The following is a 55,527-nucleotide window of genomic DNA, read 5'->3' as shown; positions in this document are numbered from 1 at the left end:
AGAATTCCAATTTTCATGTCTCGGCTCAAATCCTGGTGTGAAGGTTTACAGGCAGAGCGCCACGCTGAGCTCACCTAGATTGTAGTCGGCAGTGTGCGTTACGACACAAACCGGTTACAAAATGCCCCGCTCCATGGCAAGGACCACGGCACGGGTCCTGTCGTCCACGTTCAGCTTGTTGAAGATCCGCAGCAGGTGGGTCTTGACCGTTGCGTCGGCGATGTGGAGCGCGGTGGCCACCTCGGGATTGCTCAATCCCTGCGCTACGCAGCGAAGGACCTCCACCTCCCGGGCCGTGAGCCGCGGCAGTTCAGGCGTGCGCATCCGCGAGACCAGACGTGCCGCCACCGGTGGAGCGAGAACCGTCTCGCCGCGCGCTGCAGCGCGCACGGCCTCGATAATGCGGTCGCCGGCCGTGTCCTTCAGGAGATACCCCACCGCCCCGGACTCTACGGCGCGGATGATGTCGGAGTCGTCGTCGTATGTGGTCAGCACCAGAACCTTGGTGTCAGGAAACCGGTCCCGGATCTGCGCGGTGGCGCCGGCGCCGTCAAGGACGGGCATCCGCAGGTCCATCAGTACGACGGTGGGGCGGAGCCGGCAGACGGCGTCCACCACCTCCTGGCCGTTGGCCGCGGCGCCCACCACGTCGATGCCGTCCGCAGTGTCCAGCAGCGCAGCAAGGCCGCTCCGGACTACGGGGTGGTCATCGGCCAGGACCACCGTCACAGTTTCCGGGGGCTCATGCCAAGGCTCCTTGACCGGCGGCGTCCGTGCCTCGGGTTCCTGGCCCGGCGTCCGTGCCGCCGGCCTCTGGAGCCGCGGTGGGGACTACCGCCACCAGTCGGGTGCCGCCCGGTGCGGAGGAGACCTGGAGCCGGCCGCCGATTTCGTCCAGCCGGGCGGCCATCGATTTCAGGCCGAACCCCTGGTGGTTGGCCGCGGCGTCGATCCCCTGCCCGTTCTCTGTGACCGTCAGCCGGAGCACCGGCGCCTCGCCGGCCGGGATGTCCATCAGTACCTCCGCGGCTGTGGCGCAGGAATGCCTGCGGACGTTGTTCAGGGCCTCCTGGGCGGTCCGGAGCAGTGCCACCTGCTGCGTGGACGGCAGTGGGGGCAGGCTGTCCGGCATTGTTACCGTAAGCAGGATGCTGTCCAGGTGCAGGGTGTCCGGCAGCCGCTTCAGCGCCGCCAGGAGGTCGCCGCCATGGACAACGGACGGACACCTGAGGCCACCAGGGCCCGCGCTTCCGCGAGGTTCTCCCGGGCGGTCCGCGAAATTGTGGTGAGGCTGCGCACGAGACCCGCCGGGGCTTCCGGTTGCGCCCTGAGCTGGGCCTGCGCCGCTTCGGAGAGCATGGCGATGGACGTGAACCCCTGGGCCAGGGTGTCGTGGATTTCCCGGGCCATCCGCTCCCGCTCAGCCAATGCACCGCGTGCCTGCTCGGCGTTGTTCAGTTCGTGGCGCGTGGCCTCGAGCTCGGCACGCTGTTCGCTTTGCTTAATGACTTTCGAGATCCAGAGTCCGATCATGCAGCTGGCCACAAACGAGGTCACCAGCTGGGCCGTGATGCCGTATACCTCCGGGCCGGCGAGTCCCCAGCGGCTGATCTGGCCGACTGCGACGCCCACGCACAGCACCGCGGTGGCGACCACGCCGTGGCGCTGCGAGGACGTGAACATCCAGACCTGGGGGAAGGCCAAAACAGCAGGACCCCGGCGCCGTCGTACGCATAGGACAGGAAAACCGCCACCGCCACCAGCAGTGCCACGTAGATGGTGGGCCGTAGCGTCCGGAGATCCCTGGTCCGGGTGCAGGCAGTCCCGGGCGGTGGCCAACAGGCCCGGCCGGTTGAACCTGTTGTCCACCGGCCGGTGGACAACAGCCCTGACCTGGCGCCTCGCCATGACAGCAGAAAGGCCCCCGCTCCCGGAACGATTCCGAGGGAGCGGGGGCCTTGCGGTTCTGGCAGGGTGTCAGCTGATGGAGCGGCGGTCCAGGAAGTTCTGCAACGGGATGGAGTTCCGCTGGTCAGGCAGGACCAGCCAGGCGGCGATGTACAGGACCACGGCGGGTCCGGGGAGGAGGCAGAAGACCAGGAAAGCGATCCGTACAAATGCCACATCCACGTTGAGCTTTGCTGCGATTCCGCCGCACACACCGCCCAGCCAGCTTTGGGGTCCACGGTTTAGGCCGAAGCCCCTGACGATGCTGAAGAATTTGTCCATGGTTCAAGACTTCCCTGTTGTGGGTCCGTTGTCACGTTTCCGGGCCGAGAGCAGCCCGCCGATCACCAGTGCGGCGCCGGCGCCGATCATCAGGCCGATCAAAACGTAGGTGCCGTTCAGGGTCACCAAGCCCAACTGGGCGATGATGATCAGGGTGGCCAGCGCCGTCACGATGAGGCCCCAGACCACGGTTCCTACGCGGGTGGCTGACTGTGGTGCGTCGGCTCCGGGGTGGCTGGCCGCCGTCGTGCTTTCCGGAGTGTATGGCTCGGGTGACGGATTGACGTTGCTCATGTCAGTTCCCTTCCTGGATGGTGATGTTGCTGAAGGTGCCGTCGATCTCCACGATCAGCCTGGCGCCGGGCTTGTCGGTGTTGTAGCTGCTCTCCCGTGTGGACATCCCGCCGCGGTTGTCGGCGCCTTCGTGGATGTTGCCCATGGTCATGTCGGCTTTGATGTCTAGGGGGACGTTGTCGGGGATGAGCACCGTGACGTTGCTGGCGGTGATGTCCAGGGGAATTACGACGTCGGACGTCAGCGGGGCGGTGAGGTTCAGTTTCGTGAGGTCAACAGTCCCGCGGCCTGCGGTCACGTCGAAGCCGTCCCTTGCCTGTTCGATGCTGGCGGGTGCCCAGTCGACCTGGGTGAAGCGGACCCTGTCGCCGTTGCCCACAACATTGAAGATGCCGCCGATCACCAAGGCCACAACGGCGAAGAAGCCGAGGATTCCTGACGTCCTGCCGCGCAGGCCGGCGACGAGGATGCCCAGGCCCAGGACGGCTGCGCCGCTGGCCCAGACGATCGCGTTGGCGGCGTCACCGAGGTTGATGACGTTGCCGGCGTCCAGGGCTTTGAGGCCGCCACCCACCAGCAGTGCCGTTCCCGCTGTAATGGCTACTGCCGGGGCGCCGGGGCCGGAGGGGCGGATCTTGGGTGCGCGGGCCGGGCCCTGCGGTGGCTGGTAGCCGCCGTAGGCACCGCCGTCGCCGCCGCCCCCGCCGTCGCCGCCGCCCCCGCCGTAGCTGCCGCCGCCGTAAGGCGGGTTAACGCTCGACGGCGGGACCGGAAGGTAAGGTGCGCTGCCGGACGTGCCGGACGTGCCGGACGTGCGGGTCGAGGCGGAATCCGTGGCCGCAAACGGCGAGGCGTACGGGGTTGTGGGATAGGAGGCCGGGTAACCGGAGTTTCCGCCGGGGCCGGCCGGTTGGGCTGTGGCGTTCATGGGAGCTCCATTCCGGGCCTTGTTGCGTTGGGTCAGGTAGTAGATGAAGTAGATGGCGCCGCCCACCCAGAAGACGGTCCAGAGGAATCCGCCGAAGCCGTTGCGGCTCCAGCCCCAGAATCCGCCGCCGAGCCCGGTGAGCCCCACCACGGTGGTGATCAGCGAGCCAGTCATGCCGCTGGACCAGCGGCCGGCACCGGCTTCCTGGACGTGGATGCGCCCGTCCGGCTCGGGGAGGAATGCCCAGGCCAGGCCGTAGAGGAGGACGCCGATTCCGGCGAAGAGCGTGAGGACAATGAAGATGCCCCGGACAATCAGGGGGTCGACGCCCATCCGGTGAGCGATGCCGCTGGACACACCGCCGATCCACCGGTCGCGTCCGCGCTGGATGCCGTGGCTCCGGACCCAGGTGAAGAAGTCACTGGACTGGCCCGGTGCCTTGGCGCCAGCATAAGGGCCAGCGTACTGGCCTGCAGACGGGCTGGAATACGGGCCTGAATAAGGGCCGGCATACGGGCCGTCGTAGGGACCGGCGGCCGGGGGTGTGTCCTGCGGGGAAGCCGGGGGCGGCAGCAGGGGTTCGGTTGGCTGGTCCGGGTCGCGTGGGGGGAGCGGTTCCGTGGGCTGGCCGTCATCGGGGGTAGGGGTCTGGGAGTTCATACTTCGATCCTGCCGTCCGGCGCGGCGCAGCTCTACTGGGGAACACCCTGATTCGCCCCTGAGTTACCCCCGGTTCAGGCCGGAATCGGGTCCGGGGAACCCTGATCCGTGTTTGGATTGACACATGACCACCGCCCTCACCCGCCCACCGCTTGTCCGCAGCAGCGACCGCGTCATCGCGGGCGTATGCGCCGGCCTCGCGGCGCATCTGGGCTGGCCGGTGAAAAACGTGAGGATCAGTATGGCGCTCGCAACCCTCGCCGGCGGCGCCGGGTTGGCCTTCTACGCGTGGCTGTGGATCATGGTCCCCACAGCAGACGAAAGCGCCCGGCGCAACGCCAGGCGTCCGGCGTCGCCCATTGCCCCGGCCGTCAGCCTTGACCCGGCATTCAGCGCCGTGCCTCCGTCCGTGTCGCCCTCGCCCGGTCCGCCCGCTGCCGCTCCATGGTGGGGAAATCCCAACGCCGGTGCTTTCGCCCCGGGGGTTTCCGGCAGCGGGCCCGGTGCCGGCTACCCGGCCGCCGTTCGGCCGCCGTGGTTCCGGGTCCGCAGCATGCGCTATGGCAAGGAAATGCTGCTGGGCGCCGGCCTCCTCCTGGTGGCGGGCATTATGATTGCCCAGCTCCTGGGCGTGGATGTGCCCCTGGGGACCCTGATCCCCGCCGCCGCCGTGCTGGGAGGCGCAGCCATCGCCTGGATGCAGCTCGACGAAACCCGCCGTGCTGGGCTGGTGGACAAGACCAAGGCCGATCAGGCAGGCGGCTGGGCGCGCCTGGCCGCCGGGTTGGCGCTGGTGGTTGCCGGCGTGCTGGTGATGGTGTCCGGCTCCGGATCGTGGGAACAGACCTGGCTGGCACTGCTGGCATCGGTGGCCGTGCTGGGCGGCGTGGTCCTGGTGCTGCTTCCGTGGGCACTCAAATTCTGGCGGGACCTGGAAACGGAGCGTGCCGGCCGGATCCGTGAAACGGAGCGCGCCGAGATCGCGGCCCACCTGCACGACTCCGTCCTCCAGACCCTCGCCCTGATCCAACGGCGGGCGGGAAACGAGCACGACGTCGTCCGGCTCGCCCGGGCCCAGGAACGCGAACTCAGGAGCTGGCTGTTCCAGGACCCGGGTAAGGAGGCGGGCCAGCTTTCGGACCGTATCAAGGCCGTGGGTGCCGAGGTGGAAGACGCCCTCGGCAACGCCGTGGAGGTAGTGAGCGTCGGGGATACAGCCATGACCGAATCCCACGAGGCGCTGGTCCAGGCCAGCCGTGAGGCGATGCTTAATGCCTCCCGGCACGGCGGCGGAACCGTCTCCGTCTACCTGGAAGTTTCCGACGGGCATACAGAAATCTTCATCAAGGACAGGGGGCCGGGCTTCTACCTGCAGGATGTTCCCGAAGACCGGCTCGGCGTCCGCGAATCGATCATCGGACGCATGAAACGCCACGGCGGGACCGCTTCCATCACCAGCACGCCGGACGGCACCGAGGTACGGCTGGGAATGCCGGCGCTCCAAACGGACAACGCGGAAGGGAAATCATGAACAACCTACAGGGGACCGGGCCCATCCGCCCCGCGCAGTCGGTCCGGGTGGTGATCGTGGACGATCACGCCATCTTCCGCTCGGGACTCAAGGCCGACCTGGATGAGAGCATCCAGGTAGTAGGTGAAGCGGCCACGGTTGAGCAGGCCATAGCCGTGATCGCGCAGGCGCGTCCGGAAGTGGTGCTCCTGGACGTGCACTTGCCGGGCGGCCTCGGCGGTGGCGGCCGGGAGGTCATTGCGGGTTCCGCGGCGCTCCTGGGCACCACCAAGTTCCTGGCACTGAGCGTTTCCGACGCGGCCGAGGACGTGGTGTCGGTCATCCGGGCCGGCGCCCGGGGGTATGTCACCAAGACCATCTCCGGGGCAGAAATCACCGACGCCGTGTTCCGCGTGGCGGGTGGGGATGCCGTGTTCTCGCCCCGGCTGGCCGGCTTCGTGCTGGACGCGTTCGGCACCGCCCCGGCCGATATTGCCGACGACGAACTGGACAGGCTTTCCGCCCGCGAGCTCGAAGTGATGCGCCTGATCGCCCGCGGCTACAGCTACAAGGAGGTGGCCAAGGAGCTGTTCATCAGCATCAAAACCGTGGAAACCCACGTATCAGCGGTGCTGCGAAAGCTCCAGCTCTCCAGCCGGCACGAGCTGACAAAGTGGGCCGCCGAACGCCGCCTTCTCTAGCCCAGAGATGCGCTATCACTTTTGGTCGCTATAAGCCGTGAATAAGGACCAAAAGTGATAGCGCATCTGGTGTTCGGGGAGGGTTACTTGGCCCGGCCCAGGAAGTCCTGGAGACGGGCGACGCCGGTGGCCAGGTCCTCGTCGCCCAGGGCGTAGGAGAGCCGCAGGTAGCCGGAGGGGCCGAACGCCTCGCCCGGCACCACTGCTACCTCAACCTCATCCAGGATCAAAGCAGCCAGCTCGGCGGAGGTGGACGGCGTTGCGGTGCCTGCCGCCGTCGGGAATTCCTTGCCCAGCAGCGCACGGACGTCAGCGTAGACGTAGAACGCACCCTTCGGCGTCGGGCATTCAACACCGTCGATCGCGTTCAGGCCGGCCACGATCGCCTTGCGGCGGCGGTCAAACGCCACCTTCATCTCGTCCACGGCGGTCAGCGGTCCGGAGACCGCGGCGAGGGCTGCAATCTGCATGATGTTCGAAACGTTGGAGGTGGCGTGCGACTGCAGGTTGGTGGCCGCCTTGATGACGTCGGCCGGGCCGATCATCCAGCCGACGCGCCAGCCGGTCATTGCATAGGTCTTGGCCACGCCGTTGAGGATCACCACTTTGTCACCCAGTTCCGGTGCGGCGGTGGCGATCGAGGTGAACGGGACGCCGTCGTACGTCAGGTGCTCGTAGATCTCGTCGGTGACCACCCAGAGCCCCTTCGCGGCGGCCCACTTGCCGATCTCAGCGACCTGCTCCGGGCTGTAGACGGAGCCCGTGGGGTTGGACGGTGAGACAAACAGCAGGATCTTGCTCTTGTCCGTCACCGCGGCCTCAAGCTGCTCAACCGTGACCAGGTAGTCCTGCTCAGGTCCGGCGAACACCTCGACGGGGACACCGCCGGCGAGCCTGATGGCCTCCGGGTAGGTGGTCCAGAACGGCGTCGGAACAATCACTTCGTCGCCCGGATCCACCAGCGTGGCGAAGGTGTTGTACACGGCCTGCTTGCCGCCGTTTGTCACCAGGACCTGGGACGGATCCACGGCATAGCCGGAGTCGCGGAGCGTCTTCTCGGCGATGGCTTTCTTGAGCTCCGGCAGGCCGGCGGCGGGGGAGTAGCGGTGGTACTTGGGCTGGCTGGCGGCCTCGATGGATGCCTTGACGATGTAGTCGGGGGTGGGGAAGTCCGGTTCCCCTGCCCCGAAGCCAATAACCGGCCGGCCAGCTGCCTTCAGCGCCTTGGCCTTGGCATCAACAGCCAGGGTTGCGGATTCGGCAATTGCGGAAATGCGCTTGGAAACGCGGGCGGCAGACATGGCAGGGTCCGTTCTTCGCTTGCAGCCCGGAGGCTGAATGGTGGAATTCGACGTGATCTACTCTATGCTGTTCAGCGGATCGTTCCGGCTGCAAGCGTGGATGTGACTGCAGGTCAACTCACCCATCAGGGCGGATTGGACGGTCCGGAATGAGGCTGGTTCGACGTAGACGAAGTTGTTGCGTAGACTGGTTCTCCGGTGTTGAAAACACGGATGATGACGTGCGCCCCAGTGGAAACTGCGGAAGTTTCGTCAGGATGCTGTTTTCGATCCATAGGGTAGTGGCGCAATTGGTAGCGCAGCGGTCTCCAAAACCGCAGGTTGCAGGTTCGAGTCCTGTCTGCCCTGCGCAAGCTGTTCCGGCGGAATGCCGGAGCAAGCGCAGCAACCATGGTTCTGATCAGGACCGGGTAATCCAACATTGCAAAGATGAGCGAGGACCAGGTGACCGAAACAGCTGCCAGCAGCTCCAAGGGCCGCCCAGCTAAGAAGGACGCCAAGGCAAACTTCTTCGCTCGTATTGCACTCTTCATTCGCCAGGTCATCGGCGAACTGAAGAAGGTTGTTGCACCAACCCGCAAGGAACTGATCAATTACACGCTCGTGGTGCTGGTGTTCGTGGCCATCATGATGGTGATCGTCAGCCTGCTGGACATCGGTTTTGGAACCGCGGTCAGCTGGGTCTTTGGCGGGATCGCTCCCACGGACCGCTAAGGCATATCGTCCGCAGGCCGCGTGGCCTTGTCCGGCTAAACCGGAAGAATCCACGCGGTGTGCGGAATTGAGCCATTTAAATAGGCATGTTAGGCAATGAGGAAGCAGGAGACCAAGTGTCTGAGCAGGAGCTCGAGGTAACCGAGACTGAGCTGGAAGAGTCCACGGACAACACGGCGGCCCCCACGGCTGAAGCCGGTGAAGAGTCCGAGGTTGAGTCCGCTGCGCCCGATTCCGCCGACGCCGATTCCGCCGACGATTCAGACGATTCAGAGGATGCCGATTCAGAGGGTGACGCCGTAGAAGGCGAACTTGCTGAGGGCGACTCAGAGGGTGACGACGCTGATGCAGACGCCTTGGCAGCCGCGGCTGCCAAGGCCGAGGTTGACCCCGCCGACGAATTCAAAGCCAAGCTGCGCCGCCAGGAGGGTGACTGGTATGTCATCCACTCCTACGCCGGCTACGAAAACCGCGTCAAGGCCAACCTTGAGACCCGCATCCAGACCCTGGACATGGAAGATTACATCTTCGAAATCCAGGTGCCCATGGAAGAGGTCGTTGAGATCAAGAATGCTCAGCGCAAGGTCATCAACCGCGTCCGGATCCCCGGCTACGTCCTGGTCCGCATGGACCTGACGGATGCCTCCTGGGGCGCCGTCCGCCACACTCCCGGTGTGACCGGCTTCGTGGGCAACGCCCACAACCCGGTACCGCTGCGCCTGGACGAAGTCTTCTCCATGCTCGCGCCGGTCTTCGAAGAAGAGCAGGCCGAAAAGGGCAAGCCCGTCAAGCACGCTGCCGCCCAGATTGACATCGACTTCGAGGTCGGCGAATCGGTCATCGTCAAGGAAGGTCCGTTCGAGACCCTCCCCGCCACGATCTCCGAGATCAAGGTGGAATCCCAGACCCTCGTGGTGCTCGTGTCGATCTTCGAACGCGAAACCCCGGTCACCCTGGCATTCAGCCAGGTCAGCAAGATCTAATATCCCGCACAGAATTCGTTCCGGACTGCCCGCTTAGCAGCCCCGGAACGGCCGGCCGCCTCGCCATGGCGGCCACCAACCTGAGGCACGCTCCTGTGTCCCAGGAAGATATTGAGAGAAGGACCTTACATTGGCTCCCAAGAAGAAGGTCACCGGCCTCATCAAGCTGCAGATCCAGGCAGGCGCCGCTAACCCGGCCCCGCCGATCGGTCCTGCGCTTGGCCAGCACGGTGTCAACATCATGGAATTCTGCAAGGCGTACAACGCTGCAACAGAAGCCCAGCGCGGAAACGTTATCCCCGTGGAAATCACGGTCTACGAGGACCGTTCCTTCACGTTCATCACCAAGACCCCGCCGGCTGCAGAGCTCATCAAGAAGGCTGCAGGCGTTGCCAAGGGTTCACCCACCCCGCACACCGTCAAGGTTGCCAAGCTGACTCAGGCCCAGGTCAACGAGATCGCCACCACCAAGATGGAAGATCTCAACGCCACCAGCCTCGAAGGCGCAGCGAAGATCATCGCCGGTACCGCCCGCTCCATGGGTATCACCGTAGAAGGCTAATAGCGCCTTCACCGTCGGGAAACCGGCACCACTGAAACATTGAAATGTCGCAGGATCCATGCAGGATCCTCGGCTGTGGCAGGGCCCAGCGCGGTCCGCAGACCACAACTGCACAAGGAGAAATAAGCAGCATGGCAAAGCGCAGCAAAGCATATGAGGCAGCAGCCGCCAAGATCGACGCGGAGAACTTCTACGCGCCGTTCGAGGCAGTAACGCTCGCCAAGGACACCAACCCGTCCAAGTTCGACGCCACCGTTGAGGTTGCCTTCCGCTTGGGCGTTGACCCTCGCAAGGCTGACCAGATGGTCCGCGGCACCGTTATCCTGCCCCACGGCACCGGTAAGGTCTCCCGCGTCCTGGTCTTCGCAACGGGCGACAAGGCTGAGGCAGCAATCGCTGCCGGCGCCGACTTCGTTGGTTCCGATGACCTGATCGAAAAGATCGCAGCCGGCTGGACCGACTTCGATGCAGCCGTTGCCACCCCTGACCTCATGGGCAAGGTTGGCCGTCTTGGTAAGGTCCTGGGTCCCCGTAACCTGATGCCGAACCCGAAGACCGGCACCGTGACCGCAGATGTGGCCAAGGCTGTCAACGACATCAAGGGCGGCAAGATCGACTTCCGCGTCGACAAGCACTCGAACCTGCACTTCATCATCGGCAAGGTCTCCTTCGACGCCATCAAGCTGGCCGAGAACTACGCAGTAGCACTGGAAGAGGTGCTTCGTTTGAAGCCGTCCGCTTCCAAGGGCCGCTACATCCAGAAGGCTACCGTGGCCACCACGTTCGGTCCCGGCATCGCCGTCGACCCCAACGTCACAAAGGTCCTGACCGAGGTCTAGTCCTCAGCAGCACTTCCGCCGGTTTATTCCGGCACACCCTGGGACCGTCCGGCATTGCGCCGGGCGGTTCTTTGGTTTTACCCCACTGAACCGTGCGGATGGTTAGGCTTGAGGGCATGACCGGCCAGCAGCTGAAGATCACCGCAGTCGCCATTCCTTCAGCGCTCGACGCCGGGACAGACCACAGTGCCGGCGGCACCGGCGGCGTGATGGACTTCCACCAGTGCCACACGTTGCGCGAGAAGCATGAACTGGAGAAATGGGGCGATCTGGACCGCTGCCCCACGGCCATGGAGAGCCTGGAATACTGGCGCGGCAATGAGTATGAGGAACGCCGGCTCTTCATAGCACAGCTGGGCCAGCAAACGGTGGGAACCTGCTCCGTAACCCTGCCCCTTCGCGAAAACACGTCCACTGCAGGGATCCTGGTGGACGTGTCGGCTGCCTTCCGGCGTCAGGGTTGGGGCCGCCGGCTGCTGGCGCACGCCGAGGCTGTGGCCGCGAACAGTGGCCGCACTTCCTTTGATGCCTACTGTGAGCTGCCCGCCGGGACGGTGGAGCAGGCGGCCCGCTTGATCCCCGCCAAATCGGGCGCGGGCGGGCTCCCCGCAGATGACCCTGCCGTGGCCTTTGCGGCCGGTGCGGGCTACGAACTCGAGCAGGTGGAGAGGTCCAGCAGGCTCACGCTGCCGGTACCGGAGAATCGACTCGACGCCCTGGAGATGGAAGCGTCTTCACTGGCAACCGGCTACACTATGGCGGGCTGGTCTGACGCGTGTCCTGACGAGCTTGTGGCTGAATACGCAGTCCTCAAGAACCGGATGAGCACGGATGTCCCTGTTGCCGGCCTGGACTGGGACGCCGAGGACTGGGACGCTGCCAGGGTCCGGCAGGAGGAACAGTCCAACAGCCGCGGCGGCGTGCAGATCCAGGTTGCAGCAGCGCTGCACAGGCCCACCGGAAAGCTCGTCGCCTACACGGTCCTGAACTGGCGGCCGGGCATTCCTGCGGGCATTACCCAGCAGGACACGCTTGTCTCTTCCGGGCACCGCGGGAAGAGGCTGGGATTGCTGATCAAGGCGGCGAACCTCCGCGCCGCCCAGCATCGATGGCCTGCGGCGCGATCGGTGCTGACATGGAACGCCGTGGAAAACCGGCATATGCTGGCGATAAATAATTTGCTCGGATTCAAACCTGCTGGTTATGAGGGCGAATGGCAGAAACGGCTGGGATGACGCACCTGATGGCAGAAGACGTACGGATCGAGCAGCTGTGGATCCCGGACACCTTGGACGCAACTGACGCTGTGGACTTTCTTGCTGCCGTAGAGGTGGGCCGTAAAGTCCGGATGCAGACGTGGGGCAGCGATGACCTTGCGTACACACCGCTGGAGAAGCTCCTGGAGCTGGCCGATCCCTTTGAACGCCAAGTCATCCTGGTGGCCAAGGCCGGGGACCAGATCATCGGTACGGTGGACATCGCCCTGCCGCTGACTGACAACCTGGACATGGCGGAGTTCACGTTGGACATCCTGCCGGAATTCCAGCGCCAGGGGGTGGGCCGCAAGCTGTTACTCGCGGCCGAACACCTGGCGCGCAGCGAGGGCCGCACACTGATCCTCGTTGACACCAACCATCCCGGTGCGTCGCTGCATGAGTTCGAGGCGGCCCAGCTGGTGCCGGGGTCAGGCCAGGGCTTTGTGCCGTTGGACAGCCGGGAAGTCGAATTCGCGCGCCGGACCGGTTACACGCTGCAGCACATCGAACAGTTCAGCGCCTGTGCGCTGCCGCTGGACAGCAAGCTCGTAGCCGATCTCCAGGCCGAGGCGGATGAAGCCAACAATGGGCGTTACCGGCTCCATCACTGGACAGACCGCTGCCCGGATGAGTGGCTGGAAGCCGTGGCCGTGTTGGAGAACCAGGCGGGCGCCGACGTCGACCCTTCCCTGGAGACTCCTGTTGAGCAGGACATGGTGTTCGACGGCGGCATCCTCCGTGAGGCGGAAGAGGTCACCATTGCGCAGGGGAGACGGACGGTGGTCACCGCCGTCGAGCATCTGGCCACCGGGGCCCTGGTGGGCCTGACCACCATCAGCGTCCTGGCCCACCGGCCCGACGTGGTGTTCCAGGACGACACCCTGGTCCTGCAGGAGCACCGCGGGAACAAGCTGGGGCTGCTGATCAAGGTGGCCAACATGGAGCGGCTCACCGAGCAGTTCCCCGATGCCCGTGTCATCTACACCTGGAACGCGCCGGAGAACAGATACCTGCTGACGGTGAACCAGCAGCTCGGCTTCACCACGGCCGGCGTGACCGGCATCTGGCAGAAGGAACTTGCGTTCCTGGGTACCAGTAAGAGCTGAGGCCGATTTGGTTCTCCGGCCGCCCGTCCCGTAAGCTGGAAGTACCAAAGACCGTCGGTTGTTGGAAATCCATTCTCCTGAACGCAGCTCAACTCTGCAGTTGTGTGCGGGAGGCCAAATGTATTTCTGGACGAAGGACCCTGAACATAGGGCGGCCGGCGCAGGTGAACGAAGCAACGCTCCACAGTGAAAACCGTGTTGAGCCAAGCCCCGTGCATCTGCGCGGGGCGTTTTTTAGTTTTAGCTCATCTGAGCGGGGACCGTCGCATACCGGCACTATCCCCGGAAGGAGGGTTATGGCAACGCCTACAAAGGTTTCAGCAGTAGCTGAGATCGCTAACGATTTCAAGGAATCGAACGCCGCTGTCCTGACCGAATACCGTGGGCTCACCGTTGCACAGCTCAAGCAGCTGCGTGTTTCTCTCGGCCAGGACACCAAGTTCTCGGTCGTCAAGAACACCCTGACCGCTATTGCAGCCAAGGAAGCCGGTGTCGAAGCATTCGACGGCCAGCTTGCCGGCCCCACTGCAATCGCGTTCATCAAGGGTGACGCAGTTGCAGCTGCCAAGAGCCTGACGGATTTTGCCAAGGCCAACAAGCAGCTGGTCATCAAGACCGGTTACTTCGAGGGCAAGGCACTGAACGCCAGCGAAGTTTCTGCACTGGCAGCGCTCGAGTCCCGCGAGCTGCAGCTCGCCAAGGTTGCAGGCATCCTCAAGGCACCTGCTGCCGCCGCTGCACGCACGATTGACGCACTGCGCCTCAAACTTGAAGAAGAGAACGGTGCACCGGCAGTTGCCGAGGCTCCCGCCGCTGAAGAAGCTCCGGCCGCAGACGAAGCCCCCGAAGCAGTTGCAGAGGCTGGTGTTGAGGCACCCGCCGAGGCACCCGCTGCCGAAGAGAACTAGTTTCTCTTCACCCACCAGACTCCGGTGTGAAGGCAATGGCCCAGGCCGCCAAGCACCACCTATAGGAAGGACGCCACACCATGGCGAAGCTCACCAACGAAGAGCTCATTGAAGCTTTCAAGGAACTGACCATCATCGAGCTCTCCGAGTTCGTCAAGCTCTTCGAAGAGACCTTCGAAGTTACTGCAGCTGCAGTTGCTGTTGCTGGCCCCGCCGGTGGCGGCGCCGCTGAAGAAGCTGAAGAGCAGACCGAATTCGACGTTATCCTCGAGCACGCTGGCGAGAAGAAGATCGCAGTGATCAAGGAAGTTCGCGCCATCACTTCCCTGGGTCTCAAGGAAGCTAAGGACGTTGTTGACAGCGCTCCCAAGGCTGTTCTCGAAGGCGTCACCAAGGAAGCTGCCGAAAAGGCAGTGGAGCAGCTCCAGGCTGCCGGCGCAACCGTTACCCTCAAGTAACTCACGCCGCTTCACGGAAAACCCCGTCCACTTCGGTGGGCGGGGTTTTCCTGCATTTAACCCAACGCGGTGTCACATACGGCCCATGAAGTGCCCACTGATGGGCCGTAAGTGACCCCGCGTTGCTGTGGGCGGGGCTAGTTCGGTTCGGAAATATCGGCGACGACGGCGCCCAGGGCTGCGGTAAGGGCGTCGGCGTCCACAAAGGCGCTGTAGCCGTGCTCGCCTGCCCCCATGGAGATGCGGCGGCCGGCGATGCTGGCGTCCGCGTACACCGGCCAGGCGGTGGTGCTGCCGAGCGGGGTGATGGTCCCGCGTTCGTAGCCGGTCGCGTCCAGTGCCACCTCCGCGGGCGGCAACGAGAGCTTGTTGACGCCCACCAGAGTCCGCAGTTTGGGCCAGGAGATCTGCCGGTCGCCAGGAATCAGCGCGAACAGAAACGTCCCGTCTTTATGCTTGACCACCAGGGATTTCACGATGTCCGCCGGCGTGATGCCCAGGATCCCGGCAGCTTCTTCGAGGCTCCGCGCGGCCAGTCGCTCCACAAGTTGCACGTCCAGGCCGCGCCCTGCAGCATCGGCCAGGAAACGCTGACGTCCGACGGCGGCGCTCCCGTTGTTGACCTGCCCCACCATCAGTCCCGGTACAGCAGGAGCGCTTCGCCCTGGCCGCCGCCGCCGCACAGGGACACCGCGGCCCTGCCGCTGCCCCGCCGTTTAAGTTCATGGGCGGCGTGCAGCGCCAACCGCGCACCGGACGCCCCGATCGGGTGGCCCAGGGCAATGGCGCCGCCGTGGATGTTGCACTTCTCCAGCGGGTAGTCCAGGTCCTTCAGCGACTGCACGGCGACTGAACCGAAGGCTTCGTTGATTTCGATGAAGTCCAGGTCGGCGGTGGTCCATTCCGCCCGCTGCAGGGCGTTCATGATGGCGTGGGACGGCTGCGAATGCAGGGAGTTGTCCGGACCGGCAACCTGGCCGGGCTTCCCCACCACAGCCAGGTATTCCAGCCCGTTCTCCTCCGCGAACCGGCGCGATGCCAGCACCAGCGCGGAGGCGCCGTCGGACAGGGGGGAGGAATTGCCCGCAGTGATGGTTCCGTCGCTTACGAAGGCAGCCCGCAGCCCGGACAGGGACTCGACGGACGTGTTCGGCCGTATGCCTTCATCGGTGGAGACAATAATGGGATCGCCCTTGCGCTGCTTGACGCTTATGGGCGCGATCTCGTCGTCGAAGACGCCGTTCTTTGCCGCCAGCGCGGCACGCTGGTGCGAGAGGGCTGCCACGTTGTCCTGCGAAGTCCGGTCGATGCCCAGCGTCAGGTTCTTGGTTTCGGTGGACAGCCCCATGGACTGGCCGTCGAACGCATCCGTGAGGCCGTCATGCGCCGCGACATCCAACGCCTGGATGGCGCCGTAGGTCCAGCCCTGGCGCGAGCCGGGCAACAGGTGGGGAGCGCGGGTCATGGACTCCTGGCCCCCGGCCACCACCACGGTGGCGTCGCCGCTGCGGATCATCCGGGCGGCGTCGATCACAGCGGTCAGCCCGGACAGGCACACCTTGTTGATGGTGACAGTGGGAACATTCCAGCCGATTCCCGCGCCAATTGCGCTCTGGCGTGCGGGGTTCTGCCCGGCACCGGCCTGCAGGACCTGGCCCATGATGACGGCGTCCACCTGGCTGGCCTCTACGCCGCTCGCGGTAATCGCGGACCTGATCGCATGCGCGCCGAGTTCGACGGCGGTGAAGCTCGCCAGTTGCCCGTTGAGCCGGCCCTGCGGCGTGCGCGCACCGGCCAGGATAACAACGTCAGTATTGTCGTTGGAGTTGCCCATTGTGATCTCTTCCGCTCTGAATCGATGTACTTCCAAGGCTACCGTGAGGCATCTCACCCATTAATCCAAACGCCGAAGGGGCGCCGGTGATTCCATTTTCTTACCGTGACAGCCGGCAGGGGAGAACTACCCATCCGCTGGATGTGCGCGTGGTCGCGGTGGTGCGTAGGGTGGACGGCGAAGACGACAAGCATCACAGCAACGCAAAAACAGGGAGCAGCATCTTGAAGAGAATCCTCGCCGCAGCAGCCATGGCCAGCCTTGCCGGACTCACGGCCTGCAGTGTTGCCACCCCTGCGCCGGACAGCACAACGTCAACAGCAGCCCCCGCTGTGTCCGCCCCCGCACCTTCCACGGCGTCGCCGTCGCGCTCTTCCGACGCATCAACGCCACAGTCCGGAGGCGTTAAGGAAGCGTGCGAGACGTTCAACTCGCTCTACGCCGATTACAAGGCCATCAAGGATGATTCGAACGCCCACGAGGACATCTACTTTGCCGCCCAGGACGCCAAGGACACGGCGTCGGGGAACCTGGTGGGACTGTTTACCTCGCTCAGCGTCCTCGCGCTTGACCACTCGACGGCCGCGAAAAGCGGTGGCGAGCCCGAGCAGGCTTCCAAGGACGGTGTGCGTGACGCAGTCTTCGCCAACGCAGGCGAATGCACGGCAGCGGGCGTTACGCTTCGCCTCTGACGTCCGCTCCAAGGGTTGCCCGTCCGGTGGTTGAACCCGGCGGGCGGGGAGCGAAACCCGGGCCGGACGCCAAAAAATCAGTGCTTGCAATAAGTCCGGTTGTGGGGTAGACACGTAATTGATTTTGCCGTATCGTAGATATTTGCGTCTTCCCTGTTTACCTTCAGCCTTCATATAGCGGTGGGCTTTGCCTGGCAGCTGACCATCAACGTGCCGTCAACAACGTCATTGGATGGAAAGCCCCGGCCCGGGTCATATAGCGGAACCGGATGGTAGCACTGCGGAGTCATTCCGCAGGGTGCACAGCGGGGGAGATCTGAAAACGCCTGAAGGTCTGTGGAAGGATCCCTCTTGGTCGCCTCGAGCACCTCTAATAACGAAACCGCTAACACCGCCGACAGCACTGATGGTGCCACTCGCCGGCTCTCATTCGCAAAGATTCACGAACCGCTGGACGTTCCGAATCTCCTTGCCCTGCAGACGGACAGCTTCGACTGGCTGGTCGGAAACGAACGCTGGCAGGCGCGCGTAGCGAAGGCCGTCGAAGAAAACGATCTCAGCGTCGCCACCTCGTCCGGACTGTCGGACATCTTCGAAGAAATCTCCCCGATCGAGGACTTCCAGGGCACCATGTCCCTGAGCTTCTCCGATCCGGAGTTCGCTGATCCGAAGTACACCATGGCCGAATGCAAGGACCGGGACGCAACCTACTCGGCACCGCTGTACGTCAAGGCCGAGTTCATGAACAACAACACGGGCGAAATCAAGCAGCAGACCGTGTTCATGGGCGACTTCCCCCTCATGACGGAGAAGGGCACCTTCGTCGTCAACGGCACCGAGCGTGTCGTCGTCTCCCAGCTGGTCCGTTCACCGGGCGCCTACTTTGAGCGCACCGCCGACAAGACCAGTGACAAGGACATCTTCACTGCCAAGATCATCCCGTCCCGCGGTGCATGGTTCGAACTCGAGATCGACAAGCGCGACCAGGTCGGCGTTCGTCTCGACCGCAAGCGCAAGCAGTCCGTCACCGTTCTGCTGAAGGCCCTCGGCTGGACCGAAGGCCAGATCCTCGAAGAGTTCGGCCAGTACGACTCCATGCGTGCAACGCTGGAGAAGGACGCCACCGAGACCCGCGAAGACGCGTTGCTGGACATCTACCGGAAGCTGCGACCGGGCGAGCCGCCCACAGTCGAGGCTGCCCAGTCCCTCCTGGACAACCTGTACTTTAACTCCAAGCGCTACGATCTGGCCAAGGTTGGCCGTTACAAGATCAACCGCAAACTTGGCATCGACCGCTCCCTTGGCGACAAGGAAGCGTCGGTCCTGCACGTTGAAGACATCGTAGCCATGATCAAGTTCCTGGTTGCCCTGCACGCCGGCGAGAAGACCCTCACGGGCAAGCGCGACGGCCAGGACCACGAACTGCGCGTTGATATCGATGACATCGACCACTTCGGCAACCGCCGTATCCGCGCCGTCGGCGAGCTCATCGAGAACCAGGTCCGCACCGGCCTCTCCCGTATGGAGCGCGTTGTCCGCGAGCGGATGACCACCCAGGACGTCGAGGCCATCACGCCGCAGACACTGATCAACATCCGCCCTGTTGTTGCAGCCATCAAGGAGTTCTTCGGAACGTCGCAGCTGTCGCAGTTCATGGACCAGAACAACCCGCTCTCGGGTCTGACCCACAAGCGCCGTCTGTCCGCGCTTGGCCCGGGTGGTCTGTCCCGTGACCGCGCAGGCATGGAAGTTCGAGACGTTCACCCGTCCCACTACGGACGTATGTGCCCCATCGAAACCCCTGAAGGCCCGAACATTGGTCTGATCGGTTCGCTGGCATCCTACGGCCGCATCAACCCGTTCGGCTTCATCGAGACTCCTTACCGTCTCGTCGCTGAAGGCGTTGTCTCCGATGAGGTCCAGTACCTCACGGCCGACGACGAGGCAGAGGTCCTGATCGCACAGGCCAATGCTCCGCTGGATGAGAACAAGAAGTTCGCAGAAGAGACCGTCCTGGTCCGCGCCCGTGGTGGTGGAGGCGAGCCTGTGCTGGTTCCCGCCGGCGAGGTCGAGTTCATGGACGTTTCCCCGCGCCAGATGGTGTCGGTGGCTACGGCCCTGATCCCGTTCCTCGAGCATGACGATGCTAACCGCGCACTTATGGGTGCCAACATGCAGCGCCAGGCTGTGCCGCTGGTCCGTTCCGAGGCCCCGTTCGTGGGCACCGGCATGGAGCGCGCCGCCGCCGTCGACGCCGGTGATGTCACCATCGCGAAGAAGGCCGGTGTGGTTACCGAGGTCTCCGCTGAGCTGGTCATCATGCTCAACGACGACGGTACGGAAACCAACTACCGCATCAACAAGTTCGCCCGCTCCAACCAGGGCAACTGCTACAACAACCGTGTCCTGGTGAACGAAGGCCAGCGCCTCGAGGTCGGCGGCATCATCGCCGACGGTCCGGCAACGGACCAGGGCGAACTCGCCCTCGGTAAGAACCTGCTTGTGGCATTCATGTCATGGGAAGGCCACAACTTCGAGGACGCCATCATCCTCTCGCAGCGCATTGTTGCCGAGGACGTTCTTTCCTCCATTCACATCGAGGAGCACGAGATCGATGCCCGCGACACCAAGCTTGGTGCCGAGGAAATCACCCGTGACATCCCCAACGTGTCCGAGGAAGTCCTGGCAGGCCTGGACGAGCGCGGCATCATCCACATCGGTGCCGAGGTTGAAGCCGGCGACATCCTGGTCGGAAAGGTCACCCCGAAGGGTGAAACCGAACTGACCCCGGAAGAGCGCCTGCTGCGCGCCATCTTTGGTGAGAAGTCCCGCGAAGTGCGCGACACCTCCCTGAAGGTTCCGCACGGCGAGTCCGGCACCGTCATCGGGGTCCGCGTCTTCGACCGCGACAACGACGACGAACTGCCCCCGGGCGTGAACCAGCTGGTGCGCGTCTACGTGGCCGCCAAGCGCAAGATCACCGACGGCGACAAGCTCGCCGGCCGTCACGGCAACAAGGGCGTTATCTCCAAGATCCTCCCGATCGAGGACATGCCCTTCCTTGCCGACGGTACCCCCGTTGATATTGTCCTGAACCCGCTGGGTGTTCCGGGCCGTATGAACGTCGGCCAGGTGCTGGAAACGCACCTCGGCTGGGTTGCCAAGACCGGTTGGAAGATCGAAGGCGAGCCCGAGTGGATGAAGCAGCTGCCGAACCTGCCGCGCGAGAGTGGCCAGACCACTGTTGCAACGCCGGTGTTCGATGGCGCCCGTGAAGAGGAAATCACGGGTCTGCTGGACTCCACCAACCTCACCCGCGACGGCGAACGCCTGATCAACTCCTCAGGCAAGACCCGCCTCTTTGACGGCCGCTCCGGCGAGCCGTTCCCGGATCCGATCTCGGTCGGCTACATGTACATCCTGAAGCTCCACCACCTGGTGGACGACAAGATCCACGCCCGTTCCACTGGCCCGTACTCCATGATCACGCAGCAGCCGCTGGGTGGTAAGGCACAGTTCGGTGGCCAGCGCTTCGGTGAGATGGAAGTGTGGGCGCTGGAAGCTTATGGCGCCGCGTACACGCTCCAGGAACTCCTCACCATCAAGTCGGATGATATCCACGGTCGTGTGAAGGTCTACGAAGCAATCGTCAAGGGCGAGAACATCCCCGAGCCGGGCGTTCCTGAGTCCTTCAAGGTCTTGATCAAGGAAATGCAGTCGCTGTGCCTGAACGTGGAAGTACTTTCCACGGACGGAACCACAATTGAAATGCGTGACTCTGATGACGCAGTCTTCACGGCTGCGGAAGAACTGGGCATCGATCTGTCTCGTGCAGAGCCCAGTTCCGTAGAAGAGGTTTAGCAGGTTGATGTCTTGGGAAAAGCAGTCGGCCCGCCGCGCTGTCTTTTCCCAGGGCATCACCTCCCTCTTCCCGTAACCAAGACTTCAGAATTTAGAGAACAAGAGAGAACAGGGACCATATGTCCAGCGAATCCTCCTTCGGCCTCATGCAGATCGGCCTTGCCACCGCGGATGACATCCGTGGCTGGTCTTACGGCGAGGTTAAGAAGCCGGAAACCATCAACTACCGCACGCTCAAGCCCGAGAAGGACGGCCTCTTCTGCGAGAAGATCTTCGGCCCTTCCCGCGACTGGGAATGCTACTGCGGTAAGTACAAGCGTGTGCGCTTCAAGGGCATCATCTGCGAGCGGTGTGGCGTCGAAGTCACCCGTGCGAAGGTCCGCCGTGAGCGCATGGGCCACATCGAGCTGGCCGCCCCGGTCACGCACATCTGGTACTTCAAGGGTGTTCCGTCCCGTTTGGGCTACCTCCTTGACCTGGCACCGAAGGACCTCGAAAAGGTCATCTACTTCGCTGCCTACATGATCACCAGCGTCGACGCCGACAGCCGCCACGAGGAACTGCCCAACCTTCAGGTTGAGCACGACATCGAGAAGAAGCAGCTGATCGACAACCGCGACTCCGACATCGCCACGATCGCCCGTGACCTCGAAAACGAGATCGCGCGCCTCGAAGGTGAAGGTGCCAAGGCTGCCGATAAAAAGAAGGCCCGCGACTCTGCGGATCGCCAGATGGCCAACGTGCGTAAGCGCGCCGACGCCGAGATTGATCGCCTGGAGCAGGTTTGGGAGCGCTTCAAAACCCTCAAGGTCGCTGACCTTGAAGGCGACGAAGGCCTTTACCGCGAGCTGCGGGACCGTTACGGCATCTACTTCGAAGGCTCCATGGGTGCCGAAGCCATCAAGAAGCGTCTTGAGAACTTCGACATGCAGGCCGAGTCTGACCTGCTGCGCGACATCATTGCCAACGGCAAGGGCCAGCGCAAGACCCGTGCCCTGAAGCGCCTGAAGGTGGTCAACGCGTTCCTGACCACCAACAACAGCCCGCTCGGCATGGTGCTGGACGCCGTCCCGGTGATCCCGCCGGAACTGCGCCCGATGGTCCAGCTGGACGGTGGCCGCTTTGCGACCTCCGACCTCAACGACCTCTACCGCCGTGTGATCAACCGCAACAACCGCCTCAAGCGCCTGCTTGACCTCGGTGCCCCGGAGATTATCGTCAACAACGAGAAGCGCATGCTTCAGGAAGCTGTTGACAGCCTCTTCGACAACGGCCGTCGTGGCCGTCCGGTCACCGGTCCGGGCAACCGTCCGCTGAAGTCCCTGAGCGACATGCTCAAGGGCAAGCAGGGCCGTTTCCGCCAGAACCTCCTCGGCAAGCGCGTTGACTACTCCGGCCGTTCGGTCATCGTCGTCGGCCCGCAGCTGAAGCTGCACCAGTGTGGTCTGCCTAAGCAGATGGCACTGGAGCTCTTCAAGCCGTTCGTGATGAAGCGCCTGGTTGACCTCAACCACGCACAGAACATCAAGTCGGCCAAGCGTATGGTCGAGCGTTACCGTCCGCAGGTCTGGGACGTGCTGGAAGAGATCATCACCGAACACCCGGTGCTGCTCAACCGTGCACCTACCCTGCACCGCCTTGGCATCCAGGCGTTCGAACCGCAGCTTGTTGAAGGTAAGGCAATCCAGCTCCACCCGCTGGTTTGTGGCGCCTTCAACGCTGACTTCGACGGTGACCAGATGGCAGTCCACCTGCCGCTGAGCCCCGAGGCCCAGGCTGAGGCACGCATCCTGATGCTGTCCTCGAACAACATCCTGAAGCCGTCCGACGGCCGCCCGGTTACCCTGCCTTCGCAGGATATGATCATCGGTCTCTACCACCTGACCACCAAGCGTGTCGGTTCAGCTGGCGAAGGCCGCGTCTTCTCCTCGGTTGCCGAAGCCATCATGGCCTACGACCTCCGCGAGCTGCACTTGAACTCGCAGGTCAGGATCCGCCTTGAAGGCTTCGTTCCGTACGCGGACTGGGAAGCTCCGGAAGGCTACGAGCCGGGTCAGACCGTGCTCGTCCAGACCTCCCTTGGCCAGGTCATCTTCAACCAGACGCTGCCGGCGGATTACCCGTGGGTTGAGAACGTTGCGGACAAGGGCGAACTGTCCACGATCGTCAACGATCTCGCCGAGCGCTACCCGAAGGTGGTCACGGCGGCAACGCTGGACAACCTGAAGGATGCCGGTTTCTACTGGGCCACCCGCTCGGGCGTTACCGTCGCCATCTCGGACATCGAGGTACCCAAGGACAAGCCGAAGATCCTGGCCGGTTACGAAATCATGGCTGCCAAGATCCAGGGCCAGTACGACAAGGGCCTGATCGACGACGACGAGCGTCGCCAGGAACTGATCGAGATCTGGAACAAGGCAACGAACGAGATCGCCCAGGTGATGCGTGACAACCTGTCGCCGATGAACACCATCAACCGTATGGTGTCCTCCGGTGCACGTGGTAACTGGATGCAGGTCCGTCAGATCGCGGGTATCCGTGGCCTGGTGGCCAACCCTAAGGGTGAAATCATCCCGCGTCCCATCAAGTCCTCCTACCGCGAGGGCCTGTCGGTGCTGGAATACTTCATCGCCACGCACGGTGCCCGTAAGGGTCTGGCTGACACCGCGCTGCGTACCGCCAACTCGGGTTACCTGACCCGTCGTCTGGTGGACGTGTCGCAGGACGTCATCGTCCGCGAAGAGGACTGCGGCACCGAGCGCGGCCTGGTCACGCCAATCGCCGTGCCGGACGCCAACGGCGAGCTGGTCCTGGACGAGAACGTCGAGAACAGCGCCTACGCTCGTACGCTCGCTGTTGACGTTGTGGACTCCAAGGGCAACGTCCTTGCCGCCGGCGGCACCGACTGCGGCGACGTCGTTATCGCTGAGCTGTTCGCAGCCGGCATCACCGAGGTCAAGGTCCGCTCTGTACTCACCTGTGAGTCCAGCGTCGGCACCTGCGCCCTGTGCTACGGCCGTTCGCTGGCCACCGGCAAGACCGTGGACATCGGCGAGGCTGTCGGCATCATCGCCGCACAGTCCATCGGTGAGCCCGGTACCCAGCTGACCATGCGTACGTTCCACACCGGTGGTGCTGTTTCCGCCACCGGTGGAGAAGACATCACCCAGGGTCTGCCGCGTATCCAGGAGCTCTTCGAAGCCCGTACTCCGAAGGGTGTCGCACCGATTGCTGAAGCAGCCGGCCGCATCGCCATCGAAGAGTCCGAGCGTCAGATGCGCCTGGTCATCACCCCGGATGACGGCTCTGAAGAGATCGCCTACCCGGTACTGCGCCGTTCACGCCTCCTCATCGAGGATGGCGAGCACGTCACAGTAGGCCAGAAGCTCATCAACGGTCCGGTGGACCCCAAGCAGGTTCTGCGCATCATGGGTCCCCGTGCCGCGCAGAAGTTCCTGGTGGACGAGGTCCAGGGCGTGTACCGCAGCCAAGGTATCGGTATCCACGACAAGCACGTCGAGGTTATCGTCCGCCAGATGCTGCGCCGCGTCACGGTCATCGAATCCGGCGAATCGGATCTGCTCCCCGGCGAGCTCGCCGAGCGCAGCCGCTTCGAGGAGGCCAACCGCCGCGTTGTGTCCGAGGGCAAGACTCCGGCTTCCGGACGTCCTGAGCTCATGGGCATCACCAAGGCGTCCCTGGCCACGGAGTCCTGGTTGTCCGCAGCTTCCTTCCAGGAGACCACCCGCGTCCTGACGCAGGCGGCCATGGAAGGCAAGAGCGACCCGCTGCTCGGCCTCAAGGAGAACGTCATCATCGGTAAGCTGATCCCGGCCGGCACGGGTCTCCCGCGCTACACCGAGGTCACCGTGGAGCCCACTGAGGAAGCAAAGGCCAACCTGTTCACCGGCCCCAGCGCATTCAGTGACTTCTCGTACGACTCCCTGGGCGGCGACGGAGCTCCTGAGTTCCACGCCATCCCGCTGGATGACTACGATCTCGGCAACGATTTCCGCTAGTCGATTGCGTTGAAAGGCCCCGTTTCCACTTGGTGGAGGCGGGGCCTTTCGTCTACACCCGATTAAGGGCCCGGGTCCAGCCGTGCTAAACTTTGTGTAATTGTTCTGTGTGGCAGTGGATGAAGGCCGCCGCAGCATCATTTTGGTTTTGTTCTCATGATGCTGGGTGGAGCTTGTTTCCGGGTTGCGGGTAAGGTGCGCAACGAATGCCACGCTTCTGCACGCCTACGCAAGTTTCCAGAGGCCGCAGCTGCAAGGAACAACGCCAAAACCATTGTGCTCAGGCTGGCGCCTGAGCGTGAAGGTAGAGATCAAACCAACGGAGAACACGAGAGTGCCTACGATTAACCAGCTGGTCCGCAAGGGCCGCACGCCTAAGGTCAAAAAGACCAAGGCTCCCGCGCTTAACGGCAGCCCGATGCGCCGCGGTGTTTGCACCCGCGTTTACACCACCACCCCCAAGAAGCCGAACTCGGCTCTTCGTAAGGTTGCACGTGTGCGCCTCAACGGTGGCGTTGAAGTTACCGCTTACATCCCCGGTGTCGGCCACAACCTGCAGGAGCACTCCATTGTGCTCGTTCGCGGCGGTCGCGTGAAGGACCTCCCCGGTGTCCGTTACAAGATCGTCCGTGGCGCCCTCGATACCCAGGGTGTGAAGAACCGTAAGCAGGCACGCAGCCGCTACGGCGCAAAGATGGAGAAGAAGTAATATGCCTCGCAAGGGTCCGGCCCCCAAGCGGCCGCTCGTACTAGATCCCGTTTACGGCTCCCCGCTGGTTACCCAGCTGATCAACAAGGTGCTGGTTGACGGTAAGAAGTCCACCGCAGAGCGCATCGTTTACGGTGCCCTCGAAGGCGCCCGCGCCAAGTCCGGCGGCGACCCCGTAGCAGCACTCAAGAAGGCCATGGAAAACGTCAAGCCTTCCCTCGAGGTCCGCTCACGCCGCGTTGGTGGCGCTACCTACCAGGTTCCGGTTGAGGTCAAGCCGGGCCGCTCCACCGCCCTCGCCCTGCGTTGGCTGGTTGGCTACTCCAAGGCCCGCCGTGAAAAGACCATGACCGAGCGCCTCCAGAACGAAATCCTGGATGCCTCCAACGGTCTCGGTGCCGCTGTGAAGCGTCGCGAAGACACCCACAAGATGGCCGAGTCCAACAAGGCCTTCGCACACTACCGCTGGTAATACTTCCCGGACGCCGCCGGCTCGACTGAGCCGGCGGCGAACGCGTAGTCCATCCGAAAGGGAGACACCGTGGCACAGGACGTGCTTACAGACCTTAGTAAGGTCCGCAACATCGGCATCATGGCCCACATCGATGCTGGCAAGACCACCACCACCGAGCGCATTCTGTTCTACACAGGTGTGAACCACAAGATCGGCGAAACGCACGACGGCGCTTCGACGACTGACTGGATGGAACAGGAAAAGGAACGCGGCATCACCATCACGTCTGCCGCCGTGACCTGCTTCTGGGACAACAACCAGATCAACATCATTGACACCCCCGGCCACGTTGACTTCACTGTCGAGGTTGAGCGCTCACTGCGCGTCCTCGACGGCGCCGTCGCTGTGTTCGATGGTAAAGAAGGTGTCGAGCCCCAGTCTGAGACCGTTTGGCGCCAGGCTGACAAGTACAACGTTCCGCGTATCTGCTTCGTCAACAAGATGGACAAGCTCGGCGCTGACTTCTACTTCACGGTAGACACCATCGTCGGCCGCCTCGGTGCCAAGCCGCTCGTTATGCAGCTGCCGATCGGTGCCGAGAACGACTTCATCGGCGTTGTCGACATCCTGGAAATGCGTGCGCTGGTCTGGCCCGGTGACTCCAAGGGTGACGTCACCATGGGCGCCAAGTACGAGATCCAGGAGATCCCCGCGGATCTGCTGGAGAAGGCCAAGGAATACCGCGCTGCTCTCGTTGAGACGGTGGCTGACGCTACCGAAGAGCTCATGGAGAAGTACCTCGAAGGTGAAGTACTCACCGTCGAGGAGCTCAAGGCCGGCATCCGCAAGATGACGATCAATTCCGAGCTCTACCCGGTCTTCTGTGGCTCCGCGTTCAAGAACCGCGGCGTTCAGCCGATGCTTGACGCCGTGGTTGACTACCTGCCGAACCCGCTCGACGTCCCGCCGATGATCGGTCACGATCCCCGCGACGAAGAGAAGGAACTGACCCGCGCGCCTTCCTCCGAGGAGCCGTTCTCGGCTCTGGCGTTCAAGATTGCGACCCACCCCTTCTTCGGCCAGCTCACCTTCATCCGCGTGTACTCCGGTCACGTCGAAGCCGGTGCTCAGGTGGTCAACTCCACCAAGGGCAAGAAGGAGCGCATCGGCAAGCTGTTCCAGATGCACGCCAACAAGGAAATGCCTGTCGAGGGCGCTACCGCCGGCCACATCTACGCAGCGATCGGGCTGAAGGACACCACCACGGGCGACACCCTGTGTGACTCCAGCAACCAGATCGTACTCGAGTCCATGAGCTTCCCGGAGCCCGTGATCTCGGTTGCCATCGAACCGAACACGAAGGGTGACCAGGAGAAGCTCTCCCTGGCCATCCAGAAGCTCTCCGCTGAGGACCCGACCTTCCAGGTCTCCCTCAACGTGGACACCGGTCAGACCATCATCGCCGGCATGGGCGAGCTTCACCTTGATATCCTGGTGGACCGCATGCGCCGCGAATTCAAGGTCGAGGCCAACGTCGGCAAGCCGCAGGTCGCTTACCGCGAAACCATCAAGAATGTTGTTGCGCGTCACGACTACACGCACAAGAAGCAGACCGGTGGTTCGGGCCAGTTCGCAAAGATCCAGATTGCCATCGCGCCCTTGGACACGTCCGACGGCGAGCTGTATGAGTTCGAGAACAAGGTCACTGGTGGCCGTATTCCGCGCGAATACATCCCGTCGGTTGACGCCGGTATCCAGGATGCACTGAACGACGGCGTCCTGGCCGGATACCCGGTTGTTGGCATCAAGGCGACGCTGATTGACGGCGCATACCACGATGTTGACTCTTCGGAAATGGCGTTCAAGATTGCCGGCCGTATGGCTTTCAAGGAAGCCGCACGCAAGGCGAACCCCATCCTGCTCGAACCGCTGATGGATGTAGAGGTCCGCACCCCTGAGGAATACATGGGTGAAGTTATCGGTGACCTCAACTCCCGCCGTGGCCAGATGCAGTCCATGGAAGATGCACAGGGTGTCAAGGTCATCCGTGCGCACGTCCCGCTGTCCGGGATGTTCGGCTACATCGGTGACCTGCGTTCCAAGACCCAGGGCCGCGCTGTGTATTCCATGACGTTCCACAGCTACGCCGAGGTCCCGAAGGCATTTGCCGACGAGATCATCCAGAAGAACCGCGGCGAGTAGTCTTTCCGACTTTCGCAGCAAAAAAACTCGGGTGCGTTTCCGGTTGACGGAAGCACACCTGGTGCAGGTGGCCGGGTCCCGGTTAGATGCAGTCCGGTCAAGCCGGGCGCCGGCCATCTGCACGAACAGGCTCGAGGGACTAGTATTAGTTCCTGAATCTGCAATTTCACCAATCCAAAGCCCCCCAAGTAGACTTGCCTGAGTTTCTGCCGCGATAAGCGCGGTTGAAGGGTAAGTCATTTGAAAACGTTCTAGGAGGAACCTGTGGCAAAGGCAAAGTTCGAGCGGACTAAGCCGCACGTTAACATCGGCACCATTGGTCACGTTGACCACGGTAAGACGACGTTGACGGCCGCCATTTCCAAGGTGCTGTATGACAAGTACCCGACTCTCAACGAGCAGCGCGACTTCGCGTCTATTGACTCTGCTCCCGAAGAGCGTCAGCGCGGCATTACCATCAACATCTCTCACGTTGAGTACCAGACCGAGAAGCGCCACTACGCACACGTAGACGCTCCGGGTCACGCTGACTACATCAAGAACATGATCACCGGTGCTGCCCAGATGGACGGTGCAATCCTCGTGGTTGCCGCCACTGACGGCCCGATGGCTCAGACCCGCGAGCACGTTCTGCTTGCCCGCCAGGTTGGCGTTCCCTACCTACTGGTTGCGCTGAATAAGTCGGACATGGTTGACGACGAAGAACTGCTGGACCTCGTTGAAATGGAAGTTCGTGAGCTGCTTTCTGCTCAGGGCTTCGATGGCGACGACGCTCCCGTTGTTCGCGTCTCCGGCCTGAAGGCTCTCGAAGGCGACCCGGTTTGGGTCAAGTCCATCGAGGACCTCATGGAAGCGGTTGACGAGAATGTCCCGGACCCGATCCGCGACAAGGACAAGCCCTTCCTGATGCCGATCGAAGACGTCTTCACCATCACCGGTCGTGGCACCGTTGTGACGGGTCGCGCCGAGCGCGGTACCCTCGGCATCAACTCTGAGGTTGAGATCGTCGGCATCCGTCCGGTCCAGAAGACCACCGTCACCGGTATCGAGATGTTCCACAAGCAGCTCGACGAAGCATGGGCCGGCGAGAACTGTGGCCTCCTGCTCCGCGGTCTGAAGCGTGATGACGTAGAGCGTGGCCAGGTTGTCGTCAAGCCGGGTTCCATCACCCCGCACACCGACTTCGAGGCCAACGTCTACATCCTCTCCAAGGACGAAGGCGGACGTCACAACCCGTTCTACTCGAACTACCGCCCGCAGTTCTACTTCCGCACCACGGACGTAACCGGCGTTATCACCCTGCCGGAAGGCACGGAAATGGTTATGCCTGGCGACAACACTGAGATGACCGTTGCGCTCATCCAGCCCATCGCCATGGAAGAGGGCCTCGGCTTCGCTATCCGCGAAGGCGGCCGCACCGTTGGTTCAGGACGCGTTACCAAGATCATCAAGTAATCACTTGTTGATCACGGAGCTGATGGCCGTCTGACGGCCTGACGTGAAGTTTGGAACAGCCCCGCTGCTAGTGCAGCGGGGCTGTTCCTTGCTACTATTAATCCAATCAATGGATTAATAGCGAGGGCAGGCCTGCCCCGGAGGGGGATCGCCGTGAGGGACGAATCTTATGAAGCGGGCTACCGCGCCGGTCACCTTCAGGGGTGGTTCGACGCGATGGCCAAGCTTCAGGCTTCAGGCCAGCCGGGGCCAGCGGTCACTGAATCGCTCAGTTCCGCCAGCGCGGACTCGCCGGTGGGGGAGGGCATTTCCCTGGGGGAGGGCACGACGGCGGCAGCCAGCAATGTGCCTACACCGGCCGCGTCAATGCCCGCCAACGTCCGCATCACGACGGTGCCGGTGTCGCTTGCGACGAAAATTACGCCTGTGCCGCCAGAGTCGTTTCCGGTATCACCTGCACGGATGATCATCCAGGCGCCGACAGTTTCGCAGCCTGGTTCGGCGCCCTTTTCGTCTCCATCGAACACCGCATCGGCCACTGCATCGGTGCCGCCGAGGATTCCGCCGCAGTCCCCGGCCGCCTCCTTCCAGACATACCCGGAGACACCGGCCCAGCGCCAGGCCCGGCGTGAAAAGCGGGACCGGCAGAACATCAACATCACGCTGTACGTGGCCAGCCTGCTGCTGGTGGCTGCCGCTGCACTCTTCATCGGTAGCAGCCTGCCGCCCATGTTGCGCTTTGCCGGCGTCTGCGCAGTCACAGCACTGTTCTATGGCGCGGGATTTGCGCTACATGCCCGGGTCCCGCGGCTGAAGCCGGCCGCCGTGGCATTCACCGGCACCGGGCTCGCCCTGGTTCCTGTGACCGGCCTGGCCCTTTACAACTTTGCGCTTCATCACGGCCCGGCCGCCTGGCTGATCACGTCGCTGATTGGTACTGCGGCCTATGTTGCGGCGGCGGTCCGGCTGGAGAGCAGGGTCCTGGTGTACCTTTCCCTCACGTTTGTGGCCTCCACGGCGTTCTCCGGCGTTTCAATCCTGGGTGGGGCCCTTGTTTGGTATTTCGCTGTGCTCATCGCCGTGGCCGTGTTGCTGTCGGGCCTTGCCCTCGTCCGGCCGGGCTGGTTGCCGCCGGTGTATGTCAGGCCGCTGATGGTCTTGCACCCGTTGGTGGTGCCCGCTGTGGCCGTCGCTGCGACCTTCGTACCGTTGCTCTTGGACAAAGCTGAGTACGCACTGGTCATCGGGATGTGCGGTATCTATTTCGCCCTGATGGCCGCTGTTCCGGGGCGGTTCCGGCTGATCAACTTCTACGCGGCACGGGCCGCCCTGACAGTAGCGGCCGCCGTCGAGGTTTGGCACCTGACCGGCCGGGGGACCGACGCCCTGCTCGCCGCCGGCGTACTGCTCGCCGCCCAGGCCATGGGAGTGGTGCTTCTGTCAGCCAGGCTGACCGGCTGGTTCCGCCAGCAGCGAGCAGAATCGTCCGCCGCCGGGAACAGCCCCAACGCCGCCGGAGAACGCTGGCAGACTGATGCCCGGGCGACGTTTGCTCTGCAACTTGCTGCAACCGCGGCGTTCAGCGTTCAGGAGACCGCTGCCGGCTTCTTCCGCGCTATTGAGCGCTACGGTTCGGTCGAAACGGGCACAACGGTGCCGCTTTGGGTGCCGGTGGCTTTATCGCTGGGCACGGGCATGGTGCTGGCCGCCAGGTGGGCCCGCCGGGCCGAATGGGCGCCAGTTGCCGTACTGGTCTTGGCCGGCATCGTTTCTCCTTCGATGGGTGCGTGGCCGTTCGCCGGCATGCTGCTCCTGGCCGCCGGCTTCTGGGCGATCCGCGGGGTCTTCGCGGCAGGTGATTTCCGTGGACGGTTGGTTCTGGGATCCCGGGTGGCCCTCACATTTGCGGTCCCCGTAACCGTCGCGGCCGTGATGGATGACGGGCCTGGGCGGGCCGGGGCGTCAATGTTCGCACTGTTGGTGGCACTGGTGCTCCAGCAGCTCCTTACGGCGTTCCTGCAGCGCTTCGGGGTGCGGACCTTGGCGCCACAGCCCACGTTGGTTGGCTTCGGTGCCGGGGGCGCGCTGGTTCTCGTTGGACTGCAGTTCGGTGAGACGTCGCCGGACCACGGCCTGACGGCCGTCGGCGTGCTTATCCAGCTTGCTGCGGCATTTGCCATCGGAGCTCTGCTGGTTCCACGGCCGGCCACGGAGCGCGACTGGGTTGCCACGGTGTGGGAGGCCTTGCCTCTTTGTATGTCCGTGGTGGCCGCGACGGTCGCGTTCCAGGCCGTTTCACAAGGCGCCGGAAACGTGGCGCTGCTGCTGGTGGCGGCGTATCTGCTCATCACGGCGATGCGTCTGCGCCTGCGCCAACACCGCTGGGCGTACTGGTGGTTCGCCAGGGCAACAGCCACGGTCCTTGCCCTGACAGCTTTTCACCAGCTCCAGGACGTCGGAGGACCGGTGGTCATCGCGGACGAAGTGGTCCGTCCGGCGACGGTCCTGGTGACCGTGCTGGCACTTCAGCTGTGCCTTCCGCTGGTGGCTGCCGTCCGCCGTCGTGCTCCCCGCGGGATTCTTGCTGACGCGGGCACCCTGCTCCTTCTCCAGCTGGCGGGTAGTGCCAGCCTGGCGCAGGCAGGTTCCGCCGACTGGCAGGGAACCTCCGCTGCAGGACTGGTGGCCCTCGGCGCAGCAGCCTCGGGGTACTACCTCCGCAGGAAGGCAGGTGCCGTCTGGTTAGCCCCGCTGGCGTTCTCCGTGCTGCTGGTCCTCAGCGGCGGCGATCTGCTTCGGGTCGAACTGATCCTGGGTATCTTCGCGGTCTACTCCACGCTGATGGTGGTGGCCGAGCAGCGGCGGGGAAGGAAAGGCTGGTATTTTGTGGCGGCCCGCGTGCTGACCGCAGGGCTCGCCCTGTTCCTCAGCTACGACATCACCGCCTCGCCCACTGTGGTTTCGGTGACCTTTGCCCTGGTGCTCGCGGTCCAGCACGCCGTCCGCTGGATGATGCGCTCACGGCTGGCTGACATCCCCTTCCAGCAGGCTGCAGTCTGGATCACCCTGGCGGGGCAGGCGTTGCTGCCGCTCGCGTACGTGACAAAGTCGGGGGGCGTTGGGCTGCTGGCGCAGGACGACGACGGCGGCCGCTGGGTAGTGTTGCTGGAACTGCTGATGCTCCTGGCCTCGGCAGTGGTGGCCAGGAGACTCTTCAGTGCCCGCGGAGCCCTTTACTTCGCTGTGTATGCGGCGCTGTTCGGAGTGCTCGCCCTGGGCCCGCTGTTCGTGTTCGGTGGGACGTTCCTGATGCTCCCGGTCCTGAGCCACACGGGAACTGCGGTGGCTCTGCTGGGTGTTGCGCTTCTGGCAGCCGCTGCCGGTATCTTGCGACAGCGGCAGCACGGACTCCAGCACAGCGGACTCCAGCAGAACGGACTCGAGCAGAACGGTCGCCGGCAGGACGTTGGTGCCGCGGATGTCGAACACTGGCTCTGGCTGGTTACCGCCGGCTCGTTTGCCGGTGCTGGGCTGTTGATTTCGCCGTTGGCGGCAGACTGGGTGACGGGAGCGGCTGTTCTGGTCCTGTCGGCCGTGTGTTTTGCCGCGTCGCACGTCGAGGATCTGCCGGTCCTGTATCCGCCGGCAGCCCTGGCCGCGCTGGGCGGGTCCATCGCGTTGGCGGCGGAAGCGTATCAGGATGTCCCCGGCGTCTGGGGCGGATTCCTGCCATGGCTGGCCGGCGCGGGCGTGGCTTCGGCCGCCCTCTATGGGGTGCGGCTCATGCGCAGCGGCCCGTTGCAGGTTGAGCCGGTGCGTCGTTGGTCGCTGGCCGGCGCGGCCTTCCTCGGCCTCGTCCTGGTGGTCTTCGTCGGAATCCGGCACGATGCAACGTCCTGGGCGGCTGCGGCCGTAATGGCCGCCGCCGTCGGAATCTCCTACCGTGAGGCACCTCCACGGGTGCGACGGATCGCCCTGGAGGTGGGCGCGCTGCTCCTGACCATTGCCGTCCAGCGTGCTGCCATCTTTGAACTGGACGCGCCGGGTGGCCGTACAGGCCGCATATTGGCCGACCTCCCGAGTCCGTTCTGGGTGGTTCAGTGGTACGTGGTCCTGGCCGCTGTCCTCGGTGGCTTGCGGTACTTCTCCGGCAATCAAGCTGCCGGCCGGTTCCTGGTGGGGGCAGCGTCTATGTTGCTTTCCCTGAGCGGCCTGGGCGTGGTGTTCGGCGGCGCCGGTGAACAACAGCTGTGGGTCCTGGTGCTTCTCGCCCTACTGCTCGTGGCAGGCCTTGGCCTGGGCGAGCGGCTGTTTGTCTGGTGGGGTGCAGCGGGGGTGGCCGCGTGCATTCTGTGGGCAATGCGCCAGTACACGTTCCTGCTGTTGGCGTTCATCGCCGTGGGGCTGATCATCTTCGCCATCTGGCGGCTGAACCGCGGAGCCAGTGGTCAGGCGCCGGACGCGCGGCCAGAAATGACGCCGGACCCTGAGGCCAACCCGCAGTCCCGCGACGGCAAGGAACCGTCCCGCCGGCACTGATACTGTTGCTGACAGCGAGAGGAGTACATCATGGGATGGCTGATTTTTCTGATCATCGCGGTTGCCGTGGTCGCCGGAGTTTTCTGGGCCAAGAAGCATTTCCGCACCGAGATTGACCGCGCCAAGCGCATCAACCGGGCAAACAAGGACAAGTAGCAGGGGCAGCAGGCTTCAGCCGGGTGTAAGCCGGGCGATAGCCGGAGTTCAGGCGGGCGGGCCTCACGCGGGCGTGCCTCCGCCGGCCAGTGACTTCCGGGCCTGGCTGAGCGCCCGGTACCAGTAGAACGATTCCTTGGGAGTGCGCTCCAACGTGTCGAAATCCACGTGCACCAGGCCGAAGCGCTGTGAGTAGCCTGCAGCCCATTCGAAGTTGTCCATCAGGGTCCAGACGTAGTAGCCGCGGAGGTCCACGTCGTGGGCAATTCCGCCCGGAGCCGTTGCTTCCAGGGCGTGCCGCAAGTGGCCCGCGATGTATTCGATCCGCTGCCGGTCTTGGACGGGGCCGGTGACGTGCTCGGGTTCAGGGAAGCTGGCACCGCTTTCGGTGATGTAGATCGGCGGCAAGGCATCCCCGTAGCGGTCCTTTAGCTCGCGCAACAGGATTCCCAGGTGCTTCGGAGCCACCGGCCAGCCGAAGCCGGTGGTGCTGTATTCGTCGAACGGCACCTGGTGGGCAGGTATTCGGACCATGGCTTCCGCCGGCACCGTAAGGTCTTCGCCGGTGCCCTGACCGGCTGCTACTTTCACGGGCTGGTAGTAGTTGACGCCGTAGAAGTCCACGGGCTGATGGATGGTGCGCAGATCGGCGTCGGAAATCTTGCCGAATGACCGCATCCACGGCGTGGCAAGAAGCAAGGAGCGGGGGTACCGGCCCAGGAGGATCGGATCGGCATAGATCCGGTTCAGCATGACGTCGAAGACTTTCGCAGCGGCCCGGTCGGCAATTCTCCGCGTTGCCGGCTGGACGGGGGAATGCAGGTTGGTCACGCCGATGCCGCCGCGGACCCCCTCCGAACGCAGGGCCTGGACAGCCAGGCCGTGCGCCAGCAGCTGGTGGTGGACAGCGGGAAATGCGTCAAAGAGCAGGTCCCGTCCGGGGGCATGAACGCCAAGGGCATAGCCGTTGAGCACCACCGAGGCTGGTTCATTGAGCGTGACCCACTGGTCCACCCGATCACCAAAGCGCCGGCCGGCCTCGCCTGCGTACTCGGCGAAGCGTTCCGCCGTGGCCCTGTTCATCCAGCCGCCACGGTGCTCCAAGGGAAGGGGCGTATCCCAGTGGTACAGCGTGGCCATGGGAGAGATGCCGGCTTCGAGGAGCTGGTCGATCAGCCGGTCGTAGAAATCCAGGCCTTGCTTGTTGAACGCGCCGCGGCCGTCCGGCTGGATCCGCGGCCACGAGATGGAAAACCGGTAGGAATCCACGCCGAGGTCCCGCATGAGGGCCACATCTTCGGGGGAGCGGTTGTAGTGGTCGCAGGCCACTGCGGGGGAGTGTCCATCGATGATGGCGCCGGGTTTCTCCGCGAAGGCGTCCCAGCCGGAGGGACCGCGGCCGTCCGCGGACAGTGCGCCTTCGATCTGGAAGGCGGCTGCGGCCACTCCCAGCGTGAATGAGCTGGGCAGTCGGCCGGCAAGATCCTGGACGGAAACGTCATCTTCGACGGTCATTCCCCCATCATCCATTCGGATGTTGCCGAAGGCAATGACCAGCAACTGAGTAGCAGCAACTGTCGTTATGAGGGCTCATAACGACAGTTAGTGCTACCTGGTTGGGCGCATCGGGGCCCGATGCCCGCAGATTAGGGCAGATTCGCTTCTGGGCATAATATCCGGCATACTAGATGAGTTGTTCAAGCGCTTCTTCGTGTCCCGATCCGGATAATGCCGGGTGTCAGGGTCCAAGTGGAAGCCCAAACATAACCCACTCCCCATGGAACTGCGGATTTGTATGCGTGCTAAGCGCGACACGCCCGACCGCGGGGGTCGGTTACGTCGGCAGGTTGAGGAACCCGGATTCATCCGGATTCAGCTTGTGCGGCGGGTGGTAGTTCAGACTTCAAATGCTTCGGCAGCCACATGCAACAAGAAAGTGAACAGAGCAGCCCTCACCGGGAGCAGCACTAACTGAAAGAGAGTCAGGCGACATGGCGGGACAAAAAATCCGCATCCGGCTGAAGTCATATGACCACGAGGTCATTGACGTTTCAGCACGGAAGATCGTTGAGACGGTCACGCGCGCAGGCGCAACGGTAGTTGGCCCCGTGCCGCTGCCGACGGAGAAGAACATTTACTGTGTTATCCGCTCTCCGCACAAGTACAAGGACAGCCGCGAGCACTTTGAAATGCGCACGCACAAGCGTCTTATCGACATCATCGATCCCACGCCGAAGGCTGTTGATTCGCTTATGCGTCTTGACCTGCCGGCCGACGTGAACATCGAAATCAAGCTGTAGGGAGGTGCTGAGAGACTATGACCGCAACCCGTAACGTAAAGGGCCTGCTGGGCACGAAGCTCGGCATGACCCAGGTCTGGGACGAGAACAACAAGCTCATCCCCGTCACTGTGGTCCAGGCAGATTCGAACGTCATCACCCAGCTGCGCAACGCAGACACTGATGGCTACGTAGCTGTTCAGATCGGCTACGGCCAGATCGATCCCCGCAAGGTCACCAAGCCGTTGGCTGGTCACTTTGAAAAGGCAGGCGTCACGCCTCGCCGCCACGTCGTCGAACTGCGCACTGCAGATGCTGACACTTACGAGCTGGGCCAGGAGCTTTCTGTTGAGCTCTTCGAAGCCGGCCAGAAGATCGACGTTATTGGCACCACCAAGGGTAAGGGCTTCGCCGGTGTTATGAAGCGTCACGGCTTCCACGGTGCTCCCGCCTCACACGGTGCTCACAAGAACCACCGTAAGCCCGGTTCAATCGGTGGCGCATCCACCCCGAGCCGCGTCTTCAAGGGCATGAAAATGGCCGGCCGCATGGGCGCCGTTCGTCACACCACGCTGAACCTCACGGTTCACGCAGTTGACGTCGAGAAGTCGCTGCTCCTGATCAAGGGTGCCGTCCCCGGCGCCCGCGGCCAGGTCGTACTCGTACGCACCGCCGTGAAGGGAGCCTAGTTCAATGACTAGCACTGTAAAGGTTGACCTGCCTGCAGAGATCTTCGACGTTCAGACCAACGTGCCGCTGCTGCACCAGGTCGTCGTAGCCCAGCTCGCTGCTGCTCGCCAGGGTACCCACAAAACCAAGACCCGCGCCGAGGTTTCCGGTGCAGGTCGCAAGCCGTTCAAGCAGAAGGGCACCGGCCGCGCCCGTCAGGGTTCAATCCGTGCTCCTCACATGACCGGTGGTGGCGTAGTCCACGGTCCCACACCGCGTGACTACAGCCAGCGCACCCCCAAGAAGATGATTGCTGCTGCACTGCGCGGCGCACTCTCTGACCGGGCACGCAACGGACGCATCCACGTTGTTGCTGAACTGGTGGAGGGCACCAAGCCGTCCGTCAAGAACGCACTGGCAACGCTGCGCGGAGTTTCCGAGCGCAAGAACCTGCTGGTTGTCATCGAGCGCGCCAACGATGTTGCAGCACTTTCCGTGCGCAACCTCGCCGGTGTTCACGTTCTGTACGCAGACCAGCTGAACACCTACGACGTACTCGTCTCTGACGACATTGTCTTCACCAAGGCTGCCTACGAAGCATTCGTTGCTGACCGGGCAGTAGCAAAGAACGAGGAGGATGCCAAGTGAGTGCAGCCACCATCAAAGACCCGCGCGACGTCGTGCTTGCACCCGTCGTATCGGAAAAAAGCTACGGCCTGATCGATGAGGGCAAGTACACCTTCCTGGTGGACCCCCGCTCGAACAAGACCGAGATCAAGCTGGCCGTGGAGAAGATTTTCTCCGTCAAGGTCGAATCGATCAACACCATCAACCGTGCCGGTAAGCGCAAGCGCACCAAATTCGGATGGGGTACCCGCAAGAACACCAAGCGTGCAATTGTGAGCCTCAAAGAAGGCACCATCGACATCTTCGGCGGTCCGCTCTCGTAGCGGAGACCACTTTAACGAGGAAATAAATTATGGGAATCCGTAAATACAAGCCGACTACCCCGGGCCGTCGTGGCTCGAGCGTAGCGGACTTCACCGAAATCACGCGGTCGACGCCGGAAAAGTCGTTGGTACGTCCGCTGCCCAAAAAGGGCGGCCGTAACAACTCCGGTAAGATCACGACCCGTCACAAGGGTGGTGGCCACAAGCGCCAGTACCGTCTGATCGACTTCCGTCGCCACGACAAAGACGGCGTCAACGCCCGCGTTGCCGAAATCGAGTACGATCCGAACCGTACGGCTCGCATCGCCCTCCTGCACTACATTGATGGCACCAAGCGTTACATCGTCGCCCCGAACAAGCTCTCCCAGGGTGACGTCGTTGAGGCAGGTTCCGGTGCTGACATCAAGCCCGGTAACAACCTGCCGCTGCTCAACATCCCGGTTGGTACCGTAATCCACGCAGTTGAACTGCGTCCGGGTGGCGGCGCCAAGATGGGCCGCTCCGCCGGCGCATCGATCCAGCTTGTAGCCAAGGAAGGCCGTTTCGCCCAGCTGCGTCTGCCTTCCGGCGAAATCCGCAACGTTGACGTGCGCTGCCGCGCAACTGTCGGCGAGGTCGGCAACGCCGAGCAGTCGAACATCAACTGGGGTAAGGCCGGCCGCATGCGCTGGAAGGGCGTACGCCCGACCGTCCGTGGTGTCGCGATGAACCCGGTTGACCACCCGCACGGTGGTGGCGAGGGTAAGACGTCCGGTGGACGTCACCCCGTCAACCCGAACGGTAAGCGGGAAGGCCGCACCCGGCGTCCCAACAAAGAGAGCGACAAGCTTATTGTTCGTCGCCGTCGTACTGGCAAGAACAAGCGATAGGAGCCTGGACACATGCCACGCAGCCTGAAAAAAGGTCCTTTCGTTGACCAGCACCTCTTTGTAAAGGTAGCCAGGGAAAACGATAAGGGCACCAAGAACGTCATCAAGACCTGGTCCCGCCGTTCGATGATCATCCCCGACATGCTCGGGCACACGATCGCCGTACACGACGGACGCAAGCACATTCCGGTGTTTGTCACTGAGTCGATGGTCGGGCACAAGCTCGGCGAATTCGCTCCCACGCGGACATTCCGCGGCCATGTCAAGGACGACCGTAAGGGCAAGCGCCGCTAGGCGCCTGCACTTACGTCAAAGACGAGAGAAGGAAAGCAATGGAAGCCAAGGCAATTGCGCGTCACATCCGCGTAACGCCTATGAAGGCCCGGCGCGTCGTCAACCTTGTTCGTGGTAAGCAAGCGAATGAGGCTCTGGCAATTCTGAAGTTTGCCCCCCAGGCAGCTTCGGAGCCGGTATTCAAGGTAGTACAGTCGGCAATCGCGAACGCCCGGTCCCTCGCGGACCGCGACGGTGTTTCGTTTGACGAAAGCGACCTCATCATCAGCGAAATGTTCGTTGATGAAGGCCCGACCATGAAGCGGTTCCAGCCGCGTGCTCAGGGTCGTGCATTTCAGATCAAGAAGCGCACCAGCCACATCACTGTGGTAGTCGCTACACCTGAGAAAGAGGAGGCTCGCTAAGTGGGACAGAAAGTTAACCCGCACGGGTTCCGACTCGGCATCACCACCGATCACGTATCGCACTGGTTCGCTGACAGCACCAAGCCCGGACAGCGGTACAAGGACTTCGTTCGCGAAGACATCCGTATCCGCCAGCTTATGTCTGTCGGCATGGAGCGCGCCGGTATCGCCAAGGTTGAGATCGAGCGCACCCGTGACCGTGTCCGCGTGGATATCCACACGGCACGTCCCGGCATCGTTATCGGCCGCCGCGGCGCTGAAGCAGACCGCATCCGCGGCGAGCTTGAGAAGCTGACGGGCAAGCAGGTCCAGCTGAACATCCTCGAGGTCAAGAACCCCGAGATGGAAGCACAGCTTGTTGCCCAGGGCGTTGCTGAGCAGCTGACTTCCCGCGTGGCTTTCCGCCGTGCGATGAAGAAGGCAATGCAGTCCGCTCAGCGTGCAGGTGCCAAGGGCATCCGTATCGCTTGCTCCGGTCGACTGGGTGGCGCAGAAATGTCCCGCTCGGAGTTCTACCGCGAAGGCCGTGTGCCCCTGCACACTCTCCGTGCGAACATCGACTACGGCTTCTACGAGGCCAAGACCACCTTCGGCCGCATCGGCGTGAAGGTCTGGATCTACAAGGGTGACGTCACCGCCAAGGAACTGGCTCAGCAGGCAGCTGCTGCACCGTCCCGTGGCCGCGGCCCCAGCGACCGTCCGGGCCGCCCGGGTGGCGCCGGCGGCGCTGACCGCGGTGACCGCCGTCGTCGTACCGACCGTCCGGCAGCGGAGGCAGCTCCGGCTGCCGAAGCTCCGGCAGTTGAGGCTGCACCTGCTGCAGTAGAAGGAGGACAGGCTTAAATGCTTATCCCACGTCGAGTCAAGCACCGTAAGCAGCACCACCCGGGTCGTTCCGGCGCTGCTACGGGCGGCACCAAGGTCTCCTTCGGTGAGTGGGGTATCCAGGCCTTGAGCCCGGCATACGTCACGAACCGTCAGATCGAGTCTGCCCGTATTGCGATGACCCGCCACATCAAGCGTGGCGGTAAGGTCTGGATCAACATTTACCCGGACCGTCCGATCACCAAGAAGCCTGCCGAAACCCGTATGGGTTCCGGTAAGGGTTCACCGGAATGGTGGGTCTCAAACGTCAAGCCGGGACGGGTTCTCTTTGAGATCTCCGGCGTCGAGGAATCGGTAGCTCGCGAGGCACTCCGCCTTGCAATCCACAAGCTCCCGTTGAAGGCACGCATTTTGCGTCGCGAAGGTGGTGAATAGAAATGTCAGTAGGATCCAAGGAACTTGCATCCGCACAGCTGGACACGTTCGACAACGAGCGACTCGTTGAAGAACTCCGTAAGGCTAAGGAAGAGCTGTTCAACCTGCGTTTCCAGTCCGCCACCGGTCAGCTGGAGAACCACGGTCGTCTGCGCGCGGTAAAGAAGGACATCGCACGTATCTACACCGTTCTCCGTGAGCGCGAGCTGGGCATTCGTGCCGAGGTTGCCGCACCGGTTGTGGAAGCCAAGGAAGAGAAGAAGTCCAAAAAGGCTGCAACCAAGAAGGCCGAAACGGCTGAAACGGTTGAGGCCGAGGAGGATGCCAAGTGAGTGAAAAGGACGAGAACGTGACGGAAACTGTTTCCGCAGCAGCTACGGCTGGCGAACGCGGTGACCGTAAGACGAAGCGTGGCTACGTAGTCTCGGACAAGATGGAAAAGACCATCGTTGTCCAGGTAGAAGACCGCGTAAAGCACGCTTTGTACGGCAAAGTCATCCGCCGCAACACGAAGATCAAGGCTCACGACGAAGAGAACAGCGCCGGCATCGGCGACCTCGTTCTCCTCGCCGAGACCCGCCCGCTGTCCGCTACCAAGCGGTGGCGTCTGGTCGAGATCCTCGAAAAGGCCAAGTAACACCCCGCAGCCTGCTTGCAGGTACTGCACCGGAAACCCCCGTTCCCTTTTTGGGCGCGGGGGTTTTCCGCATTCTGGGGGGGCGTTCGCGCTGTTGTGGAGGGGTTGCCGGGCGGGCAGTGTCACGCTGAGCAGGTTTTTGGGGACCGCCCGACGGCGGGAGGCCGGGTTTCCGGGGGAGCGGCACCACCGGCGGGCCGAAAGCGTGCCGTGCGTGACGCCGTCGTCCGCTGTGCACGGCACCTGCTGTGTGATATGGGAGATGGCTCCAACTGTGCTAGGATATTGAGTTTGTATGGCGCCCTCTGTGCGCCGTCATCAACCTCGTAAACAATCGTGCCACGGCATAGTGCCCCCTCGTGCTTCGGACCTGTCCGGATCCGCCTGGGAAGCAAATGTTTTTGGCACGGGAGTTTAGGCCTGGTCTGGCAAAATCCAGGCAGGTCAAGAGACACCCCGATCAACCGTTCCGCAAGGCTCATTCCGTAGGAAGATTTTCGGTCTGAGAACCGGCGCGACGCAAGGAGTAAATAGTGATTCAGCAGGAGTCGCGACTCAAGGTCGCCGACAACACGGGTGCTAAGGAAATCCTTACCATTCGCGTTCTCGGTGGATCTGGCCGTCGCTACGCAGGCATTGGCGACGTCATCGTCGCTACCGTCAAGGACGCAATTCCGGGCGGCAACGTAAAGAAGGGCGATGTTGTTAAGGCAGTCATCGTCCGTACCAAGAAGGAACGCCGCCGTGCGGATGGTTCCTACATCAAGTTTGACGAGAACGCAGCTGTGATCCTGAAGGCTGACGGTGACCCCCGCGGTACCCGTATCTTCGGACCGGTTGGTCGTGAACTTCGTGACAAGAAGTTCATGAAGATCGTTTCTCTGGCTCCGGAGGTGCTCTAGTCCATGGCTAAGATCAAAAAGGGTGACCTCGTTCAGGTCATCACTGGCGCCAAGGCTGAGCGCGGCGGCGACAAAGGTAAGCAGGGCAAGGTTCTGCGCGTATTCCCGGAGACCAACCGCGTGTTGGTTGAAGGCATTAATCGCGTAACCAAGCACACCAAGGCCGGTCAGTCGCAGCGCGGCACCAAGACTGGTGGCATCGAGGTCGTAGAAGCTTCGGTCCACATCTCCAACGTGGCTCTGGTTGACCCGTCCACCAAGAAGCCCACCCGCGTCGGTTTCCGCACCGAGACCGTTGAGCGCGATGGCGTGAAGCGCGACGTGCGTGTCCGCGTGGCCAAGAGCTCCGGGAAGGACATCTAATGACTGAGACTCTCGAGACTCCGGCAACGAAGATCGTTCCTCGTCTGAAGACTAAGTACGCCGATTCCATCAAGAGCACGCTCGTTGAGGAATTCAAGTACAGCAACGTTAACCAGGTTCCCCGCCTGGTGAAGGTCGTTGTGAACATGGGTGTTGGAGATGCCGCTAAGGACTCCAAACTGATCGACGGCGCTGTCCGCGATCTGACCCTGATCACCGGCCAGAAGCCGCAGGTAACCAAGGCCCGCAAGTCGATCGCACAGTTCAAGCTGCGCGAAGGCATGCCCATTGGCGCACACGCAACTCTGCGTGGAGACCGCATGTGGGAATTCCTGGATCGTCTGGTCACGCTGGCTTTGCCCCGTATCCGCGACTTCCGCGGCCTCAGTGGCAAGCAGTTCGACGGCAACGGCAACTACACCTTCGGTCTGACCGAGCAGGTTATGTTCCACGAAATCGACCAGGATTCCATCGACCGCGTACGCGGTATGGACATCACGGTTGTAACCACCGCCAAGACCAATGACGAAGGCCGCGCGCTGCTGAAGGCGCTTGGCTTCCCGTTCAAGGCCGAAGACTAATCTAACTACGTAACAGGTCCTTCGCTGATGCTTCAGGCAGCAGCGAGGAAACCGTTATGAGGAAGGGCAAGAGCCCAAATGACAATGACAGATCCTGTCGCAGACATGCTTACGCGTCTGCGCAATGCAAACTCGGCATACCACGATTCCGTGTCTATGCCGTACAGCAAGCTCAAGGCACGCGTTGCCGACATCCTGAAGGCTGAAGGTTACATCGCCTCCTGGAAAGAAGAAGAGGCTGAGGTTGGCAAGAAGCTGACCCTCGACCTTAAGTTCGGTCCGAACCGCGAGCGTTCAATCGCTGGCGTTCGTCGTATTTCCAAGCCGGGCCTGCGTGTTTACGCAAAGTCCACCAACCTCCCGCACGTGCTCGGTGGCCTGGGTGTCGCAATCCTGTCCACCTCTTCCGGCCTCTTGACTGATAAGCAAGCCGGCAAGAAGGGCGTGGGCGGCGAAGTCCTCGCCTACGTCTGGTAACGGGAAAGGAAGAGAATAATGTCACGTATTGGACGTCTCCCCATCACCGTTCCCGCCGGCGTTGAGGTCAAGGTTGACGGCTCTGTCGTCAGCGTCAAGGGTGCCAAAGGCGAGCTGAACCACACTGTGGCCAGCCCGATCGAGGTTTCCCTGGAAGCAGAGACCCTGACTGTCGCCCGCCCGAACGACGAGCGCGCCTCCCGTTCACTCCACGGCCTGACCCGCACCCTGATCTCTAACATGATCGAGGGCGTTACCAAGGGCTACGAGAAGAAGCTTGAAATCGTTGGTACTGGTTACCGCGTTCAGGCCAAGGGATCTGACCTTGAGTTCGCTCTCGGCTACAGCCACCCGGTAAATGTCACCGCACCGGACGGCATCACCTTTGCAGTTGAGACCCCGACCAAGCTCTCTGTTTCAGGTATCAACAAGCAGCAGGTCGGCGAGGTTGCTGCCAACATTCGCAAGCTGCGGAAGCCGGACCCCTACAAGGGCAAGGGCATCCGCTACGCAGGCGAAGTCATCCGCCGCAAGGTCGGAAAGGCTGGTAAGTAACCATGGCCATCTCAATTAACAAGAAGCGTACGAACAAGAGCAAGTCTGCTTCGCGCAGCCGCCGCCAGCTTCGTATCCGCAAGCGCATCTCCGGCACGGCTGTACGTCCTCGTCTGGTCGTCAACCGCTCCGCACGCCACGTATTCGTCCAGGTTGTCGATGACACCAAGGGCCTGACCGTAGCGAGCGCCTCCACACTGGAAGCCGACCTTCGTGCATTCGAAGGCGACAAGACTGCCAAGGCCAAGCGCGTTGGCGAGCTCGTTGCCGCTCGTGCCAAGGCTGCCGGTATCGAAGCTGTTGTCTTCGACCGCGGTGGTAACAAGTACCACGGCCGGATCGCCGCCGTCGCTGACGGTGCACGTGAAGGTGGGCTGTCACTGTGACGGAAGCAAACAAGGAAAAGGACACTGTGTCTGCAGATCAGAAGGCGACTGAAGCCGTAGCTGCTCCGGCCACTGAGACCACTGCGCCCGCAGCTGCTGCCGATGACCGCCGTGGTGGCGCTCGTCGTGGCGAGCGTGGCGACAAGGGCCAGGGCGGTCGCGAAGGCGGCCGTGGCGGCCGTGGTGGCCGTGACGGCGGCCGTGAAGCCGAGAAGAGCCAGTTCATTGAACGCGTTGTCACCATCAACCGCGTTTCCAAGGTGGTCAAGGGTGGTCGTCGCTTCAGCTTCACCGCTCTGGTCGTCGTTGGTGACGGTAACGGCATGGTCGGCGTGGGCTACGGCAAGGCTAAGGAAGTTCCTGCCGCTATCGCGAAGGGCGTTGAAGAGGCCAAGAAGTCCTTCTTCCGCGTTCCCCGCATTGGCAACACCATCCCGCACCGCGTTCAGGGTGAGGCCGCTGCAGGCGTCGTAATGCTGCGTCCGGCCTCGGCCGGTACCGGTGTTATTGCCGGTGGTCCGGTCCGCGCCATCTTGGAGTGCGTGGGGATCCACGACATCCTCTCCAAGTCGCTGGGTTCCTCCAACGCCATCAACATCGTTCACGCGACGGTTGCGGCGCTGAAGCAGCTCGAAGAGCCGGCAGCAGTGGCAGCACGCCGCGGCCTGCCGCTGGACGAGGTTGCTCCGCCGGCAATGGTGAAGGCAATCCTGAACCAGAAGGCGGGTGTCTAAGCCATGGCTAAGAACCTGATTCCCTCCGACTCCCAGTTGGAGATCACTCAGATCAAGTCCGCCATTGGCGGCAAGCAGAACCAGCGCGACACCCTTCGGTCCCTCGGCCTGAAGCGGATCGGACACACCGTTGTCCGGACCGCCGATGCCGTGACTGTTGGAATGCTCAACACGGTTCCGCACCTGGTAAAGGTAGAGGAGGCGAAGTAAATGGCAGAGAAGAACACCGCCGAAAAGGCACAGGGCGCCGCTGCTGAGAAGCAGAACGCACTGAAGGTTCACCACCTGCGTCCCGCCCCGGGTGCCAAGACCGCCAAGACCCGCGTTGGTCGTGGTGAAGGTTCCAAGGGTAAGACCGCTGGTCGCGGTACCAAGGGTACGAAGGCCCGCTACCAGATCAAGGCTGGCTTTGCCGGCGGCCAGCTGCCGCTGCACATGCGCCTGCCGAAGCTGCGCGGCTTCAAGAACCCGTTCCGGGTTGAGTTCCAGGTTGTAAACCTGGACAAGCTCAACGAGCTGTTCCCGGAAGGTGGCGCAGTCACCGTGGAGAACCTGGTCGAGAAGGGTGCCGTTCGTAAGAACCAGCCCGTCAAGGTGCTTGGCACCGGCGACATCACCGTCAAGGTTGACGTCACCGTCCACGCATTCTCGGCCAGCGCCGCAGAAAAGATTGCAGCAGCAGGCGGAAGCACCACCGCTCTCTAGCAGACGGTGGGCGAATGCCCGTTGTGAACTCCCGGTGTGCAAGGCCTTCAGGGCCCTGCACGCCGGGAGTTTTTTCGCATCCGCCAGCCGACTATTTCCGCCTGTTCACCGCAAATGCGGCCTCGCGGATTATTCGCATGGCCAATCCACCCGTTAGACTCGGTTGTTGGGATTTATTGACCCCCATCACACCACGCTTATAAACACAACAGGAGGACGCTTGCTTAGCGCATTTGGCCGGGCCTTTCGCACGCCTGATCTGCGACGCAAGTTGTTGTTCACGCTGGCAATCATCACAATCTTCCGCTTGGGTGCATTCATCCCCTCGCCTGGTGTGAACTACCAGAATGTCCAGCAATGCTTGCAGAACGGTCAGACCGCAGGCGGGCTCTATCAGCTCGTCAACCTGTTCAGCGGCGGTGCCTTGCTTCAGGTGTCCATCTTCGCGCTGGGCATCATGCCGTACATCACGGCAAGCATCATTGTGCAGCTGCTCCGGGTGGTCATTCCCCGGTTCCAGGAGCTGTACGAGGAGGGCGCCTCCGGGCAGTCCAAGCTCACCCAGTACACGCGGTACCTCACCATTGCCCTGGGCCTTCTGAACGCAACGACGCTGGTGTCGCTGGCACGTTCAGGCCAGTTGCTTCCGGGCTGTGCACTGCCGATCATTCCTGACAGCAGCATCATCACCACTATCCTGCTGATCATCACGCTGACCGCCGGTACCGGGCTCATCATGTGGATGGGCGAACTCGTCACCGAAAAGGGTGTGGGCAACGGCATGTCGCTGCTCATCTTCACCTCCATCGCGGCGCAGTTCCCCACCTCGCTCGGTGCCATCTGGAGCTCGCAGGGACCGGGAACCTTCTTCCTGGTCCTGATCATCGGCCTGGTAACGGTTGCCCTGGTGGTGTTTGTGGAGCAGTCCCAGCGCCGTATCCCGGTGCAGTACGCCAAGCGGATGATCGGACGCCGGACCGTCGGCGGCACCAGCACCTACATCCCCATCAAGGTGAACATGGCAGGCGTGATCCCCGTGATCTTCGCATCGTCCATGCTCTACCTGCCGGGACTGATCTCACAGTTCAACCAGCCCAAAGCGGGTGAGGCGCTCGCGCCGTGGGTTGAGTGGATCAACAACAACCTGACCCGAGGAGACCATCCGATCTATATGGCGCTGTACTTCGCCATGATCGTGTTCTTCACCTACTTCTACGTCGCGATCACCTTCAACCCTGAAGAGGTCTCCGACAACATGAAGAAGTACGGCGGTTTCATCCCGGGTATCCGTGCCGGAAAACCGACCGCGGACTACCTGCAGTACGTGCTCTCCCGGATCACGCTGCCCGGAGCCATGTACCTGGGCTTCGTGGCGCTGATTCCGCTGGTGGCACTGGTACTGATCAACGCGAACCAGAACTTCCCGTTCGGTGGCACCTCGATCCTGATCATGGTGGGCGTTGGCCTTGAAACCGTCAAGCAAATAGATGCGCAGCTACAGCAACGTCACTACGAAGGGCTTTTGCGATGACGAAAATGTTGATTATTGGACCCCCCGGTTCCGGAAAAGGAACGCAAGCGGAACGCATTTCCGAGCGCCTCGGCGTCGTGGCGATTTCCACCGGTGATATCTTCCGCGCCAACGTGAAGGGCGAAACTCCTCTTGGCATCGAAGCCAAGAAGTACATGGACGCCGGGGATTTCGTTCCGGACATGGTCACCAACAAGATGGTCCGCGACCGCCTCAGCGAGTCCGACGTCGAAAACGGCTTCCTCCTGGACGGCTACCCGCGCACCACCGCGCAGGTGGACTACCTGGACGGTATCCTCGCGAACAGCGAAGAAAAGCTCGACGTCGTGCTGCAGCTCACGGCCGACGACGAGGAACTCGTCTCCCGCCTGTTGGGCCGTGCCAAGGAAACCGGCCGGAGCGACGACAACGAAGCCGTTATCCGCCACCGCCTGGACCTGTACCACGAGCAGACCGAGGCCGTTGTGGCCAAGTATGCCGAACGCGGCATCCTGACCCAGGTTGACGGCATCGGCGGCATCGACGAGGTCACCGACCGCGTGATGCAGGCGATCAAGGCAGCCCAGGCCGCCTAAGCCAGGCACACCAGCTTTTCGAGGCTCCTCCCGGCATCCGGGAGGGGCCTCAGCCATTGAGAGGACACACCATGGCCTTCGGCCAGCCCCGTATCGAATACAAGACCAACGCCCAGATGCGCACCATGCACGACGCCGGGCTGGTGCTGAGCCGCGCGCTGGACGCCGCAGTGGCGGCCGCCGCTCCCGGCGTGACCACCAAGCAGCTCGACGACGTCTTCGCGGCAGTGCTGAACGAGGCGGGCGCCAAGTCGAACTTCCTTGGCTACCACGGCTTCCCCGCCACCATCTGCACCTCCGTGAACGAGGAAGTGGTGCACGGCATCCCCGGCGGCAAGGTCCTCAACGACGGCGACATCATCTCGATCGACGGCGGCGCGATTGTTGACGGCTGGCACTCCGACTCTGCACGGACCGTGATTGTGGGCAATGTTGACCCCGAGGACCAGCGGCTCTCCGACGTCACCCACGCCGCAATGTGGCGCGGCATCACCGCGCTGGCCACGGGAACCCACGTGGGCGATATCGGCGCAGCCATCGACGACTACGTCTCCTCCGTGCCGGGCAAGCCGCTGGGCATCCTGGAAGACTACGTGGGCCACGGCATCGGCTCCGAGATGCATATGGCTCCGGATGTCCTGAACTACCGCACCAGCCACCGCGGCCCCAAGATCAAGCCCGGACTGTGCCTGGCCATCGAGCCCATGCTGGTCCGTGGCAGCATCGAAACCGCCGTGCTGGAGGACGACTGGACCATTGTCACCACCGACGGCAAGCGCTCTTGCCAGTGGGAGCACTCGGTTGCCGTCCACGAAAAGGGGATCTGGGTACTCTCAGCGCCCGACGGCGGAGCGGAGCACCTGGTGCCGCTCGGCGTCGTGCCCGTTCCGATCCCTTAACCCAAAGTAGGTAGCGCTAAGTGTCGTTATGAGGGGTCAAAACGACACATAGCGCTACCTACTTGGGCTGGGGCCGCGGCAGGTGACGTGCCCACCGCGGCCTATCGGTCAGGCCTTGAGCTTCGGCTTGACGTCCTTGGTGTAGATTCCCTCGAGCGTTGCCTTCAGCTCGGTCATGACGGCCTTCACGTCGCCCTCCTGGGTCAGGATCCTGGCGGCAGCCTTGGCCATCTCCTGGTCGGCGCCCGGCAGGAACGCGCGCGCGTTGTCCTGGACCTTGGTCACCGCCAGCTGGTCCATCGCGATCTTGATCTGCGGGGTGTTGGCCAGCACGGCGGTCATGTCGGCGGAGGTCCGCGTGGGCATGTAGCCGGTCGCGGCCGAGAACGTCGCGGTGTTCTCCGGCTCGGTCATGAACTGCAGGAACATGGCGGCCGCCAGCTGCTCTTCCTTGGTGACACCGCTGGGGATGCCCAGGCCGGCGCCGCCGGTGGGGCACACGCCTGAGGTGACCTTGGAGCCGCCCGGCAGGAAGCCGACGCCCACGTTGAACTTGGCGGACTTCAGGATGCCGATCAGTGAGCCCGTGGAAGACAACGTGGCCGAGGCCAGGCCAGCGGCAAAGTCGTCGGCTGATTCCTTCGAGGAGACGCCAGCCCAGGCGTCCTTGTACACGGAATCCTGGGCCGCCTGCAGTGCCGCCACGGACTCGGCTGAATCACAGGTGATATCCCAATCCTTGGACCAGCCGCCGCCTTCGCCCCACAGGTTGTTCTGCAGGGTCCAGCCCGCGTAGCCGGCGAGAGCGGGGTGCATAAAAGCGTACTGGGCGCCCGAAGCTGCCTTGAGCTTGGGGGCCCAGCCGGCGAATTCCTGCCACGTGGTGGGTGCCCGGTCCGGCAGGCCTGCCGCGGCGAAGTGGTCCTTGTTGTAGTAGAACAGGGGCGTGGACCGGCCGTAGGGGAGGGCCCACTGTTTGCCGTCGTACTTGTAGTCGTCCACCAGCGAGGTGCGGAAGTCGTCCAGCTTGACGTCCAGCTGCTTGACCAGGGAATCGAGCGGGATGATGCTCTCGTTCAGGTAGTAGCGGAACCACCAGACGTCGGAGAGGACCACCAGCGAGGGAAGGCCTGACTTGGCGGCCTGGGCGGTCTGGAACTTCTGGGCGATTTCCTCGTAGTTGGCGCCGGCCGTCACCAGGTTCACCTTGATGTCCGGGTACTTGGCATGGAACTTCTCGATGATGCTCTTTTCCACGTCCTGCGACTTGCCCGGGTGGTTGGACCAGAAGTCGATGGAGTCGGCCGGCTTGACGCCGCTGAAGTCGATGTCGGCAACAGTTGTCACCGCGGCGCCGGGCGTTGTTGACGGGCCGCCACAGGCGGACAGCGCTGCGGCGCCTGCCCCGGCGCCGGCCAGGGTGAGGAAGAACCGTCGATCAAGGGTAAAGGACATGGTGCTGCCTTTCGTTGGGTGCGTCGGTAGTGCTGGATGCGGTGGATGGATGGTTTGGATGGCTGGCGCCAATGTCCGACGCCAATGCCCGACGCCAAGGCCCGACGGCGTTGCTCGCCGGAGGTTAGCCGGTCACGCTGCCCTGGGTCAGGCCCGCGACGATGTAGCGCTGGAGCATGGCGAAGATGACCAGGATGGGGACGATCACGAGGACGGCGCCGGCCATCATGATTCCCCAGCCTGCGCCGTTGCTTTCGGAGTTCTGCAGCAGGGTCAGGCCCACTGGAAGGGTCATGCTTTCGGGTTTGTCAGTGATGATCAGCGGCCAGATGTACTCGTTCCATTCGCTCACTACGGTGACCAAGGCAACCGTTGCAATGGACGGAACAGACACCGGAACCACGATCTGCCAGAGCCGACGCCAGTGGCCGGCGCCGTCGATCTCTGCGGATTCCAGGATGGACCCGGGCAGGGTGAGGAAGTGCTGGCGCAGCAGGAACGTCCCGAAGGCAGTGCCGAGGCCGGGCAGGACGATGCCCCACAGGGTGTTCTTTCCGCCCATTCCGGCGATCAGGATGTAGTTCGGCAGGATGGACACCTGCGCGGGAACCATCAGGGCCACCAGGATCAGGACGAAGATGAGGTTTTTGAACGGAAAGCGTACAAACACCAGGGCATAGGCGGTCAGCAGGGCAAGGATCACTTTGATGCCGCCGCCCACCACCGTGACGATGGTGCTGTTCAGGAAGAACTGCCCGAACGGGACCGTGGTCATGGCCACCCGATAGTTCTCCGGGTCCAGGGCTGCCGGGAGCACCTGCAGATCCAGGGTGACGATTTCGCCGGCCTGTTTGAAGGAGCTCAGCACCATCCAGAGCAGCGGCAGGAAAACCACCAGGACGGCGACGGCCAGCGGCGCATATCCGGCAGCGACTGTCCTGGCCAGGTTCGCACGGGAGAACGGCCGCTCGCGGGGCGGGACGGCGTCGGGCGTTGAAGGGTCCGGCCGGAGGGCGGCGGGGGCGGGAGCGCTCACGAGTAGTGCACCTTCTTTTCGATGAACCGCAGCTGCAGCACTGTGATGACCAGCAGGATGACAAACAGGACCACCGAGATGGCGGCGGAATAGCCTGCGCGGTTGTAGGCGCCGAAGGCTTGGAGGTAGGCCTCGTAGATGAGGGTGCTGGTGCCGCTGCCCAGGGGCGTCATGATCCGGATGAGGTCAAAGGCCTGGAGCGAGCTCAGCATGGTGGTGATCAGCAGGAAGAACGTGGTGGGGGAGAGCAGCGGCAGCGACATGCTGACGAAGCGCCGGAAACTGCTGGCGCCGTCCAGCGACGCCGCCTCCATCACGTCCTGCGGCAGGGACTGCAGCCCGGCCAGGAACACCACCGCGCAGTAGCCCAGGTTCTTCCAGACGTACACGATGATGACCATCACCAGCGAGAGCTCCGGATCGTTGATCCACTGCGGACTCTGCTGTCCGAAGCCCCGAAGGATCCAGGCCAGCACACCGTAGCCGGGATCAAAGATGAACAGCCACACCAGGCCCACACCAACACCGGACAGCACATACGGTGCGAAGACGGCCGATCGGGCAAAGGTGGTACCGCGGACCTTCGAGTTCAGGGCCAGCGCCACCAGCAGGCCCAGCACCATGGAGCCGCCCACGGTTGCGGCCGTGAACGCGGCGGTGGTGCCAAGGACCCGGCCGGCATCCGCGCTGGTGAAGAACGTGACGTAGTTGTCCAGCCCCACGACGGCGGCCGACGAGGAGCCGAGCGTCCAGTTCAGCGTGGAGTAGTAGAGGTTGTTGAACAGCGGGACGTACGTGAACACCGCGATGAGCAGCAGGTTCGGCAGGGCCAGCGCCAGGAACACGAAGAAGTCCGCGCGTTTCCGGCGCGACCAGCGGTTGCGGTTCCGGGGCAGAGTGCCGGCCTGGTCCTGTGCTCTGGCGGTGGCCGTCTGCGCGGGGGAACTGCCCGGTTTGGCGGTGAGCTGTGGTGTCATGGATCTCAATCGGAAAGCCTGCGACGGCAGGGGCTGGAACGGATTTGAGATCACTCCATCACATCATCGATGCCGGACGGGACCAGATGCGGCCTCCCAGCGGATTGTTGTCCCAGGCTTCGGAGCCCGTTCACGGAACGTTGGCTTCCCGGTGATTGAAGCCCACGGTCCGCCGCGAGATCCGCGCCGGTTTCGGACGGGCGCGCCCCGGACCCCAGGGCGGATGTCCGAAACCGCAGCGGATGTCCGGTAATGAGGCGCAAGGCAGAATGGTGGCATGGGAGCAATCACGGATGTGCCTGGGATCAGGGTCGGCCACGCGCAGAGGACCGACGACGGCTGGCTGGCTGGCGTCACCGTGGTGCTGCCGCCGCCTGGCACCGTCGGGTCGGTGGACGTCCGGGGCGGGGGCCCGGGTACGCACGAGACTGATGCCTTGGACCCCACCACGCTGGTGTCCACGGTGGACGCCGTTGTCCTCACCGGCGGCAGCGCGTACGGTCTCGTCTCGGCCCACGGCGCGCAGTTATGGTGCGAGGAGAACGGCCGGGGCTTCGCTGTCACCGGGGGAGTGGTGCCGATCGTCCCCGCTGCCGCCATCTTCGACCTGGGCCGGGGAGGCGACTTCTCAGCGCGCCCGACGGCGGACATGGGCTACTCGGCGACCGTTGCCGCCGCTGCCGAAAAGGACGGGCACGACGTCGGACGCGGCAGTGTGGGCGCCGGCACCGGAGCGATGATCGGACGCGGACAGTTCAAAGGTGGCGTGGGTACGGCATCGGTCACGCTTGAGAACGGCGTGGTTGTGGGGGCATTGGCCGTGGTGAACGCACTTGGCTTCCCGATCGTCGACGGGCGGCAGGAGCCGCAACCCTCCGCGCGCTCGGTCGTTCCTCCCTTAGACGCGCGCTTCCGGGTTCCGGAACCTGCCGACCGAGATGGCGGCCCACCGGCCCTTAACACGACGCTGGTTGTTGTGGCTACGAACGCAGTCTTGGACCCCGCCGAGTGCTATCGGACTGCTTCTGCGGCGCATGCTGGATTAGCTCGCGCGCTGAACCCTTCGCACACCCTGGCCGACGGGGATACTGTGTTCTGCCTCGCCACGGGTGAGATGGCGCTGGACCGGAGTACTGAAACTGCCCGGCAGGTGAGCCTCATTACCCTGCAGAGTGCGGCAGCCGACGTCGTACGCTTGGCGATCCTCGACGGGATCGCGGCAAGCTCAATCACCCGGTAGGGTGTGTACTTTCATATTTAGTTTGGACTTTCTACACACTTACAGTAAAGTGGTTTGTTGGTTGTCTGCCCAGCTGTGCCCTGTTTGGGGCCGGAGGCGATAACCGATCCAACAAAAACGTTCGTGGTCATGTCCGGTGCAATCCGGCAGGGCTGCGGCAACAACAGTTAGCGGAGGGTATGGCCAAGAAGGACGGGGTCATTGAGATCGAAGGCGTTGTGACTGAGGCGCTGCCTAACGCGATGTTTCGCGTTGAGCTGACCAACAAGCACATCGTACTCGCGCACATCTCAGGCAAGATGCGCCAGCACTACATCAGGATTCTCCCTGAGGACCGGGTAGTGGTGGAACTGAGCCCTTATGACCTCACTCGGGGTCGTATCGTCTACCGCTACAAGTAAATTCTGGGCGGCCTCAGCATGAGCTGACGGCTGCTCCAGTTGACCAACTGCCACACGCAAAGGAATGCCATGAAGGTCAAGCCGAGCGTCAAGCAGATCTGCGAAAAGTGCAAAGTGATCCGCCGTAATGGCCGGGTCATGGTGATCTGCGAGAACCCGCGCCACAAGCAGCGCCAGGGCTAATTTCCCTCCTGAGGGAAATCCTGGGTTGCTAACCCACGCAAGTAAATAAAAGGCAGCACAAGCTGAACTGGGACGTATGAGCCCGGACAGCTAACCCCCGGTCGGAGGCTGGGGCCGCACAGAACGTGCGGGTGTACTGCCTACGACCTCCGGTTTATTCAAGGAGCACTGCCTCTATGGCTCGTCTCGCTGGCGTAGACATTCCCCGCGAAAAGCGGTTGGAAATTGCGCTTACTTACATCTACGGCGTGGGCAAGACCCGTGCACACGAAACCCTGGCTGCCACTGGCATCAGCGCTGACGTCCGCGTTAAGGACCTCACCGATGCCCAGCTGGTAGAACTTCGTGACTACATTGAAGGCAACTACAAGGTTGAGGGTGACCTTCGCCGCGAAGTAGCAGCTGATATCCGCCGCAAGGTTGAAATCGGCAGCTACGAAGGTATTCGCCACCGCAAGGGCCTGCCAGTGCGCGGACAGCGTACGAAGACGAACGCACGTACCCGTAAGGGTCCGAAGCGCACCGTTGCAGGCAAGAAGAAGGCTCGTTAAATCCCTCGGGATTGACTCGTCTTCCCCCAATAACTTTCTGTAGGAGAAAAAATGCCCCCGAAGACTCGTGGCGCGGTTCGCAAGCCGCGTAAGAAGGACAAAAAGAATATCGCGCTGGGCCAGGCGCACATCAAGAGCACTTTTAACAACACCATCGTGTCCATCACGGACCCGAACGGCGCTGTTATCTCTTGGGCTTCCTCAGGTGAGGTTGGCTTCAAGGGCTCACGCAAGTCCACCCCGT

The 55,527-nt window shown here is 62.9% G+C and carries 61 protein-coding genes and 1 tRNA gene (2 of these 62 running past the window's edge); 48 read left to right on the top strand and 14 right to left on the bottom strand.

Features of this window, described 5'->3' with window-relative positions; all coding sequences use genetic code 11:
* The 7 genes from AC50YA_RS06525 to AC50YA_RS06495 form a co-directional block, all read right to left on the bottom strand.
* A protein-coding gene (locus tag AC50YA_RS06525; protein ID WP_494981495.1) for an ATP-dependent 6-phosphofructokinase crosses the window boundary here: on the bottom strand, positions 1-17 show its beginning. The gene continues 1,009 nt to the left of window position 1, outside the view; the window shows 17 of its 1,026 coding nt (coding positions 1-17); it begins with the start codon at positions 15-17; its stop codon lies beyond the left edge, outside the window.
* A 97-nt stretch (positions 18-114) separates the two neighbouring features.
* Positions 115-723 carry a response regulator gene (locus tag AC50YA_RS06520; protein ID WP_494981494.1) on the bottom strand — a complete coding sequence of 203 codons (609 nt, stop codon included), beginning with the start codon at positions 721-723 and terminating at the stop codon, positions 115-117.
* 19 nt (positions 724-742) lie between these two features.
* The gene (locus AC50YA_RS06515) at positions 743-1,132 is read right to left on the bottom strand and encodes a sensor histidine kinase (RefSeq protein ID WP_494981493.1); all 390 of its coding nucleotides are present in this window, start codon (positions 1,130-1,132) and stop codon (positions 743-745) included.
* A 50-nt stretch (positions 1,133-1,182) separates the two neighbouring features.
* Positions 1,183-1,908: a histidine kinase gene (locus AC50YA_RS06510; protein ID WP_494981492.1), complete on the bottom strand. Its 726-nt coding sequence runs from the start codon at positions 1,906-1,908 to the stop codon at positions 1,183-1,185.
* A gap of 69 nt (positions 1,909-1,977) precedes the next feature.
* Positions 1,978-2,229 carry a PspC domain-containing protein gene (locus AC50YA_RS06505; RefSeq protein WP_494981491.1) on the bottom strand — a complete coding sequence of 84 codons (252 nt, stop codon included), beginning with the start codon at positions 2,227-2,229 and terminating at the stop codon, positions 1,978-1,980.
* Positions 2,230-2,232: 3 nt separating this feature from the next.
* Entirely contained in the window at positions 2,233-2,523 is a 291-nt protein-coding gene (locus tag AC50YA_RS06500) for a hypothetical protein (protein ID WP_494981490.1), read from the bottom strand.
* A gap of 1 nt (position 2,524) precedes the next feature.
* A complete protein-coding gene (locus tag AC50YA_RS06495) occupies positions 2,525-4,111 on the bottom strand; it encodes a PspC domain-containing protein (RefSeq protein ID WP_494981489.1) in 1,587 nt (528 codons plus the stop codon).
* A gap of 124 nt (positions 4,112-4,235) precedes the next feature.
* Between AC50YA_RS06495 and AC50YA_RS06490 the strand changes: the two genes are divergently transcribed.
* Both AC50YA_RS06490 and AC50YA_RS06485 read left to right on the top strand, forming a co-directional pair.
* The gene (locus AC50YA_RS06490) at positions 4,236-5,642 is read left to right on the top strand and encodes an ATP-binding protein (RefSeq protein ID WP_494981488.1); all 1,407 of its coding nucleotides are present in this window, start codon (positions 4,236-4,238) and stop codon (positions 5,640-5,642) included.
* Positions 5,639-6,322 carry a LuxR C-terminal-related transcriptional regulator gene (locus AC50YA_RS06485; protein WP_252569539.1) on the top strand — a complete coding sequence of 228 codons (684 nt, stop codon included), beginning with the start codon at positions 5,639-5,641 and terminating at the stop codon, positions 6,320-6,322. The genes AC50YA_RS06490 and AC50YA_RS06485 overlap by 4 nt, the downstream gene beginning before the upstream one ends.
* Before the next feature lie 83 nt (positions 6,323-6,405).
* On the opposite strand, the gene AC50YA_RS06480 is transcribed toward AC50YA_RS06485, so the two are convergent.
* On the bottom strand, positions 6,406-7,623 hold the full coding sequence (locus AC50YA_RS06480) for a pyridoxal phosphate-dependent aminotransferase (protein ID WP_494981487.1): 1,218 nt from the start codon (positions 7,621-7,623) through the stop codon (positions 6,406-6,408).
* Between the two features lie 275 nt (positions 7,624-7,898).
* On the opposite strand from AC50YA_RS06480, the gene AC50YA_RS06475 reads away from it, so the two are divergent.
* The 9 genes from AC50YA_RS06475 to rplL all read left to right on the top strand — a co-directional run bounded on the left by AC50YA_RS06475 (position 7,899) and on the right by rplL (position 14,449).
* Positions 7,899-7,971, top strand: a tRNA-Trp gene (locus AC50YA_RS06475).
* 81 nt (positions 7,972-8,052) lie between these two features.
* Entirely contained in the window at positions 8,053-8,337 is a 285-nt protein-coding gene (secE, locus tag AC50YA_RS06470; protein ID WP_111906645.1) for a preprotein translocase subunit SecE, read from the top strand.
* 116 nt (positions 8,338-8,453) lie between these two features.
* A complete protein-coding gene (gene nusG, locus AC50YA_RS06465) occupies positions 8,454-9,320 on the top strand; it encodes a transcription termination/antitermination protein NusG (RefSeq protein WP_494981486.1) in 867 nt (288 codons plus the stop codon).
* 130 nt (positions 9,321-9,450) lie between these two features.
* Entirely contained in the window at positions 9,451-9,882 is a 432-nt protein-coding gene (rplK, locus tag AC50YA_RS06460) for a 50S ribosomal protein L11 (protein WP_024365990.1), read from the top strand.
* A 131-nt stretch (positions 9,883-10,013) separates the two neighbouring features.
* Complete coding sequence (gene rplA, locus AC50YA_RS06455; RefSeq protein WP_494981485.1) at positions 10,014-10,721, top strand: 50S ribosomal protein L1; 708 nt, start codon at positions 10,014-10,016, stop codon at positions 10,719-10,721.
* Positions 10,722-10,837: 116 nt separating this feature from the next.
* Positions 10,838-11,956: a GNAT family N-acetyltransferase gene (locus AC50YA_RS06450; RefSeq protein WP_494981484.1), complete on the top strand. Its 1,119-nt coding sequence runs from the start codon at positions 10,838-10,840 to the stop codon at positions 11,954-11,956.
* 8 nt (positions 11,957-11,964) lie between these two features.
* The gene (locus AC50YA_RS06445; RefSeq protein ID WP_494981613.1) at positions 11,965-13,083 is read left to right on the top strand and encodes a GNAT family N-acetyltransferase; all 1,119 of its coding nucleotides are present in this window, start codon (positions 11,965-11,967) and stop codon (positions 13,081-13,083) included.
* Between the two features lie 296 nt (positions 13,084-13,379).
* The gene (gene rplJ, locus AC50YA_RS06440; RefSeq protein WP_494981483.1) at positions 13,380-13,991 is read left to right on the top strand and encodes a 50S ribosomal protein L10; all 612 of its coding nucleotides are present in this window, start codon (positions 13,380-13,382) and stop codon (positions 13,989-13,991) included.
* 80 nt (positions 13,992-14,071) lie between these two features.
* Entirely contained in the window at positions 14,072-14,449 is a 378-nt protein-coding gene (gene rplL, locus AC50YA_RS06435; protein ID WP_160673147.1) for a 50S ribosomal protein L7/L12, read from the top strand.
* A 137-nt stretch (positions 14,450-14,586) separates the two neighbouring features.
* Here rplL and AC50YA_RS06430 read toward each other — a convergent pair whose 3' ends face one another.
* Complete coding sequence (locus AC50YA_RS06430) at positions 14,587-15,084, bottom strand: aminoacyl-tRNA deacylase (protein ID WP_494981482.1); 498 nt, start codon at positions 15,082-15,084, stop codon at positions 14,587-14,589.
* Complete coding sequence (locus AC50YA_RS06425) at positions 15,084-16,283, bottom strand: acetyl-CoA C-acetyltransferase (RefSeq protein ID WP_494981481.1); 1,200 nt, start codon at positions 16,281-16,283, stop codon at positions 15,084-15,086. Before AC50YA_RS06425 ends, AC50YA_RS06430 begins: the two co-directional genes overlap by 1 nt.
* 224 nt (positions 16,284-16,507) lie before the next feature.
* Between AC50YA_RS06425 and AC50YA_RS06420 the strand changes: the two genes are divergently transcribed.
* The 9 genes from AC50YA_RS06420 (at position 16,508) to AC50YA_RS06380 (ending at position 34,370) form a co-directional block, all read left to right on the top strand.
* Positions 16,508-16,975, top strand: coding sequence for a hypothetical protein (locus tag AC50YA_RS06420; protein ID WP_494981480.1), 468 nt, complete (start codon positions 16,508-16,510; stop codon positions 16,973-16,975).
* Between the two features lie 351 nt (positions 16,976-17,326).
* Positions 17,327-20,836 carry a DNA-directed RNA polymerase subunit beta gene (rpoB, locus tag AC50YA_RS06415; RefSeq protein WP_160673135.1) on the top strand — a complete coding sequence of 1,170 codons (3,510 nt, stop codon included), beginning with the start codon at positions 17,327-17,329 and terminating at the stop codon, positions 20,834-20,836.
* 119 nt (positions 20,837-20,955) lie between these two features.
* The gene (locus tag AC50YA_RS06410; RefSeq protein WP_494981479.1) at positions 20,956-24,855 is read left to right on the top strand and encodes a DNA-directed RNA polymerase subunit beta'; all 3,900 of its coding nucleotides are present in this window, start codon (positions 20,956-20,958) and stop codon (positions 24,853-24,855) included.
* Positions 24,856-25,189: 334 nt separating this feature from the next.
* Positions 25,190-25,564: a 30S ribosomal protein S12 gene (gene rpsL / locus AC50YA_RS06405; protein ID WP_011692814.1), complete on the top strand. Its 375-nt coding sequence runs from the start codon at positions 25,190-25,192 to the stop codon at positions 25,562-25,564.
* A 1-nt stretch (position 25,565) separates the two neighbouring features.
* Positions 25,566-26,036, top strand: coding sequence for a 30S ribosomal protein S7 (rpsG, locus tag AC50YA_RS06400; protein WP_011692813.1), 471 nt, complete (start codon positions 25,566-25,568; stop codon positions 26,034-26,036).
* A gap of 69 nt (positions 26,037-26,105) precedes the next feature.
* Positions 26,106-28,220 (top strand): elongation factor G, encoded by a 2,115-nt coding sequence (gene fusA, locus AC50YA_RS06395; RefSeq protein ID WP_494981478.1) that lies wholly within the window; start codon positions 26,106-26,108, stop codon positions 28,218-28,220.
* Positions 28,221-28,484: 264 nt separating this feature from the next.
* Positions 28,485-29,675 (top strand): elongation factor Tu, encoded by a 1,191-nt coding sequence (gene tuf / locus AC50YA_RS06390; RefSeq protein ID WP_160673126.1) that lies wholly within the window; start codon positions 28,485-28,487, stop codon positions 29,673-29,675.
* A gap of 153 nt (positions 29,676-29,828) precedes the next feature.
* The gene (locus tag AC50YA_RS06385; RefSeq protein WP_494981477.1) at positions 29,829-34,214 is read left to right on the top strand and encodes a hypothetical protein; all 4,386 of its coding nucleotides are present in this window, start codon (positions 29,829-29,831) and stop codon (positions 34,212-34,214) included.
* A 30-nt stretch (positions 34,215-34,244) separates the two neighbouring features.
* Positions 34,245-34,370 (top strand): hypothetical protein, encoded by a 126-nt coding sequence (locus AC50YA_RS06380; protein ID WP_255527485.1) that lies wholly within the window; start codon positions 34,245-34,247, stop codon positions 34,368-34,370.
* A 63-nt stretch (positions 34,371-34,433) separates the two neighbouring features.
* On the opposite strand, the gene AC50YA_RS06375 is transcribed toward AC50YA_RS06380, so the two are convergent.
* Positions 34,434-35,885, bottom strand: a complete 1,452-nt coding sequence (locus AC50YA_RS06375) for a GH1 family beta-glucosidase (RefSeq protein ID WP_494981476.1) — start codon at positions 35,883-35,885, stop codon at positions 34,434-34,436.
* 476 nt (positions 35,886-36,361) lie between these two features.
* Here AC50YA_RS06375 and rpsJ point away from each other — a divergent pair, with 476 nt between their 5' ends.
* The 23 genes from rpsJ (at position 36,362) to map (ending at position 49,440) form a co-directional block, all read left to right on the top strand.
* On the top strand, positions 36,362-36,670 hold the full coding sequence (gene rpsJ, locus AC50YA_RS06370; protein ID WP_038464699.1) for a 30S ribosomal protein S10: 309 nt from the start codon (positions 36,362-36,364) through the stop codon (positions 36,668-36,670).
* Positions 36,671-36,687: 17 nt separating this feature from the next.
* Positions 36,688-37,338 carry a 50S ribosomal protein L3 gene (gene rplC / locus AC50YA_RS06365; RefSeq protein WP_056344391.1) on the top strand — a complete coding sequence of 217 codons (651 nt, stop codon included), beginning with the start codon at positions 36,688-36,690 and terminating at the stop codon, positions 37,336-37,338.
* A gap of 4 nt (positions 37,339-37,342) precedes the next feature.
* The gene (rplD, locus tag AC50YA_RS06360; protein ID WP_494981475.1) at positions 37,343-37,966 is read left to right on the top strand and encodes a 50S ribosomal protein L4; all 624 of its coding nucleotides are present in this window, start codon (positions 37,343-37,345) and stop codon (positions 37,964-37,966) included.
* Positions 37,963-38,268: a 50S ribosomal protein L23 gene (gene rplW, locus AC50YA_RS06355; RefSeq protein ID WP_018773664.1), complete on the top strand. Its 306-nt coding sequence runs from the start codon at positions 37,963-37,965 to the stop codon at positions 38,266-38,268. Before rplD ends, rplW begins: the two co-directional genes overlap by 4 nt.
* Before the next feature lie 29 nt (positions 38,269-38,297).
* Positions 38,298-39,137 (top strand): 50S ribosomal protein L2, encoded by an 840-nt coding sequence (gene rplB, locus AC50YA_RS06350; RefSeq protein ID WP_494981474.1) that lies wholly within the window; start codon positions 38,298-38,300, stop codon positions 39,135-39,137.
* A 12-nt stretch (positions 39,138-39,149) separates the two neighbouring features.
* Positions 39,150-39,431 carry a 30S ribosomal protein S19 gene (gene rpsS / locus AC50YA_RS06345; protein WP_011775591.1) on the top strand — a complete coding sequence of 94 codons (282 nt, stop codon included), beginning with the start codon at positions 39,150-39,152 and terminating at the stop codon, positions 39,429-39,431.
* Positions 39,432-39,469: 38 nt separating this feature from the next.
* Positions 39,470-39,835: a 50S ribosomal protein L22 gene (gene rplV / locus AC50YA_RS06340; protein ID WP_056344381.1), complete on the top strand. Its 366-nt coding sequence runs from the start codon at positions 39,470-39,472 to the stop codon at positions 39,833-39,835.
* Complete coding sequence (gene rpsC, locus AC50YA_RS06335) at positions 39,836-40,678, top strand: 30S ribosomal protein S3 (protein ID WP_056344378.1); 843 nt, start codon at positions 39,836-39,838, stop codon at positions 40,676-40,678. It begins immediately after the preceding gene.
* A complete protein-coding gene (gene rplP, locus AC50YA_RS06330) occupies positions 40,679-41,095 on the top strand; it encodes a 50S ribosomal protein L16 (RefSeq protein WP_056344375.1) in 417 nt (138 codons plus the stop codon).
* A gap of 2 nt (positions 41,096-41,097) precedes the next feature.
* A complete protein-coding gene (rpmC, locus tag AC50YA_RS06325) occupies positions 41,098-41,427 on the top strand; it encodes a 50S ribosomal protein L29 (RefSeq protein WP_252569497.1) in 330 nt (109 codons plus the stop codon).
* Positions 41,424-41,732 carry a 30S ribosomal protein S17 gene (gene rpsQ, locus AC50YA_RS06320; protein ID WP_056344371.1) on the top strand — a complete coding sequence of 103 codons (309 nt, stop codon included), beginning with the start codon at positions 41,424-41,426 and terminating at the stop codon, positions 41,730-41,732. The genes rpmC and rpsQ overlap by 4 nt, the downstream gene beginning before the upstream one ends.
* A 533-nt stretch (positions 41,733-42,265) precedes the next feature.
* Positions 42,266-42,634 carry a 50S ribosomal protein L14 gene (rplN, locus tag AC50YA_RS06315; RefSeq protein WP_024366126.1) on the top strand — a complete coding sequence of 123 codons (369 nt, stop codon included), beginning with the start codon at positions 42,266-42,268 and terminating at the stop codon, positions 42,632-42,634.
* A gap of 3 nt (positions 42,635-42,637) precedes the next feature.
* Positions 42,638-42,997, top strand: a complete 360-nt coding sequence (gene rplX, locus AC50YA_RS06310; RefSeq protein ID WP_160673105.1) for a 50S ribosomal protein L24 — start codon at positions 42,638-42,640, stop codon at positions 42,995-42,997.
* Entirely contained in the window at positions 42,997-43,578 is a 582-nt protein-coding gene (gene rplE, locus AC50YA_RS06305; protein ID WP_111906630.1) for a 50S ribosomal protein L5, read from the top strand. The genes rplX and rplE overlap by 1 nt, the downstream gene beginning before the upstream one ends.
* Positions 43,579-43,656: 78 nt before the next feature.
* A complete protein-coding gene (rpsH, locus tag AC50YA_RS06300) occupies positions 43,657-44,055 on the top strand; it encodes a 30S ribosomal protein S8 (RefSeq protein ID WP_111906629.1) in 399 nt (132 codons plus the stop codon).
* 18 nt (positions 44,056-44,073) lie between these two features.
* On the top strand, positions 44,074-44,610 hold the full coding sequence (rplF, locus tag AC50YA_RS06295) for a 50S ribosomal protein L6 (protein ID WP_056344361.1): 537 nt from the start codon (positions 44,074-44,076) through the stop codon (positions 44,608-44,610).
* 2 nt (positions 44,611-44,612) lie between these two features.
* Complete coding sequence (rplR, locus tag AC50YA_RS06290; protein WP_056344358.1) at positions 44,613-44,996, top strand: 50S ribosomal protein L18; 384 nt, start codon at positions 44,613-44,615, stop codon at positions 44,994-44,996.
* On the top strand, positions 44,993-45,730 hold the full coding sequence (rpsE, locus tag AC50YA_RS06285; RefSeq protein WP_160673099.1) for a 30S ribosomal protein S5: 738 nt from the start codon (positions 44,993-44,995) through the stop codon (positions 45,728-45,730). The genes rplR and rpsE overlap by 4 nt, the downstream gene beginning before the upstream one ends.
* A gap of 3 nt (positions 45,731-45,733) precedes the next feature.
* Positions 45,734-45,940, top strand: a complete 207-nt coding sequence (gene rpmD, locus AC50YA_RS06280) for a 50S ribosomal protein L30 (RefSeq protein ID WP_013601818.1) — start codon at positions 45,734-45,736, stop codon at positions 45,938-45,940.
* A complete protein-coding gene (rplO, locus tag AC50YA_RS06275) occupies positions 45,941-46,435 on the top strand; it encodes a 50S ribosomal protein L15 (protein WP_058931722.1) in 495 nt (164 codons plus the stop codon). It begins immediately after the preceding gene.
* Between the two features lie 220 nt (positions 46,436-46,655).
* Entirely contained in the window at positions 46,656-47,966 is a 1,311-nt protein-coding gene (gene secY, locus AC50YA_RS06270) for a preprotein translocase subunit SecY (RefSeq protein WP_494981473.1), read from the top strand.
* Positions 47,967-47,971: 5 nt separating this feature from the next.
* Positions 47,972-48,541 (top strand): adenylate kinase, encoded by a 570-nt coding sequence (locus AC50YA_RS06265; RefSeq protein ID WP_494981612.1) that lies wholly within the window; start codon positions 47,972-47,974, stop codon positions 48,539-48,541.
* Positions 48,542-48,612: 71 nt separating this feature from the next.
* The gene (map, locus tag AC50YA_RS06260; RefSeq protein WP_494981472.1) at positions 48,613-49,440 is read left to right on the top strand and encodes a type I methionyl aminopeptidase; all 828 of its coding nucleotides are present in this window, start codon (positions 48,613-48,615) and stop codon (positions 49,438-49,440) included.
* 108 nt (positions 49,441-49,548) lie between these two features.
* Here the strand turns inward: map and AC50YA_RS06255 are convergent, their stop codons facing one another.
* From AC50YA_RS06255 to AC50YA_RS06245, 3 genes are all read right to left on the bottom strand, one after another.
* Positions 49,549-50,895 carry an ABC transporter substrate-binding protein gene (locus AC50YA_RS06255; RefSeq protein WP_494981471.1) on the bottom strand — a complete coding sequence of 449 codons (1,347 nt, stop codon included), beginning with the start codon at positions 50,893-50,895 and terminating at the stop codon, positions 49,549-49,551.
* A gap of 124 nt (positions 50,896-51,019) precedes the next feature.
* Positions 51,020-51,931, bottom strand: coding sequence for a carbohydrate ABC transporter permease (locus tag AC50YA_RS06250; RefSeq protein ID WP_494981470.1), 912 nt, complete (start codon positions 51,929-51,931; stop codon positions 51,020-51,022).
* A complete protein-coding gene (locus tag AC50YA_RS06245; RefSeq protein WP_494981469.1) occupies positions 51,928-52,908 on the bottom strand; it encodes a carbohydrate ABC transporter permease in 981 nt (326 codons plus the stop codon). The genes AC50YA_RS06250 and AC50YA_RS06245 overlap by 4 nt, the downstream gene beginning before the upstream one ends.
* 277 nt (positions 52,909-53,185) lie before the next feature.
* Here AC50YA_RS06245 and AC50YA_RS06240 point away from each other — a divergent pair, with 277 nt between their 5' ends.
* The 5 genes from AC50YA_RS06240 to rpsK form a co-directional block, all read left to right on the top strand.
* Positions 53,186-54,148, top strand: coding sequence for a P1 family peptidase (locus AC50YA_RS06240; protein WP_494981468.1), 963 nt, complete (start codon positions 53,186-53,188; stop codon positions 54,146-54,148).
* A 179-nt stretch (positions 54,149-54,327) separates the two neighbouring features.
* The gene (gene infA, locus AC50YA_RS06235; RefSeq protein ID WP_009358723.1) at positions 54,328-54,549 is read left to right on the top strand and encodes a translation initiation factor IF-1; all 222 of its coding nucleotides are present in this window, start codon (positions 54,328-54,330) and stop codon (positions 54,547-54,549) included.
* Positions 54,550-54,618: 69 nt separating this feature from the next.
* A complete protein-coding gene (gene rpmJ / locus AC50YA_RS06230) occupies positions 54,619-54,732 on the top strand; it encodes a 50S ribosomal protein L36 (RefSeq protein WP_009358722.1) in 114 nt (37 codons plus the stop codon).
* 176 nt (positions 54,733-54,908) lie between these two features.
* A complete protein-coding gene (gene rpsM, locus AC50YA_RS06225) occupies positions 54,909-55,283 on the top strand; it encodes a 30S ribosomal protein S13 (protein ID WP_028275004.1) in 375 nt (124 codons plus the stop codon).
* 51 nt (positions 55,284-55,334) lie between these two features.
* A protein-coding gene (gene rpsK / locus AC50YA_RS06220) for a 30S ribosomal protein S11 (protein WP_018769149.1) crosses the window boundary here: on the top strand, positions 55,335-55,527 show its 5' end (the start). The gene runs 209 nt beyond the window's last position; 193 of the gene's 402 nt are visible here — the first part of the coding sequence; the start codon lies at positions 55,335-55,337; the stop codon falls past the right edge of the window.

It is taken from the genome of Pseudarthrobacter sp. RHLT3-21 (genome assembly GCF_059383495.1).
The sequence above is the reverse complement of the archived record's forward strand: the minus strand, read 5'-3'. Positions and strand labels throughout refer to the sequence as shown.

What these genes read in the sequence shown, in the direction of transcription:
- AC50YA_RS06240 (WP_494981468.1), top strand. Translation starts at nt 53,186, where the DNA reads ATGGGAGCAATCACGGATGTGCCTGGGATCAGGGTCGGCCACGCGCAG.
- rplO (WP_058931722.1), top strand. Translation starts at nt 45,941, where the DNA reads ATGGCAGAGAAGAACACCGCCGAAAAGGCACAGGGCGCCGCTGCTGAG.
- rplP (WP_056344375.1), top strand. Translation starts at nt 40,679, where the DNA reads ATGCTTATCCCACGTCGAGTCAAGCACCGTAAGCAGCACCACCCGGGT.
- rpmD (WP_013601818.1), top strand. Translation starts at nt 45,734, where the DNA reads ATGGCTAAGAACCTGATTCCCTCCGACTCCCAGTTGGAGATCACTCAG.
- rplR (WP_056344358.1), top strand. Translation starts at nt 44,613, where the DNA reads ATGGCCATCTCAATTAACAAGAAGCGTACGAACAAGAGCAAGTCTGCT.
- AC50YA_RS06255 (WP_494981471.1), bottom strand. Translation starts at nt 50,895, where the DNA reads ATGTCCTTTACCCTTGATCGACGGTTCTTCCTCACCCTGGCCGGCGCC.
- rpmJ (WP_009358722.1), top strand. Translation starts at nt 54,619, where the DNA reads ATGAAGGTCAAGCCGAGCGTCAAGCAGATCTGCGAAAAGTGCAAAGTG.
- map (WP_494981472.1), top strand. Translation starts at nt 48,613, where the DNA reads ATGGCCTTCGGCCAGCCCCGTATCGAATACAAGACCAACGCCCAGATG.
- AC50YA_RS06490 (WP_494981488.1), top strand. Translation starts at nt 4,236, where the DNA reads ATGACCACCGCCCTCACCCGCCCACCGCTTGTCCGCAGCAGCGACCGC.
- AC50YA_RS06245 (WP_494981469.1), bottom strand. Translation starts at nt 52,908, where the DNA reads ATGACACCACAGCTCACCGCCAAACCGGGCAGTTCCCCCGCGCAGACG.
- AC50YA_RS06480 (WP_494981487.1), bottom strand. Translation starts at nt 7,623, where the DNA reads ATGTCTGCCGCCCGCGTTTCCAAGCGCATTTCCGCAATTGCCGAATCC.
- rplX (WP_160673105.1), top strand. Translation starts at nt 42,638, where the DNA reads ATGGCTAAGATCAAAAAGGGTGACCTCGTTCAGGTCATCACTGGCGCC.
- rpsJ (WP_038464699.1), top strand. Translation starts at nt 36,362, where the DNA reads ATGGCGGGACAAAAAATCCGCATCCGGCTGAAGTCATATGACCACGAG.
- AC50YA_RS06515 (WP_494981493.1), bottom strand. Translation starts at nt 1,132, where the DNA reads ATGCCGGACAGCCTGCCCCCACTGCCGTCCACGCAGCAGGTGGCACTG.
- AC50YA_RS06430 (WP_494981482.1), bottom strand. Translation starts at nt 15,084, where the DNA reads ATGGTGGGGCAGGTCAACAACGGGAGCGCCGCCGTCGGACGTCAGCGT.
- AC50YA_RS06445 (WP_494981613.1), top strand. Translation starts at nt 11,965, where the DNA reads ATGGCAGAAGACGTACGGATCGAGCAGCTGTGGATCCCGGACACCTTG.
- secE (WP_111906645.1), top strand. Translation starts at nt 8,053, where the DNA reads ATGAGCGAGGACCAGGTGACCGAAACAGCTGCCAGCAGCTCCAAGGGC.
- AC50YA_RS06485 (WP_252569539.1), top strand. Translation starts at nt 5,639, where the DNA reads ATGAACAACCTACAGGGGACCGGGCCCATCCGCCCCGCGCAGTCGGTC.
- AC50YA_RS06375 (WP_494981476.1), bottom strand. Translation starts at nt 35,885, where the DNA reads ATGACCGTCGAAGATGACGTTTCCGTCCAGGATCTTGCCGGCCGACTG.
- rpsH (WP_111906629.1), top strand. Translation starts at nt 43,657, where the DNA reads ATGACAATGACAGATCCTGTCGCAGACATGCTTACGCGTCTGCGCAAT.
- rpsG (WP_011692813.1), top strand. Translation starts at nt 25,566, where the DNA reads ATGCCTCGCAAGGGTCCGGCCCCCAAGCGGCCGCTCGTACTAGATCCC.
- AC50YA_RS06265 (WP_494981612.1), top strand. Translation starts at nt 47,972, where the DNA reads ATGTTGATTATTGGACCCCCCGGTTCCGGAAAAGGAACGCAAGCGGAA.
- infA (WP_009358723.1), top strand. Translation starts at nt 54,328, where the DNA reads ATGGCCAAGAAGGACGGGGTCATTGAGATCGAAGGCGTTGTGACTGAG.
- rplA (WP_494981485.1), top strand. Translation starts at nt 10,014, where the DNA reads ATGGCAAAGCGCAGCAAAGCATATGAGGCAGCAGCCGCCAAGATCGAC.
- rplE (WP_111906630.1), top strand. Translation starts at nt 42,997, where the DNA reads ATGACTGAGACTCTCGAGACTCCGGCAACGAAGATCGTTCCTCGTCTG.
- AC50YA_RS06410 (WP_494981479.1), top strand. Translation starts at nt 20,956, where the DNA reads ATGTCCAGCGAATCCTCCTTCGGCCTCATGCAGATCGGCCTTGCCACC.
- rplV (WP_056344381.1), top strand. Translation starts at nt 39,470, where the DNA reads ATGGAAGCCAAGGCAATTGCGCGTCACATCCGCGTAACGCCTATGAAG.
- AC50YA_RS06450 (WP_494981484.1), top strand. Translation starts at nt 10,838, where the DNA reads ATGACCGGCCAGCAGCTGAAGATCACCGCAGTCGCCATTCCTTCAGCG.
- rplD (WP_494981475.1), top strand. Translation starts at nt 37,343, where the DNA reads ATGACTAGCACTGTAAAGGTTGACCTGCCTGCAGAGATCTTCGACGTT.
- AC50YA_RS06500 (WP_494981490.1), bottom strand. Translation starts at nt 2,523, where the DNA reads ATGAGCAACGTCAATCCGTCACCCGAGCCATACACTCCGGAAAGCACG.
- rplF (WP_056344361.1), top strand. Translation starts at nt 44,074, where the DNA reads ATGTCACGTATTGGACGTCTCCCCATCACCGTTCCCGCCGGCGTTGAG.
- rplB (WP_494981474.1), top strand. Translation starts at nt 38,298, where the DNA reads ATGGGAATCCGTAAATACAAGCCGACTACCCCGGGCCGTCGTGGCTCG.
- rplJ (WP_494981483.1), top strand. Translation starts at nt 13,380, where the DNA reads ATGGCAACGCCTACAAAGGTTTCAGCAGTAGCTGAGATCGCTAACGAT.
- AC50YA_RS06495 (WP_494981489.1), bottom strand. Translation starts at nt 4,111, where the DNA reads ATGAACTCCCAGACCCCTACCCCCGATGACGGCCAGCCCACGGAACCG.
- AC50YA_RS06505 (WP_494981491.1), bottom strand. Translation starts at nt 2,229, where the DNA reads ATGGACAAATTCTTCAGCATCGTCAGGGGCTTCGGCCTAAACCGTGGA.
- AC50YA_RS06510 (WP_494981492.1), bottom strand. Translation starts at nt 1,908, where the DNA reads ATGGCGAGGCGCCAGGTCAGGGCTGTTGTCCACCGGCCGGTGGACAAC.
- rplL (WP_160673147.1), top strand. Translation starts at nt 14,072, where the DNA reads ATGGCGAAGCTCACCAACGAAGAGCTCATTGAAGCTTTCAAGGAACTG.
- AC50YA_RS06425 (WP_494981481.1), bottom strand. Translation starts at nt 16,283, where the DNA reads ATGGGCAACTCCAACGACAATACTGACGTTGTTATCCTGGCCGGTGCG.
- rplC (WP_056344391.1), top strand. Translation starts at nt 36,688, where the DNA reads ATGACCGCAACCCGTAACGTAAAGGGCCTGCTGGGCACGAAGCTCGGC.
- rpsM (WP_028275004.1), top strand. Translation starts at nt 54,909, where the DNA reads ATGGCTCGTCTCGCTGGCGTAGACATTCCCCGCGAAAAGCGGTTGGAA.
- AC50YA_RS06380 (WP_255527485.1), top strand. Translation starts at nt 34,245, where the DNA reads ATGGGATGGCTGATTTTTCTGATCATCGCGGTTGCCGTGGTCGCCGGA.
- rpmC (WP_252569497.1), top strand. Translation starts at nt 41,098, where the DNA reads ATGTCAGTAGGATCCAAGGAACTTGCATCCGCACAGCTGGACACGTTC.
- rpsS (WP_011775591.1), top strand. Translation starts at nt 39,150, where the DNA reads ATGCCACGCAGCCTGAAAAAAGGTCCTTTCGTTGACCAGCACCTCTTT.